At 41.8% G+C, this 57,671-nt stretch carries 56 protein-coding genes, 3 riboswitches and 1 other annotated feature (2 of these 60 running past the window's edge); of the genes, 14 read left to right on the top strand and 42 right to left on the bottom strand.

The annotated features are described in order from the left end of the window. From ACGLYD_RS19730 to ACGLYD_RS19720, 3 genes are all read right to left on the bottom strand, one after another. Window positions 1-625: the 5' portion of a 5-methyltetrahydropteroyltriglutamate--homocysteine S-methyltransferase gene (locus tag ACGLYD_RS19730; protein ID WP_399630053.1), read on the bottom strand. It extends 488 nt beyond the left edge of the window; the window shows 625 of its 1,113 coding nt (coding positions 1-625); its start codon is at window positions 623-625; its stop codon lies beyond the left edge, outside the window. Between the two features lie 161 nt (window positions 626-786). Further along, entirely contained in the window at window positions 787-1,524 is a 738-nt protein-coding gene (locus ACGLYD_RS19725; RefSeq protein WP_067204323.1) for a cyclase family protein, read from the bottom strand. A gap of 227 nt (window positions 1,525-1,751) precedes the next feature. Beyond that, window positions 1,752-1,865, bottom strand: a riboswitch (SAM riboswitch). Between the two features lie 198 nt (window positions 1,866-2,063). After that, window positions 2,064-2,540 carry an acyl-CoA thioesterase gene (locus tag ACGLYD_RS19720; RefSeq protein ID WP_067204320.1) on the bottom strand — a complete coding sequence of 159 codons (477 nt, stop codon included), beginning with the start codon at window positions 2,538-2,540 and terminating at the stop codon, window positions 2,064-2,066. Between the two features lie 103 nt (window positions 2,541-2,643). On the opposite strand from ACGLYD_RS19720, the gene ACGLYD_RS19715 reads away from it, so the two are divergent. Next, the gene (locus ACGLYD_RS19715) at window positions 2,644-3,036 is read left to right on the top strand and encodes a hypothetical protein (RefSeq protein WP_067204317.1); all 393 of its coding nucleotides are present in this window, start codon (window positions 2,644-2,646) and stop codon (window positions 3,034-3,036) included. A gap of 47 nt (window positions 3,037-3,083) precedes the next feature. Here ACGLYD_RS19715 and ACGLYD_RS19710 read toward each other — a convergent pair whose 3' ends face one another. The 14 genes from ACGLYD_RS19710 to ACGLYD_RS19645 all read right to left on the bottom strand — a co-directional run bounded on the left by ACGLYD_RS19710 (window position 3,084) and on the right by ACGLYD_RS19645 (window position 16,927). After that, window positions 3,084-3,848, bottom strand: a complete 765-nt coding sequence (locus ACGLYD_RS19710; protein WP_399630049.1) for an urease accessory protein UreD — start codon at window positions 3,846-3,848, stop codon at window positions 3,084-3,086. Between the two features lie 34 nt (window positions 3,849-3,882). Then, window positions 3,883-4,512, bottom strand: coding sequence for an urease accessory protein UreG (ureG, locus tag ACGLYD_RS19705; protein WP_067204312.1), 630 nt, complete (start codon window positions 4,510-4,512; stop codon window positions 3,883-3,885). A gap of 23 nt (window positions 4,513-4,535) precedes the next feature. After that, on the bottom strand, window positions 4,536-5,276 hold the full coding sequence (locus tag ACGLYD_RS19700) for an urease accessory protein UreF (protein WP_231885750.1): 741 nt from the start codon (window positions 5,274-5,276) through the stop codon (window positions 4,536-4,538). Continuing rightward, the gene (locus ACGLYD_RS19695) at window positions 5,218-5,724 is read right to left on the bottom strand and encodes an urease accessory protein UreE (protein ID WP_338654292.1); all 507 of its coding nucleotides are present in this window, start codon (window positions 5,722-5,724) and stop codon (window positions 5,218-5,220) included. The genes ACGLYD_RS19700 and ACGLYD_RS19695 overlap by 59 nt, the downstream gene beginning before the upstream one ends. A gap of 101 nt (window positions 5,725-5,825) precedes the next feature. Continuing rightward, window positions 5,826-7,541, bottom strand: a complete 1,716-nt coding sequence (gene ureC, locus ACGLYD_RS19690) for an urease subunit alpha (RefSeq protein ID WP_187046337.1) — start codon at window positions 7,539-7,541, stop codon at window positions 5,826-5,828. Then, entirely contained in the window at window positions 7,538-7,906 is a 369-nt protein-coding gene (locus ACGLYD_RS19685; protein WP_187046336.1) for an urease subunit beta, read from the bottom strand. The genes ureC and ACGLYD_RS19685 overlap by 4 nt, the downstream gene beginning before the upstream one ends. Before the next feature lie 15 nt (window positions 7,907-7,921). Then, window positions 7,922-8,224, bottom strand: a complete 303-nt coding sequence (gene ureA, locus ACGLYD_RS19680; RefSeq protein WP_067204300.1) for an urease subunit gamma — start codon at window positions 8,222-8,224, stop codon at window positions 7,922-7,924. Between the two features lie 454 nt (window positions 8,225-8,678). Next, window positions 8,679-9,602, bottom strand: coding sequence for an LD-carboxypeptidase (locus tag ACGLYD_RS19675; protein ID WP_342539357.1), 924 nt, complete (start codon window positions 9,600-9,602; stop codon window positions 8,679-8,681). A 198-nt stretch (window positions 9,603-9,800) separates the two neighbouring features. Further along, window positions 9,801-11,627 carry an oligopeptide ABC transporter substrate-binding protein gene (opp4A, locus tag ACGLYD_RS19670; protein WP_342539724.1) on the bottom strand — a complete coding sequence of 609 codons (1,827 nt, stop codon included), beginning with the start codon at window positions 11,625-11,627 and terminating at the stop codon, window positions 9,801-9,803. A gap of 23 nt (window positions 11,628-11,650) precedes the next feature. Further along, window positions 11,651-12,529, bottom strand: a complete 879-nt coding sequence (locus ACGLYD_RS19665; protein ID WP_342539723.1) for an ABC transporter permease — start codon at window positions 12,527-12,529, stop codon at window positions 11,651-11,653. Between the two features lie 56 nt (window positions 12,530-12,585). Further along, window positions 12,586-13,554: an oligopeptide ABC transporter permease gene (gene opp4B / locus ACGLYD_RS19660; RefSeq protein ID WP_342539356.1), complete on the bottom strand. Its 969-nt coding sequence runs from the start codon at window positions 13,552-13,554 to the stop codon at window positions 12,586-12,588. 16 nt (window positions 13,555-13,570) lie between these two features. Beyond that, on the bottom strand, window positions 13,571-14,497 hold the full coding sequence (locus ACGLYD_RS19655) for an ATP-binding cassette domain-containing protein (protein ID WP_342539355.1): 927 nt from the start codon (window positions 14,495-14,497) through the stop codon (window positions 13,571-13,573). Further along, on the bottom strand, window positions 14,484-15,503 hold the full coding sequence (locus ACGLYD_RS19650) for an ABC transporter ATP-binding protein (protein WP_342539354.1): 1,020 nt from the start codon (window positions 15,501-15,503) through the stop codon (window positions 14,484-14,486). Before ACGLYD_RS19650 ends, ACGLYD_RS19655 begins: the two co-directional genes overlap by 14 nt. 449 nt (window positions 15,504-15,952) lie before the next feature. Next, window positions 15,953-16,927 carry a DUF4003 family protein gene (locus ACGLYD_RS19645; protein ID WP_067204284.1) on the bottom strand — a complete coding sequence of 325 codons (975 nt, stop codon included), beginning with the start codon at window positions 16,925-16,927 and terminating at the stop codon, window positions 15,953-15,955. A 118-nt stretch (window positions 16,928-17,045) separates the two neighbouring features. On the opposite strand from ACGLYD_RS19645, the gene ACGLYD_RS19640 reads away from it, so the two are divergent. Next, complete coding sequence (locus ACGLYD_RS19640) at window positions 17,046-17,876, top strand: aminoglycoside N(3)-acetyltransferase (protein WP_399630040.1); 831 nt, start codon at window positions 17,046-17,048, stop codon at window positions 17,874-17,876. A 647-nt stretch (window positions 17,877-18,523) separates the two neighbouring features. On the opposite strand, the gene trpA is transcribed toward ACGLYD_RS19640, so the two are convergent. Genes trpA through ACGLYD_RS19610 form a run of 6 tightly spaced genes read right to left on the bottom strand, consistent with a single transcriptional unit; the run spans window position 18,524 to window position 24,388 of the window. After that, window positions 18,524-19,321, bottom strand: coding sequence for a tryptophan synthase subunit alpha (gene trpA, locus ACGLYD_RS19635; protein WP_399630038.1), 798 nt, complete (start codon window positions 19,319-19,321; stop codon window positions 18,524-18,526). Then, entirely contained in the window at window positions 19,314-20,528 is a 1,215-nt protein-coding gene (gene trpB / locus ACGLYD_RS19630; protein WP_399630035.1) for a tryptophan synthase subunit beta, read from the bottom strand. Before trpB ends, trpA begins: the two co-directional genes overlap by 8 nt. Before the next feature lie 3 nt (window positions 20,529-20,531). Next, window positions 20,532-21,146 carry a phosphoribosylanthranilate isomerase gene (locus ACGLYD_RS19625; protein ID WP_067204272.1) on the bottom strand — a complete coding sequence of 205 codons (615 nt, stop codon included), beginning with the start codon at window positions 21,144-21,146 and terminating at the stop codon, window positions 20,532-20,534. Beyond that, the gene (gene trpC, locus ACGLYD_RS19620) at window positions 21,143-21,931 is read right to left on the bottom strand and encodes an indole-3-glycerol phosphate synthase TrpC (RefSeq protein ID WP_399630032.1); all 789 of its coding nucleotides are present in this window, start codon (window positions 21,929-21,931) and stop codon (window positions 21,143-21,145) included. The genes ACGLYD_RS19625 and trpC overlap by 4 nt, the downstream gene beginning before the upstream one ends. Further along, window positions 21,928-22,959: an anthranilate phosphoribosyltransferase gene (trpD, locus tag ACGLYD_RS19615; protein ID WP_067204268.1), complete on the bottom strand. Its 1,032-nt coding sequence runs from the start codon at window positions 22,957-22,959 to the stop codon at window positions 21,928-21,930. The genes trpC and trpD overlap by 4 nt, the downstream gene beginning before the upstream one ends. Before the next feature lie 55 nt (window positions 22,960-23,014). Beyond that, window positions 23,015-24,388, bottom strand: coding sequence for an anthranilate synthase component I family protein (locus ACGLYD_RS19610; protein WP_399630029.1), 1,374 nt, complete (start codon window positions 24,386-24,388; stop codon window positions 23,015-23,017). A 67-nt stretch (window positions 24,389-24,455) separates the two neighbouring features. Continuing rightward, window positions 24,456-24,682: a binding site (T-box leader), on the bottom strand. Between the two features lie 326 nt (window positions 24,683-25,008). Here ACGLYD_RS19610 and rluF point away from each other — a divergent pair. Further along, a complete protein-coding gene (gene rluF, locus ACGLYD_RS19605; RefSeq protein ID WP_067204263.1) occupies window positions 25,009-25,713 on the top strand; it encodes a 23S rRNA pseudouridine(2604) synthase RluF in 705 nt (234 codons plus the stop codon). Between the two features lie 61 nt (window positions 25,714-25,774). Here the strand turns inward: rluF and ACGLYD_RS19600 are convergent, their stop codons facing one another. From ACGLYD_RS19600 to dacB, 4 genes are all read right to left on the bottom strand, one after another. Further along, on the bottom strand, window positions 25,775-26,500 hold the full coding sequence (locus ACGLYD_RS19600) for an amino acid ABC transporter ATP-binding protein (protein WP_067204261.1): 726 nt from the start codon (window positions 26,498-26,500) through the stop codon (window positions 25,775-25,777). A 12-nt stretch (window positions 26,501-26,512) separates the two neighbouring features. Further along, complete coding sequence (locus tag ACGLYD_RS19595) at window positions 26,513-27,181, bottom strand: amino acid ABC transporter permease (RefSeq protein ID WP_067204259.1); 669 nt, start codon at window positions 27,179-27,181, stop codon at window positions 26,513-26,515. A gap of 40 nt (window positions 27,182-27,221) precedes the next feature. Further along, the gene (locus tag ACGLYD_RS19590; protein WP_187046322.1) at window positions 27,222-28,049 is read right to left on the bottom strand and encodes a transporter substrate-binding domain-containing protein; all 828 of its coding nucleotides are present in this window, start codon (window positions 28,047-28,049) and stop codon (window positions 27,222-27,224) included. 133 nt (window positions 28,050-28,182) lie between these two features. After that, window positions 28,183-29,745: a D-alanyl-D-alanine carboxypeptidase/D-alanyl-D-alanine-endopeptidase gene (gene dacB / locus ACGLYD_RS19585; RefSeq protein WP_399630026.1), complete on the bottom strand. Its 1,563-nt coding sequence runs from the start codon at window positions 29,743-29,745 to the stop codon at window positions 28,183-28,185. Between the two features lie 154 nt (window positions 29,746-29,899). Here dacB and mgtE point away from each other — a divergent pair, with 154 nt between their 5' ends. Then, window positions 29,900-31,258, top strand: coding sequence for a magnesium transporter (gene mgtE, locus ACGLYD_RS19580; protein WP_156475934.1), 1,359 nt, complete (start codon window positions 29,900-29,902; stop codon window positions 31,256-31,258). A 71-nt stretch (window positions 31,259-31,329) separates the two neighbouring features. Here the strand turns inward: mgtE and ACGLYD_RS19575 are convergent, their stop codons facing one another. Continuing rightward, window positions 31,330-32,013, bottom strand: a complete 684-nt coding sequence (locus ACGLYD_RS19575) for a GNAT family N-acetyltransferase (protein WP_399630022.1) — start codon at window positions 32,011-32,013, stop codon at window positions 31,330-31,332. 80 nt (window positions 32,014-32,093) lie between these two features. Here ACGLYD_RS19575 and ACGLYD_RS19570 point away from each other — a divergent pair, with 80 nt between their 5' ends. Further along, window positions 32,094-32,465, top strand: a complete 372-nt coding sequence (locus ACGLYD_RS19570) for a VOC family protein (RefSeq protein WP_399630020.1) — start codon at window positions 32,094-32,096, stop codon at window positions 32,463-32,465. A 168-nt stretch (window positions 32,466-32,633) separates the two neighbouring features. Here ACGLYD_RS19570 and ACGLYD_RS19565 read toward each other — a convergent pair whose 3' ends face one another. The 5 genes from ACGLYD_RS19565 to ACGLYD_RS19545 all read right to left on the bottom strand — a co-directional run bounded on the left by ACGLYD_RS19565 (window position 32,634) and on the right by ACGLYD_RS19545 (window position 37,586). Beyond that, window positions 32,634-33,767: a DHHW family protein gene (locus tag ACGLYD_RS19565; protein WP_399630017.1), complete on the bottom strand. Its 1,134-nt coding sequence runs from the start codon at window positions 33,765-33,767 to the stop codon at window positions 32,634-32,636. 11 nt (window positions 33,768-33,778) lie between these two features. Then, on the bottom strand, window positions 33,779-35,188 hold the full coding sequence (locus ACGLYD_RS19560) for an MBOAT family O-acyltransferase (RefSeq protein ID WP_399630015.1): 1,410 nt from the start codon (window positions 35,186-35,188) through the stop codon (window positions 33,779-33,781). Between the two features lie 219 nt (window positions 35,189-35,407). Next, window positions 35,408-35,968, bottom strand: coding sequence for a DUF4358 domain-containing protein (locus ACGLYD_RS19555; protein ID WP_399630012.1), 561 nt, complete (start codon window positions 35,966-35,968; stop codon window positions 35,408-35,410). Window positions 35,969-36,229: 261 nt separating this feature from the next. Further along, window positions 36,230-36,847, bottom strand: a complete 618-nt coding sequence (locus tag ACGLYD_RS19550) for an NAD(P)-dependent oxidoreductase (RefSeq protein WP_399630009.1) — start codon at window positions 36,845-36,847, stop codon at window positions 36,230-36,232. Between the two features lie 31 nt (window positions 36,848-36,878). After that, complete coding sequence (locus tag ACGLYD_RS19545; protein ID WP_399630006.1) at window positions 36,879-37,586, bottom strand: sulfite exporter TauE/SafE family protein; 708 nt, start codon at window positions 37,584-37,586, stop codon at window positions 36,879-36,881. 165 nt (window positions 37,587-37,751) lie between these two features. Beyond that, a riboswitch (SAM riboswitch) is annotated at window positions 37,752-37,863 on the top strand. A gap of 178 nt (window positions 37,864-38,041) precedes the next feature. Between ACGLYD_RS19545 and ACGLYD_RS19540 the strand changes: the two genes are divergently transcribed. The 4 genes from ACGLYD_RS19540 to ACGLYD_RS19525 all read left to right on the top strand — a co-directional run bounded on the left by ACGLYD_RS19540 (window position 38,042) and on the right by ACGLYD_RS19525 (window position 41,910). Continuing rightward, complete coding sequence (locus tag ACGLYD_RS19540) at window positions 38,042-39,067, top strand: methionine ABC transporter ATP-binding protein (RefSeq protein WP_399630004.1); 1,026 nt, start codon at window positions 38,042-38,044, stop codon at window positions 39,065-39,067. Further along, complete coding sequence (locus ACGLYD_RS19535) at window positions 39,057-39,719, top strand: methionine ABC transporter permease (protein ID WP_067204226.1); 663 nt, start codon at window positions 39,057-39,059, stop codon at window positions 39,717-39,719. Before ACGLYD_RS19540 ends, ACGLYD_RS19535 begins: the two co-directional genes overlap by 11 nt. 110 nt (window positions 39,720-39,829) lie before the next feature. After that, complete coding sequence (locus ACGLYD_RS19530; RefSeq protein WP_399630000.1) at window positions 39,830-40,690, top strand: MetQ/NlpA family ABC transporter substrate-binding protein; 861 nt, start codon at window positions 39,830-39,832, stop codon at window positions 40,688-40,690. 20 nt (window positions 40,691-40,710) lie between these two features. Further along, window positions 40,711-41,910 (top strand): M20 family metallopeptidase, encoded by a 1,200-nt coding sequence (locus tag ACGLYD_RS19525; RefSeq protein ID WP_399629997.1) that lies wholly within the window; start codon window positions 40,711-40,713, stop codon window positions 41,908-41,910. Window positions 41,911-42,288: 378 nt separating this feature from the next. Here ACGLYD_RS19525 and ACGLYD_RS19520 read toward each other — a convergent pair whose 3' ends face one another. Together ACGLYD_RS19520 and ACGLYD_RS19515 are read right to left on the bottom strand one after the other, a co-directional pair. Next, on the bottom strand, window positions 42,289-43,803 hold the full coding sequence (locus ACGLYD_RS19520) for an acetyl-CoA hydrolase/transferase family protein (protein WP_399629994.1): 1,515 nt from the start codon (window positions 43,801-43,803) through the stop codon (window positions 42,289-42,291). A 131-nt stretch (window positions 43,804-43,934) separates the two neighbouring features. Then, complete coding sequence (locus tag ACGLYD_RS19515; protein ID WP_399629991.1) at window positions 43,935-44,579, bottom strand: LytTR family DNA-binding domain-containing protein; 645 nt, start codon at window positions 44,577-44,579, stop codon at window positions 43,935-43,937. A gap of 242 nt (window positions 44,580-44,821) precedes the next feature. Here ACGLYD_RS19515 and ACGLYD_RS19510 point away from each other — a divergent pair, with 242 nt between their 5' ends. Then, window positions 44,822-45,454, top strand: coding sequence for a CBS domain-containing protein (locus ACGLYD_RS19510; protein ID WP_354313441.1), 633 nt, complete (start codon window positions 44,822-44,824; stop codon window positions 45,452-45,454). A 56-nt stretch (window positions 45,455-45,510) separates the two neighbouring features. Here ACGLYD_RS19510 and ACGLYD_RS19505 read toward each other — a convergent pair whose 3' ends face one another. The 3 genes from ACGLYD_RS19505 to ACGLYD_RS19495 all read right to left on the bottom strand — a co-directional run bounded on the left by ACGLYD_RS19505 (window position 45,511) and on the right by ACGLYD_RS19495 (window position 48,316). After that, window positions 45,511-46,776, bottom strand: coding sequence for an MFS transporter (locus ACGLYD_RS19505; protein ID WP_187046309.1), 1,266 nt, complete (start codon window positions 46,774-46,776; stop codon window positions 45,511-45,513). A 94-nt stretch (window positions 46,777-46,870) separates the two neighbouring features. Further along, complete coding sequence (locus ACGLYD_RS19500) at window positions 46,871-47,707, bottom strand: class I SAM-dependent methyltransferase (protein WP_399629987.1); 837 nt, start codon at window positions 47,705-47,707, stop codon at window positions 46,871-46,873. A 126-nt stretch (window positions 47,708-47,833) separates the two neighbouring features. Then, the gene (locus tag ACGLYD_RS19495; RefSeq protein WP_399629984.1) at window positions 47,834-48,316 is read right to left on the bottom strand and encodes a hypothetical protein; all 483 of its coding nucleotides are present in this window, start codon (window positions 48,314-48,316) and stop codon (window positions 47,834-47,836) included. A 442-nt stretch (window positions 48,317-48,758) separates the two neighbouring features. Between ACGLYD_RS19495 and ACGLYD_RS19490 the strand changes: the two genes are divergently transcribed. Then, a complete protein-coding gene (locus tag ACGLYD_RS19490) occupies window positions 48,759-49,649 on the top strand; it encodes an AraC family transcriptional regulator (RefSeq protein WP_340741150.1) in 891 nt (296 codons plus the stop codon). A 5-nt stretch (window positions 49,650-49,654) separates the two neighbouring features. Here ACGLYD_RS19490 and ACGLYD_RS19485 read toward each other — a convergent pair whose 3' ends face one another. Continuing rightward, window positions 49,655-50,887 (bottom strand): MFS transporter, encoded by a 1,233-nt coding sequence (locus ACGLYD_RS19485; protein WP_067204201.1) that lies wholly within the window; start codon window positions 50,885-50,887, stop codon window positions 49,655-49,657. 141 nt (window positions 50,888-51,028) lie between these two features. Continuing rightward, a riboswitch (cobalamin riboswitch) is annotated at window positions 51,029-51,221 on the top strand. Between the two features lie 264 nt (window positions 51,222-51,485). Here ACGLYD_RS19485 and ACGLYD_RS19480 point away from each other — a divergent pair. Further along, window positions 51,486-51,713, top strand: a complete 228-nt coding sequence (locus ACGLYD_RS19480) for a hypothetical protein (RefSeq protein ID WP_067204199.1) — start codon at window positions 51,486-51,488, stop codon at window positions 51,711-51,713. Between the two features lie 749 nt (window positions 51,714-52,462). On the opposite strand, the gene ACGLYD_RS19475 is transcribed toward ACGLYD_RS19480, so the two are convergent. After that, the gene (locus ACGLYD_RS19475; RefSeq protein WP_187046304.1) at window positions 52,463-52,639 is read right to left on the bottom strand and encodes a hypothetical protein; all 177 of its coding nucleotides are present in this window, start codon (window positions 52,637-52,639) and stop codon (window positions 52,463-52,465) included. A 120-nt stretch (window positions 52,640-52,759) separates the two neighbouring features. Here ACGLYD_RS19475 and ACGLYD_RS19470 point away from each other — a divergent pair, with 120 nt between their 5' ends. After that, window positions 52,760-54,700: a GTP-binding protein gene (locus ACGLYD_RS19470; RefSeq protein WP_399629979.1), complete on the top strand. Its 1,941-nt coding sequence runs from the start codon at window positions 52,760-52,762 to the stop codon at window positions 54,698-54,700. 573 nt (window positions 54,701-55,273) lie between these two features. Then, the gene (locus ACGLYD_RS19465; protein ID WP_399629976.1) at window positions 55,274-56,431 is read left to right on the top strand and encodes an alpha-hydroxy-acid oxidizing protein; all 1,158 of its coding nucleotides are present in this window, start codon (window positions 55,274-55,276) and stop codon (window positions 56,429-56,431) included. A gap of 77 nt (window positions 56,432-56,508) precedes the next feature. Here the strand turns inward: ACGLYD_RS19465 and ACGLYD_RS19460 are convergent, their stop codons facing one another. Further along, complete coding sequence (locus ACGLYD_RS19460; protein WP_187046301.1) at window positions 56,509-57,117, bottom strand: class I SAM-dependent methyltransferase; 609 nt, start codon at window positions 57,115-57,117, stop codon at window positions 56,509-56,511. 307 nt (window positions 57,118-57,424) lie between these two features. After that, on the bottom strand, window positions 57,425-57,671 hold the 3' end of the coding sequence (gene dctP, locus ACGLYD_RS19455; RefSeq protein ID WP_067204191.1) for a C4-dicarboxylate transporter DctP. 1,049 nt of this gene lie beyond the right edge of the window; the window shows 247 of its 1,296 coding nt (coding positions 1,050-1,296); its start codon lies off the right edge, out of view — the gene reads right to left on this strand; its stop codon occupies window positions 57,425-57,427.

Here is a 57,671-nt window from a genome sequence, read left to right as displayed (position 1 = left end):
CGTTAAACGGGATATTCGGTGCAGAAAGCCCCGCGATATAGACATCATCCAACTGCAAGTAGCGTACACCAGCTTCGTAAAATGCTTTCAAAGCATCCTTGTATGCTTGAATAACATCGTTGGCAAATTCTTCAATGTCAGGATAAATCGTTTCATCACGAATTCCGATATTAAAGAGCTGATTCGGACTTGGAATCGTTTGTTTCGCAACGGCACGGCCGCCTACGATTTCATTAAACTCAACAAAGTCTTGAATGAATGGATGATTAGGGTCAAACGAAATCTTGCCTGTGTTTCGAACGTTATATCGTTCTGTTTCAATACCATCAAATACGTAGCCAGTCTCTGGCACATATCCTTCAATTCCGTTCAAATGCTCCAAGAAGTCTAAATGCCACCACGTACGTCTAAATTCACCGTCTGTTACAAGTTCCAAACCAACTTCAATTTGCTTATCAACAACCCGTTTAATTTCCTTTGTTTCTACTTCTCGTAATTGTTGTGCAGTAACTACGCCTTCTTTGAAGTCTTTGCGCGCTTTATGCAAATTATCTGGTCGTAGTAAACTTCCAACGTGATCCGCTCTGAATGGTGCTTGTGTTAGTGTTGTCGATTGATTTGTCATGGTATATTCCTTCTTTCTGTTTTAGGAGTAAATTACGGTTTTATTAGGTCAGGAGTGCAAATGAGCAAATCCTCTTTTTTTCTTATGGCTATTACGCGAATGAGCGGATTCTCTTGTTTTCTTACGATAGGAACGCAAATGAGCGGGCCCTTTTTCTTTTCTTACGGCAGGATCGCGAATGAGCGTACCGGGAATCCTGATGCTTTTTCCGGCTTCGGAACGATGTTAAAAATGACCGCGCCTTTTGAGGGCACTTTATCTAGGTTTGTTAATAGCTCAATTTGGTAGGTATCTTGTTCAAGAACATAATATTCGCCTAAAAGAGCTTGGTTCTTTTGAAAATCAATGGCTGAATCCGTATCGAAAGTTTCATGACCGACAGCCTTTACTTTTCTTTCATCAAATAAAAACTTCAAAGCAGCAAGGCCCCAACCCGGTATACGGTTATTCCCATCGGCATCTTTATTGCAAAATGCCTCATTATCCGGCCAGCGTTTGCCCCAATCTGTGCGTAATGCCACAAATGTACCTGCCTCAATTTGCCCGTGCTGAGCTTCAAACTTCAGAATATCTTCAACAGTTAATGTAAAATCATGGTTTGCATCAGATTCTTTCGATTTATCGATGACCACCAGCGGTAATACCAATTCTTTCAAACCCAATTCATCCAAGTATCTTGTATCACGAACGAAGTGAATTGGTGCATCAATATGTGTGCCGTACTGTCCCGCAAATTTAAAGCTCTGTGCGAAAAATCCATCATCGTGATCAAATAATGTTGTAAACTCTGCTGCATCAAATGCTGAAAAACGGGGTGAGTCAGGCCCGAAAGTATGTGTTAAATCGACCCATTCTTTCTTTTTTAATAAAGCAATTGCATTGATTAATTCATTTGACACAATAAGTCTCCCTTCATTTTTTGAAGGTAACTTTAGTCTCCAGAAGTAACAAAAGCGAAGGGCGCCCGCTTAGATGCGTCAGGCATAAGATGAAGATGCGTAGCGGCGTTCTTTGCCGCAGAGCAGCTTTAACTTATGACCCAAGCATCTGGCGCCCGGAGCCTAGACGAAACAAAAAACCACTTCTAAATTCCAAGAAGAGGTTTTGGCGAATTCGCTATTTGCTCTTCTCATCTCCAAGCAGTAAGCATTACACTTACGCTTCTGGAATTAGCACAGTACTTTAAAAGTCTGTTGCTGAGGTATCATCGGGCCAGTCCCTACACCTCTCTGGATAAGAAAGTTACGTATTTAGTTGTTAATGAGTACAATACAGTCTTCCGAATAGATTGTCAATACACAAAACATGAATTATTTAGATTATACTCGTTTTTACAATGAAACATTTTATGTGAAAAGTAGAAATGGCATTGAAATGATACGCGACACAATGTAAAAAAACCCATAACTTGCCGTGGGCTTTTTCCATAACAAATTATTTAATGTTTCATCTCACTCCGCAATTTCCGATGTTCACGGCGTGCGGGGCCTGTTTCAAATAGACTCTTTTCAGCCTCTGTTTCCGGATAAATGCCCGGCACAGGAGTAGGCTTGTTATTTTCATCCATGGCAACCATCGTTAGGAAGGATTCGGTTGTTAGTTTTGTTTCGCCTGTAAGCAGGTTCATTGAATGGACCGATACAAATACTTCCATCGATGTACGGCCAGTTGACGTGACAATTGCCTCAAGTTCAAGTACATCTCCTACACGCGCCGACGATACAAAATCGACTGAATCGATTGAAGCAGTTACAACCGCTGTTTTTGAATGTTTCATTGCCGTGATATCAGCGATTTCATCTATATACGCGAGAACTTTTCCGCCGAAAATTGTCTGCAGATGATTGGTATCTGGCGGCAATACTAGCTTCGTCTGGATTGTTCGTGATTGGCCCATTGGTCTTTTTTCTTGCATACGACAAACTCCTTTGTAGTAGAACATATTCAATTTGTGATAAAAGGAAACTTTTCCATCAATCATTCCGTATATATAGTATACACATACTGGGGGAAGATTAATGCTGAAATTTATTGATAAATACTATGAAAAAATCACCTGGTCGATTATATTACTTGGACTTATTTTATTGTTTGTAGCAAATGACTATCTATCACTCGTTTTATTTTTATATCTACTTATAAGAGCTTTAAAATCTAGGGATTCCATCCGTAAGACACTTCGGACAACGCCTCTAAGTACTATGGTTATTTATGCGATAGGTATGATTGTACTTCTTATAGCGCTGGTTTTCATCATGCTTTATTCAGGGGATTTCATAAAGGAGTATAACATTCCAGTTTTCTTGCAATACATTTACATTGCTGTTGTCCTAGTCGGTTCGATGTTTCTCTATACCTGGTTGATGGATTTTTTAATAAAAAAATGGAATAAAAAAAGGGTATCGAAGTGATGTAAAACTTCAAACCCAAAGAGGACACCCCTCATTGGAGTGTCCTCTTAAACTATTTCTGCCAACAACGCGTATACACGCTTCATCTCTTCCTGCATGGTCCACTGATCAACTGCAAGCCATCTGCAATGGATTGCATTTCCTTCAAGCCTTGTCATACCAGCTTTTAAACCTTCTTCGACCCGCAATGTTTCTTGTATTGCGCGGACGTCTACATCTGCGGCTTTCGGCGATACGAGCCAGATTGAACCGATATACATTGCAGTTTCCAGTACACCGATATCACCAAGTGCCGTTTCTTTTGGTGAGAAATGCAGAGAGTCAAAAGCAATTAATTCATCCTCGACAAAAATTTTGAAATTCGTATGGAATGATTGATAATCAAATATCTCGCCACGCTTTTCACGTCCTGGGGCAACGATTTCACCCCATAATATGGTTGCATCGCGTGCGATTCGAAGTGTCGTGTCACCTCGGAATTTTGCATCTACAAACGGAATAATTACTTCTGGCATCCATTCAAGGCGTGCCCCTTCTCCGAGTTCGATGTTAATGGTCTGTACACAAGTGTCTCCGGTATACGATGGATAGATCTTTAAAGCGGACTGCTGAACCAACCTTACGCTACTATCTGGAGCAAGCTTCACTGTAATGTCATTTCGATCCCCGGCGACCATGCCTCCAGAGGACTCCATTATGTAGACAGTCGCTGTCGGGTTTTTACCTTCGTACAGTTCACGACTCGCCTTCAATGGAGGCTGTTGGAAAACATGGGGCATCCGTGTGTAGCCTCTTCTTGGCTCAAATTCCAAGTCAAGTTTTCCGTGGTGGATGGCGCGAGACGGCTTAAGCATTTGAACCAGCGGATCCCGCACCTTCTAATAGCATATTGTGCTTGATCCAAGCGACAACTTGGTCAACATTTTTCTGTGTTCTTACATCTGTAAAAATGTATGGACGTCCGTTACGCATTTTTTTTGCGTCGCTATCCATTAGTTCAAGATCAACGCCAACGTATGGAGCAAGATCCGTTTTATTGATCAATAAAAGATCAGAACGCGTCAAAGCAGGTCCGCCTTTTCTCGGAATATCCTGACCTTCTGCAACGTCGATAACATAAATATAGCCGTCAACAAGCTCTGGGCTAAATGTAGCGGACAAGTTGTCTCCGCCGCTTTCCACGAAAATAATATCGAGGTCTTCAAAACGACTTTTCAGTTCATCAATTGCTGCGAAGTTCATAGAAGCATCTTCGCGGATAGCCGTATGTGGGCAACCTCCCGTTTCAACACCTAAAATGCGATCCGCTTCAAGTACACCGCTATTTATTAAAAATTGAGCGTCTTCACGCGTGTAAATATCGTTCGTAATGACCGCTACATTATATTCTTTGTGCATTGCACGTGTAAGTTGGTCGACGAGCGATGTTTTGCCCGATCCAACTGGTCCACCTATGCCAATACGTACTGGTTTCATTTATAAAAACTCCTTTCAATCCATCATGAAATAAATAATCTTGAGAACAAATACTCATGCTTCATAGAAGCAAGTTCAATACCTAACGCGTTATTACTAATATCGGCTTCTGTCAACGTAGCAACTAATTTAGCCGCTTCCGTCACATGTCCAATCAATTCATACGTTACTTGGACGCCAGTTGTTTGACCGAACGGCACAGCACGGACCGCATTTTGGACGAGTCCGTTAAGCGATGCAAACAAATACGTCATGACCGCATGATGCGCACTGACGCCTGTCGTAGCACTGTAAATACCATAAAGAATGGCGTAATGACCTTTAATCTCTTTTGCATCAATACGGGCTTTCCAGTCCGCAAGGAAATCATCTGTTCCGAGTGGAGATACCGTTTTAATAAACTGTCTTCCAAGTTTCACACTTGCCTCACGTGATTCCTTCGCAAGTTTGATTGCCCCGCATAATTGCTCCAAATAGAGAAGTCGCTCGATATCCTGTTCCTGAGCCGCAGCATACGCTTCTTGAATTAAAATTGCATCCCCACGCACCAGGTTTTGAAAAAGAAACGACGTACAATAAGCGACCAAATCCTCTTTCGTCCGGATCACATCTTCCTGAATATACGTCTCCATGCCATACGTCTGCGTAAAGGACCCAATCGGAAACGCGGAATCATGAATTTGAATTAATCGTAAAAGGGCAAGATCAGTGAGAGTGTCCTCGGTATTTGAATGGTTGTTTGAATCGTCTTTCAGTTGTTTCATATGCGACACCCACTTCATCTAGCAATTTATTCAACGTATGATCTGCACGCACGATGACTTCGTTTTCCTCGATTAATGCCGGTGTGTGGCGGTTTCCAAGTTCGAAAGCCGTTTTACCCATTTCCGTCATGTTTTTCGGGCTAATCACGATAACCGGCTCCATTTTTGTGCGAACGGCAATACGACGTGAGTCATCCTCGAATAAGATATCGCCATATTGTAATGGCTGGTGTTCATGATGATGATGATGATCGTCGTGGTCATGATGTTCGTGGTCCTCATGGTGCTCTTGTTGTTCAAGTGACAACGCGACATCTGTACCTTGATCTGTTTCTTTGCGTAGAATGCGTTTACTCAATTCTTCCCAGTCAAGTTCAATCCACTCTGTCTGTTTACCAGCAATTTCTTCTTCCGTTCCAATGTTACCAATGACTTTAGTTATAAGCATTTGGCATCCTCCTTTATCGGCATGTTCAATAGGATGAGGTCGAAGTGGCTGTAAAATATCTTTTCAACCATTTCGAGCTTTCCCTTAATAATAATTAGTAATTAAAACAGGAAGTAACGTTGTGCCATCGGGAGAACGCTTACTGGTTCACACGTAGCAAGTACGCCGTCAATTTTCACTTCATATGTTTCTGGATTGACGTCAATTTCTGGTGTTTCACTGTTATGTTTCATGTCTGCTTTACCAATATTACGGCAGTTTTTAACAGTACCAATCATTTTCTTAAGACCCAGTTTTTCAGGTAGGCCTTCTTCTACTGCAATTTTAGGAAGGAACGTCATTGCCGCGTGTTGTGGTGCTTGACCGTGGAAACCAAACATACGGCGTCCCATCATCGGTTGCGGAGTTGGAATAGACGCGTTTGGATCACCAGTCATTGCGTAAACAGCAATTCCGCCTTTAATAACGACTTCTGCTTTCACGCCGAAAAATGCAGGCTCCCAAAGGACAATATCCGCCAGTTTCCCTTCTTCGAGTGAACCGACTTCATGGCTGATTCCGTGTGCAATCGCTGGGTTAATATTTAGTTTTGAAATATAACGTTTTACACGGAAGTTATCATTGTCTTTTCCTTCGTCTTGCGGAAGTGGACCGCGTTGCATTTTCATTTTGTTTGCTGTTTGGAACGTACGCATTGTAACTTCACCTACACGTCCCATCGCTTGTGAATCGGATGACATAATACTAAGAATACCTAGATCTTGCATAATGTCTTCTGCAGCGATTGTTTCAGGACGAATACGTGAATCTGCGAATGCTACATCTTCAGGTACATCGTGTTTCAAATGGTGACATACCATAAGCATATCTAAATGTTCATCGATTGTATTTGTCGTAAATGGTTTTGTCGGATTCGTCGATGCCGGCAAAATATTTGGGTATGCAGCCAATTTCAGTTGGTCTGGCGCGTGTCCGCCGCCTGCTCCTTCTGTATGGAAAATATGGATGACACGCCCGTCAATTGCCTCAATCGTATTTTCAACAAATCCAGCTTCATTGAGCGTATCGGAGTGTAGCGCGACTTGGATATCGAATTCATCTGCAACTATAAGACTCTGATTAAGAGCATCTGGAGTCGCACCCCAGTCTTCATGAATTTTCATACCGATTGCACCTGCACGGACTTGTTCAATAATTGGTTCCGTTGTAGATGCGCTCCCTTTTCCAAGTAACCCAACGTTGATTGGTAAATCTTCAACTGCTTGTAACATTCTATGAAGATGCCACTCGCCCGCCGTCAAACTCGTCGCTTTCGAACCTGCGGCCGGGCCTGTCCCACCACCGATGAATGTAGTCGTACCTGCGTTAAGTGCAGTTTCGACTTGCTGAGGACTAATGAAGTGAATATGCGTGTCGACAGCACCCGCTGTTGCAATCAATCCTTCACCCGCATACACTTCTGTTCCCACGCCGATGATCATATCCTGATCTACACCATCCATCGAAAGCGGATTTCCTGCTTTTCCGACTCCGATGATACGGCCATCTTTAATACCAATATCTGCTTTCACAATACCTGTATGGTCAATAATCATAACGTTGGTAATGACTGTGTCGAGAACACCTTCAGCGCGAACATTTTTACCATTTTGGCCCATCGATACGCGAAGTGATTTTCCTCCACCGAAAACACCTTCATCACCGTATGATGTATAATCTTTTTCAATTTCAATCCAAAGATCCGTGTCAGCAAGACGCACTTTATCGCCTACTGTCGGTCCGAACATTTTCGCATATTGTTCGTGTGTTACTTTCATTTATCCTCGGCTCCTTTAAATCCTGCTTCTGCTGCTCTATCTAAAATTTCGTCCTTATTATGCGTCGAACCTTCCGTCAAATTATTCAGTCCGAACACGTGACGTTTTCCGCCGAACTCAACTAATTCAACTTCCTTCTCTTCGCCGGGTTCAAAACGCACAGCGGTACCAGATGGGATATTTAAATGCATTCCAACTGCCTGTTCACGGTCAAATTCAAGAAATTTATTTACCTCAATGAAATGGAAATGAGATCCGACTTGTATCGGACGATCGCCAGTGTTTGCAACGCGTACCGCTTTCACGGGGCGTCCGGCATTTATTTCAATCAAGCCTTCAGCTGTTCTAATTTCTCCTGGAATCATTGTTAAAGCCTCCTATTATTGAATTGGACGGTGGACCGTCACGAGTTTTGTACCGTCTGGGAATGTACATTCAATCTGCACATCACTAATCATATCGCCGACGCCTTCCATTACATCCTCAACCGTAAGCACTTGTTTCCCTTCGCTCATCAGTTGAGCAACAGTCTTTCCGTCACGCGCGCCTTCCATAATGTAGTGACAAATTAGTGCGATAGCTTCCGGATAATTCAACTTAACTCCGCGTTCCTTACGCTTAATTGCCAGTTCTCCTGCAACATGCAACAGCAATTTTTCCTGTTCGACCGGTGATAATTTCAATTCAAAGCACCTCTTTTTTTAATTAATAAAAAAACCAAATCTTGTACGATTCAGAAAATTAATTGAATTAATGTTCTCTGTTACTTTTTTAAACTTAATTTGCATGAATATGCCATTTTGGACAACCGTCCAGTGGATTGGGGCCCTTCTAAATCGGGCTTTTGCGGAATGTGTCGAAGAATGTCGATGACTAAACTATTATAATGGTTTATGGCTTTTTTTTCAACTTAATGACTTAAAAAGGCATAGGAAAATGGAATTGTTTTTTTACAATTCTACTGGAAACTTTACTTTTAACTATCACAAATAAATACTTGTGTTTTCAGCTTCATTACTTGGTTGCGCTCTCCTATATGATACCCAAAAGCATTATTGCCCAAACACAAAGAGCCGCCTCAATTTAGCGGCAAATCTCCATGTGATTGAATTGCGTAAACCGCTTTCCTATCTAGTTTCACTCGACGCCAGGTAATATCGTCAGCGTCTTGTTATCAGCATCGAGCTTTGCACCGACACCAAGTGGTATGGCAAAGTTCGGCTGACAATGGCCAATTTTGAATCCTTTGACAACCGGTATTCCAAGATTAGCCGTGTAATCTGCGAATACTTCATCAAGAGTTAGTGTTTCTTTTCGTTTTTTGGGTTCCGCATCCGAGAAGTCGCCTATGACAATTCCCACTGCATCTTTAAGCTTTCCAGCCATACGCAATTGATTGAGAAGACCATCGACTTTGTATGGCTCTTCTCCGACATCTTCTATAAAGAGAAGCTTACCTTTCGTGTCCACTTCAAACTTAGTGCCGATTCCACTGGCGAGCAACGACAGATTCCCACCAACAAGTTCACCTTGTGCGACGCCCGCTGTAATGGTTTCAAGGGGTGAAATCGCTTCCGTGTAATGAAGTTCCATTGGCTCAAATAACTGCTGGAACATTTTCGCAGACAATTCGTGGAACGTATCTTTCCCAACACATGATGCAAGCATCGGGCCATGGAATGTAACGAGGTTGGAATACAGACCCATCGCTGTATGAAGGAATGTGATATCACTGAATCCCCAAAGGACTTTCGGATTCTCTTTCATAAGCTGCAGATCGATTTTATCCGTATAGCGAGCTGAGCCGTATCCTCCGCCCGCACAGATGATTCCTTTAATAGTAGGATCGGCAAACATGTCGTGCAAATCTTGAAGTCGTTCTTCGTCCGTCCCTGCCAGATATCCGTGGACATTCAAGACATGTTCCCCAAACTTCCATTTCAATCCCAGCTGTTCAAGAAACGCGAGTGAGCGCTCTAAGTTTTCCTGATTAGGCGGACTCGACGGTGCAATAATGCCAATTGTGTCCCCTTTTTGGAGACGCTGTGGTCGTATTTTCATATTGCTAACTTCCTTTCATTCATATAATTATTAGTAATATTGGGATTACGAGCCCAATGTTACTACCACTACTTGTACTAACTTTAACATACTATGATACTAGGCTATACCGGTCTCTTCTTATATTGAAATGAAGTGTCCGTAATATGAAAAAGCCGTCACCCAGAGTCATCCAGGTAACAGCTTTTCAATACTTACTTATTCAGATACTCCCCACATCCATGGGTTATAGTTTGGAGTACCTGCTTCAATCGAGTAGTTAACCATACGCTTGTTAGTAGCTGTTAGAGCATAACGGTATACAGTTGGTGCAACCGGTACATCTTCAACCATAAGCTCTTGCCATTGATTATAGATGTCTTTACGGTAATCAAGATCAAATGCTTTTTCAGACGTTCCAGCTTCTAGGAGCTCGTCGTTCTTTTCGCTTGTGTAATGATTGTAGTTGAACGCAGCTGTTCTTCCATATAGGCCTGATGGGTCCGGATCTGATCCAGTTCCCCATGCGCCTTGGAAGATATCAACTTTCGGATCGCTAGCTTTCAACATGTCGTAAAATGCGTTGAACTCATGTAGACGACCGTCTAAAAGTCGAACTTTGATACCTACGTCAGCCCAGTTTTGTATATAGAACTGCGCAATCGGTTCGGCCGTTTCTCCGCCTGACATAGAAGCAAAGTCAAGTATAAATTCTTCACCTTTGTCATTTTCACGGATGCCATCACCATCTACGTCTAGATATCCAGCTTCATCAAGAAGCGCTTTCGCTTTTTCAGGATCATACGCACGGCCTGGATTGCTTGCATCATGGAAGCTTGCGAATACAGGGATGACCAAAGTTGTAGCCGGGAAACGAAGACCATGGTAAAGTTCTTTACCGATTGTGTCGTTATCCATTGCATGCCACATAGCTTGGCGAACAAGTTTGTTGCTCATTTTTTTACTTGGATCCGTTACGTTTTCTTTCTTAACTGTATCCCATTGACCAAGGTTGAAGCCGATATATGTGTATGCAAGGTCTACTTTTGCAAGAAGCTCTACGTTTTCAACCTTTTCCGCAATTTCGTACTGATCGACTGGAACACTTGCAAAGTCGATTTCACCTTTTTTAAGTGCTTCAAGAGCAGTTGCTGAACTTACTACTTTCAATACAACTGTCTTATTAGCAGGTTTCCCTCTCCAATAATCTTCGCTTCTTTCAAAAAGGACAGACTCGCCTGGTACAATTTTAGCAACTTTATAAGGTCCGAAACCGATTGGATTTACACGAATCTTATCAGATGCAACGATTTCTTCCATTGTCAATTCACCTGCTATTACGTCACCCACATGGTGTCTTGGAGTAGGGTATGTCACAATACCTGATAGAAGAGACGGTGTAGCTTCAGTATATGTGATTGAAATTTCTTTATCGCTAATTACATTGATACCGGAAATTTTATCCGTTTCTCCTTTGTTATATGCAGGCATACCTACTACGTTTTCAATCATAAAGTCATAACGTTCACCGACATAATCCGGATGCCCAAGAAGCTCATACGTGTAAAGGAGATCCGATGCTTTTACAGGCTCCCCGTCATGCCAATTCACATTGTCTTTGATTTTTAGTGTGATTGTTTTATTGTCGTCAGAAATTTCATATGTTGCAGCTCCATCATTTGTGATCAAATAATCACCATCAGTAGCTAGAAGATCTTCAACGAAGAACTGCATGACGTCTGCGTCATATGCTCCAGAATAGAACACAGGGCTCAATGTACCTTCGAATGGAGAATCACTAACAAGTCCAAACGTTAGTTCACCGTCTTCTTTTGCTGTTCCCGTGTTTGTAACTTCAAGCGGGAAATCAAGCGCAGCATCCGGATCCACTGGCTCCTCTTTTACTTCTTCCGCTGCTGGTTTACTATCATCTTCTTTTACCGGATCTTTCGTACCCTCGTCTGCCTTGTCTTTGCCTGTACATGCAGCTAGAAATACGCTGAGAACGAGCATTAGACCAACCAGTAACATAAGTTGCTTCTTCATCAATTGTATTACCTCCCCTTTTTTTATGCTAATCTCTGTCTTGCGTCAGACGCACGTTTAACCGCTTGCCCAACATAATTTATACACAGCATCATTACTAGAATCAGTAATGCTGCGGGTAACCATACCCACCACTTATTCTGTACAATATCTGGGTTTCTCGCATAGCTGATCAGCGTCCCGAGAGAAGATGTTCCCGCCGGCAGACCAAATCCAAGGAATGTAAGACCTGTCTCTAGCCCAATATTTCCTGCAAGCGTAAGTGTCATATTTACTATGACGAGAGAACTTAAGTTTGGAAATAATTCAAAGGACATAATTTTCCAACTCGGCGTTCCTAACGTCTTAGAAGCATTGATGTAGTCAAGCTCCCGTTCTGCAAGTGCCCTTGACCGGATTAGTCTTGCTTTACCAAACCAAGCAAATGCACTCACGATTAAGATGAAGCCAAAGATCGTATATTTTGGAACACTAACCACGAAAATAATGATGATCATCAATGACGGAAGAACCATTAAGAAGTCGATGATACGCATAATGATATTATCGACAATTCCACCATAGAATCCGGCAATCAGACCAACTGTTAAACCAAAAACACCAGCAATTAATGTGACGCTTAACCCGATTGTGAAAGAGTTCCGCGTCCCAAGCAACAACTGACCCAATACGTCACGACCGCCGTCATCTGTCCCCAACCAATTGTCTGCGGAGGGCGGTTTCCAGTTATTAAAGAAGTTCACGCGCGTAAGTGCTGTCTGGTCGACGAATAGTGGAGATAAATAGGCGGCCAACAAAATAAGCATAAGTAAGATAAGTGAAGCCAATGCCATTTTGTCGTTTCTTATTTCACGCCAAATCGTTTTCACAAACGATGGATTATTCTTTTTTTCTTTTGCCATCAGTTCTTTCTCATTGAACACGACCACTGTTTTCCCCTCCTCGCTTTTCATTTTTATCAATCAATACGGATACGTGGATCTACAATGCTGAGGATTATATCCGAAAGCATTGTCCCGACAATTGCAGCTGTGCCTGAAATCATGACAAGAGCTGTAACGACCGTAAAGTCACGTCCCATGATTGACTGGATGAAAAGCTGTCCGAGTCCGGGATAACTGAAAATCATTTCAAGGAAAATTGAACCTGCAATAAGACCTGTAATTTCATAACCGAGAAATGCTGCAATCGGCAATAGAGAGTTACGTAAAATATGACGCGTATACACCTTACTTTCCGGAACCCCTTTGGCACGGGCAGTCTTAACAAAGTCTTTTAGCTTGGTATCTATAATGTCATTACGTAAATATTGAATGGTTCCGAACGTCGCAAGTAATGCGCCCGACATAACAGGTAGAATTAAGTGTTTCACTTTACTTACTATATAATCAAAGGATCCTGTCTCAATCCTTATGTCGACACTTCCGCCAATTGGGGTCCAACCAAGGATGAAGCTGAAGAGAAACAACATTAATAGCGAAAAGACGAATAGCGGCGTTGCAAAAGCAAAATAGTTATAGGTGACGATCATCTTATCCGCCCACGAATCCGTCCACCTACCAGCAATGATTCCAAGCGGTATAGCGATTATATAGGTCACTATCAATACCCCGAATGATAACAGTACCGTGTTCCCAACTCTTCCTGCAAGCAGCGCTGTAACTGGTTGCTTATGTGTAAATGACTGACCAAAATCCCCTTGAACTGCATTCCCAATCCAATGTCCATACTGAACATACCAAGAATCATTTAGGCCTAATTTTTCACGCATTTTCTCCATCTGCTCAGGCGTCACATTAGGGTTACTCATGAATGAACTTGTCACCGCATCGCCAGGCATGGCTTTGGCGAGCAAGAAGATTATTAAGCTGAGAAGTATTAGTTGTGGAATCATGATCAATGTTCTTCTTACTATAAATGTCAGCATTTTTCACAATTCCCCTTTACTGCAATGCAACGGAATGTGTATCAGAAACCTTTTTCAGGTCAAACATCCGTCCATCTTTATCGAAATAACTATCATAGTCTGTCCGGTATGCTTCATTGATGGACTGACGGAGATGCGTTTTCTCAAATCGCTTTTCCGGATTCATTTCTGGAATAGCTGCAATAAGCCTCTTCGTGTATAAGTGTTGTGGATTATTATAGACTTCCGCAGCTGTTCCCTCTTCAACAAATCGACCTTTATACATGATGCCGATACGGTCACACATATGCTGGATAATCCCTAAGTCATGAGAAATGAATAAGTATGTCAGATTAAACTCCTTTTGAATCTCCTGCATGAAATTCAAAACTTGTGCTTGAACAGACACGTCTAGTGCTGAAACAGGCTCATCTGCAATAATCAATTTGGGATTCAATGTGAGCGCACGTGCAATTCCAATACGTTGGCGCTGACCACCGGAAAATTGGTGAGGATATTTATAAACTGATTCGGGATTCAAACCCACTCGATCAATAAGTGTCTGTACCCTTTTCAACTCTTCACCAGGCGACATCCGTTCGAAGTTTCGTAGCGGTTCGGAAATAATATTCAATACATTCTTCCGAACATTCAATGATGAATAAGGATCTTGGAAAATCATTTGAATATCTTTTGTATGTTGTCTTCTGTCTGAACCTCTCAGTTTCGCGAGGTCATTGCCTTCAAAAAGAATTTCTCCCTCTGTCGCCTTATTGAGGCCAATAATTGCACGTCCAGTTGTCGTTTTTCCACAACCTGATTCACCAACAAGACCGTATGTCTCGCCGGGCTCCAGTTCGAAGCTAACGCCGTCAACTGCCCTTACTTGGTCGACCACTCGGCGGAGAAAACCTCCCCGAATCGGGTAATGTACTTTTAACTTATTTACTTTAAGTAACGACATAAGTCTCTGCTCCTACTCTCTCCTCAGGGAAGTGGAAGTTTTTGTAACAATTACAACGGACGAAATGGCCTGGTTCTACTTCATGTAATTGCGGATTCACTTCATGGTCCTCTACTGGAATCCATTTAATCCGCGGCGCAAACCTACAACCTGTCCGATCTAGATTTTGGATGGAGGGAACAATTCCTTCAATAACATGAAGTTTTTCCTTCGCTTCCATATTCGCAGGGATTGAATTTAATAACGAACGGGTATAAGGATGTAAAGGGTTTGCAAAAAGTTCACGAACTTCAGCAATTTCCACTATTTCCCCTGCATACATAACTGCTACGCGATCAGCCATTTCTGCTACGACACCAAGATCATGTGTAATCAAAATAATGCCTGATTTAATTTGATTTTGTAGCTCTTTCATAAGATCCATGATTTGTGCTTGAATTGTTACGTCCAAAGCTGTCGTCGGCTCATCCGCTATTAGAAGAACTGGGTCACATGCAAGTGCGATTGCGATAACAACACGTTGCCTCATGCCACCGGACAGTTCATGCGGGTATTGTCTAAAGACGCGTTGTTCGTTTTTGATACCTACACGTCGAAGTAAATTGAGTACACGTTCTTTCTTATCTGCCCTCGAAAGTTTCATGTGGTAATCCATCGGTTCCTCAATCTGTCTACCGACTGTCGCTAGCGGATTGAGTGCAGTCATAGGATCCTGAAAGATCATCCCGATATCTCTACCGCGAACTTTGTTCAATTTAGATACCGGTAGGTTCAATAGATTCTGTTCTTTAAAATTAACTTGTCCTTCAAGTTTCGTAGATTTCAGATTATGAAGTCCCATTATGGAAAGGGCTAGTGCGCTTTTCCCACAACCCGACTCCCCTACGATTGCGACAACCTCATTCTCATGGATTGTTAAGGAAACGTCATCTACCGCAGCGTAGTAGTTGCCCTTGATACTAAAAGATGTGCGGAGATTTTTAATTTCCAATACCGGGTTTCCCAAGAAAACTTCCTCCCTACATTACTTAAACTCCCAAACTATTAATAGTAAATTTTCTGATATTGATTCACTTGCACCAATATACTATACAAATTTATGGATGACAACACTATTTTTTCAGAATACCAAATACATAAAATACTTCATGTGTGACAATTAGGTTACAAATAGGTTACAAACGTTGACCTGAAAGCATTTCCTGTCCCGAAATACTTTTAGCGTTTTAAAAATAAAAATTTGTCATTTTATTTATAAAACGCAAAAAAGATTCCATTTCCGATTTGGAAAGAAATCTTTTTTTGTATTCAACAGGACGTGTTCATCATTTAAAACTTTTTAGGTGTTACCAGTTCTTCGATGAGGTACACGGAGTTGAAATCGAGTTTTGGAGGTCTACTTTTCCCACGATGGAAAAGCCCTTCGAAACTGGATGGGAATTAAGCGAATCACAATCAATTATTTGCTGAATTTGCTGACGTAGACGCAACCATCGCTGCAATCGTCGCAGCCATCACCGCTTGCTGTGCTTGTATAATCAATTCCACAGACGTCGCAAGACTAACACTTTCTGCTTCTGCACTTTCAGTCAATTTATGCATAATGTACCCAATTGCGATAGACAACGCCATTTCCCGATTCCATTTAAAAGGTTTAGATTCCTCCAATGAATGCGTAAGTTCGACAATATTCTGCAGTTCTATATCATCTATTCCAAATACGGTAAGAAATCCAATCATAGGATAATGCACAGGTCGTACTTTCGTATTGCGCTTGAAATGAGTTAGTACTTCCACAGCCCTGGTTATGAGACTTGGATCAAACTTGATCTGTATGTAAGTCATCACTTGTGACAGCCATTGTAGTTCATTTCCCGAACGGAATCCCTCGGTTCGCAATGAGTCATAATACGCACGCATTGACTTGGCGTGCTCCATTGGATCAGCGCCCCTTTTCCCTAACAATACTGCATATGCGTAATCATCGTCTGACGTCAGGAAAAAATGCCGTTTCTTAATCGCATCATATAGTTTTTTAGCTTGACGCGCCTCGTTTTCATAGAGCTCTGTATCGTTCGTCAACAGGAGCGCAGCCAAATATGAATGGATTGTATTACGGAAGCCTATACCTTTTAAGACTTGTTGCTTCGCGAATAAACGATTCACCTCTTTGTCGATATCTGTCCCAGGCTTATCTAGAAATGCAGCCATCATCGGAAGTAGATTGCCGCGTAGCGGAGAAAGCCAGCTGGATTTACTTTTTAGTGCATCCATTACTCGACTCAAACTTTCCGCGTCAAACTCCCTTTCAGATGTGACATAGTACGATGTAATTGTCAGCACGACGTTTTTATCCACCGTCCAACCTGCCAACGACTTCACTTTTTCATATGTCGTTTCAACTTCCTGTCTAATCACATTCGCATCCATTGAACACATCTCCTTTTATATATGTACGCTCGTCCGCAAGAAAGGTTTCATAAAACTTGGCAAAACCTTTACTGCTTGCTATGCTTTTCGAAAATATCTATAGAATTGAGTGATCCACATGACCGAATTTGAAACGATTCTCGATACCCATTCATTCCAATCGAAAGAGACACTAAAAGAGCAGCTTAACTTACTTGGTGTTAAATCGGGTGATCATATCATTGTCCATTCATCCCTTAAATTGATGGGTTGGATTGCAGGTGGTGCACAAGCCGTCGTCGAAGCGCTGATGGAAACAGTGACGTTAAACGGGACAATCATCATGCCCGCGCAGTCTGCCGATAATTCGGAACCATCTTACTGGATGCTTCCCCCTGTCCCAGAAGCGTGGCATGAACCTATACGTCAATCTATTCCCGCTTACGACCCGAACTTAACCCATCTACGTGGAATGGGGAAAATCGCTGACTGCTTCCATCGCCATCCAAAAACAATTCGAAGTTCTCACCCCGCCCATTCGTTCATGGCGTGGGGCCGCCACGCAGATGACTGGATGAGTGGACATCCGCTCGATGATTCATTCGGAACGAGTTCTCCACTCGGAAAAATGTTGAATGTGGATGTGAAGGTCATTATGATTGGAGTCAGTTATGAATCATGCACCGCACTTCATTTAGCTGAATACCTAGCTCCTGAATATACAGTCTCTCCTCAAGGTGCAGCCATCATGCAAGACGCTGAACGAATTTGGGCCACTTTTGATATGGTCGATGTCGATTCGGATATTTTCCCCGAATTGGGTACCGCGTTCGAGGAAATGAACCCCGGCATTGCTATCGACGGCAAGTTAGGACAAGCCCTTTGCAAAGTCGTTCCGATGAAACCGCTTGTTGAGTTTGGGACTGTATGGATAACTGAAAAAAGAATGTCAGAAGTGGTCGTTGACTAAAAATAGAAACTGTACAACCCTATTCTAGCACTATACGACAAAGCAGCATCACTGTATAAGAAACGCCCCTCCTCGTGTGATTTCTCACACAAGGAAGGGCGTTTTTCTTAACTATAAATGTTAAATTAAAGAATCCCATTGAATCTGCTGTGGTACTCAATAATGAGAGAGTTGTAATTCGGGATGTGGATTGTAGAACATTTGGCGCTAGGGTGTTCATTATCGAGAGAAATATGATTTTGAGATGTATATGCCGAGGTTGTAAGGTGATTACTAGTTGATACTATATAAATGAATCCCATTGAACCGCTACAGCGCTAGGGGATGGCTTCAGCTACCCCTGCTAAGGCGCCTTCGCTCAGTATATATACCGGATTCAACATATATAATTATAGTCAAGAAAGACGTACTCCAGCTTGCAGATTTCGTCACAGATAACGAAATGTGCTTTCTCAAATAGACCATCCAGCGAAGACGCGACTTCGTGGTAGCCGGAGCGATAAGACTGAAAGCGGCCTCCTTTCTGGCTTATCGCGGGAGGCATCCACAAAGCGTCGAAGCGGTATTAGCAGGAACTCCAATTCACTCCAAGTATTAGGGCTTTTCAGTGGTCTCCCAAAAGCCCCTTTAAAGCGCATACGCCGTATTCATTTGTTCAACATATATATTTCTTTTTTCGACATTTTTACTAATGCCTCGACTGCTGTTAAGTCATTTCTATGAAAAGCAGCAACAATCGCACTTCCAACAATGACTCCGTCTGCAAGCGCACCAATTGACCGGACTTGTTCAGGTGTTGAAATACCGAACCCTGCTAGTACGGGGACAGGACTTACCGCTTTCAGCTGCTCCAAATGGGCAGCAAGATCATCGCCAAATCCATCCCGCACTCCTGTAATGCCGTTTACCGTTACGGCGTACACAAAGCCTTCAGCTGCCGCTGTTATTTTCTTAATCCGTTCTGGTGGGCTCGTTAGCGAGACTAGTGGAATGAGTGCAATCTCGGATTTTGCAAGAGAATTCTGCAATAGTCCACTTTCTTCGTGTGGCAAGTCAGGCACAATAAGTCCACTGATACCGCTGTTCTGACAATCCTTCGCAAATTGATCAATGCCATAGCTCAAAATCGGATTCAAGTAAGTCATGATTACAAGCGGAACAGTGACTTCATCCTTGAATAAAGTGAGTTCTTTCAATACCTTACGAAGTGTTACCCCTTTAGCAAGTGCTCGTTCTCCCGCTTGTTCAATCACTGGGCCGTCTGCGACCGGATCTGAAAAAGGAATACCCAGTTCGATTGCGGTCACACCTGTTTGTTGGAGAAATAATATGTTTTTCTTAATCGTTTCAAGACCGCCGTCGCCCGCCATTATGTAGGGCACAAATGCTTTATCGCCCCGGGTTACACAATCAGTAATCGCGTTAGTTAAGTCTTGCTTAGTCATTCAAGCCACCTCCTAAAGCATCGCGTACCGTTTGGACATCTTTATCGCCACGTCCTGAAAGGCAAATAACGAGAATTTCTTCCTCCCCCATCGTACCTGCCAGTTCGACTGCATAGTGAACCGCATGTGCACTTTCAAGTGCAGGGATGATTCCTTCCACTTTCGCCAATAACTGCAATCCTTCCAATGCACCCGCATCCGTGACAGACGTGTACGTAACGCGCCCGATATCATGCAAATGGCTATGTTCCGGACCAACTGCGGGGTAATCGAGACCCGCTGAAATGGAATACGCCTCCTGGATAAATCCATCATCGTCTTGCAATACATACATATACGCCCCATGCAGAACGCCTTCTTTGCCATCCGCAATTGCGGCTGCATGAAGTCCTGTTTCAATACCGCTTCCCGCCGCCTCAACACCATACAAAGCAACGTCTTCATCATCAATAAAAGGATGGAACATGCCGATTGCATTACTCCCACCGCCGATGCACGCCACAATTGCATCCGGCAGACGCCTTTCTTTCTCCACAATTTGTCGTCTCGTTTCCACACCGATTACACGTTGGAAATCACGAACAATTCTCGGGAATGGATGCGGACCAAGCGCAGATCCTAATATATAATGCGTGTCTTCCACATTTGCCACCCAGTAACGCAGCGCCTCATTGACTGCATCTTTCAGTGTGCCTGATCCTTTATCGACTGAAACGACTTTTGCTCCAAGTAACTCCATGCGGAAAACATTCAATTCCTGCCTGCGAATATCTTCTTTCCCCATGTAAATAACGCATTCGAGATTAAACAAAGCACATACTGTTGCTGTCGCTACTCCGTGCTGACCCGCTCCGGTTTCCGCAACGATTTTCTTTTTGCCCATTCGCATCGCAAGGAGTGCCTGCCCAACCGTATTATTGATTTTATGTGCTCCGGTATGGTTTAAATCCTCCCGTTTGAGATAAATCTTCGCACCGCCCGCTTCTTTAGTAAGTCTTTCTGCAAAGTACAGCGGCGTCTCCCGTCCGACAAAATCCTTTAAGTAATAATTTACTTTGTCCGTGAAAGCCGGATCGGCAATCGCATCATCATAAGCAGCCTCCAGTTCGATAAGTGCTGTCATTAATGTTTCAGGAACAAACTGCCCACCAAATCGTCCATATCGTCCTGCCTGTGTAGTTTGAGTTGCACCCAATTCTTGTACCATCGCTTATCTCTCCTCATCTTTGACTGCTTTAATGAATGCGCGAATCAACTTGTCATCTTTTCTTCTCATAACTTCTACTCCGCTTGAAACGTCCACCATATATGGATGTACCATCCTGATTGCTTGTGCAACATTATCCGCGTTCAGTCCACCCGCCAGAATAACTTTGTCCGATTGTACACCAGCATCTTTCATTAGTTGCCAATCAAAAGTTTTTCCACTTCCACCTTTAAAGTCCGTTCCAGGTGTATCAAACAAAAAGTAGTCTGTTTCATAGTGTGCAAATCGCTTTGCATCTTCATCACTGTAAACTGATAACACTTTAATGGAAGGAAGTCCGACTTTTTCGATGAAATCTGAACTTTCATCACCATGAAATTGAACAAAATCTAGCGGTACTTCTCGGAAAGTTTGCTCAATATCATCTTGTGATGCATCAACAAATACCCCTATCTTCAGCACTCCAGGTGGAATATTCTTTGCCAACTCTTGCGCTTTGGCAATTGTCACTTGTCGTCGGCTTGGAGCAAAGACAAAGCCGATTGCATCTACTCCAGCATCGACTGCCGTTTTCACGTGTTGTGATTCCATTAGTCCACAAATTTTCACCTTCGTCATCGGACTACCCTCGGTAATTCGACTTGCAGTGATTGGATAGCTGTAGCGACTTCACCACTTCGCATTAACGATTCGCCGACGAGCACTGCACTTGCACCAGCATCTGCTACAAATAACGCATCTTCCGATTCCCAGATACCACTTTCGCTGATGAGGACACGTTCTTCATCGAACGGAAAAATGGCTGCAATCTCTTCTGTTCTCTTTAAATCCACTTTAAATGTGCGGAGATCACGATTATTTACACCAATCAATTTTGCGTTGATGGCGATTGCGCGTTTCAGTTCCGCCTCATCATGTACTTCTACCAATACTTCCAAGCCAGATTGCAGCGCGTAGGTATGAAATTCAGCGAGCTCATCTTCAGTAAGTGCAGCAACAATCAACAGGATGACAGAGGCTCCGGCCCTTTTTGCTCGGTCAATCTGTACAGGATGGATGATAAAATCCTTGCATAGCAACGGAATAGGAACATTGTCTGCGACAGCTGCTAGGTCTTCGAATGACCCCTTGAAAAAGTGACTATCCGTCAATACAGAGATGCACGCTGCACCTGCGCGATGGTAAGAAATTGCCTGTGCAACGGGATCAGCGCCTTCCGCGATAAGCCCCTTCGAAGGAGATGCGCGCTTCATTTCCGCGACGACTTGCAAATGCTCTGTTTTATATAGCTTGTTGAATAAAGACGGACGCGCTGGACGTGCTTCTTGTCGTACATCCTGCTCTGCCAACATGTCTTGTACTTCACGCCGTTTCTCGTGTAAAATCTTGTCTAAAATCGTCATCTTGCCACCGCCTTTGCACCGATTTTCTGACTGAATGCTACGACAGCGTCAAGCTTTTGCAATGCTTTGCCAGATAAAATACTTTCAGTCGCCTGTTTTACGCCCTCTTGAATTGTCGCTGCTCGCCCATTTGCAAATAATCCGATGCCTGCATTGAAAACGACTGTATCGAAATGAGGACCGCGTCGTCCATTGAAAATCGCCCGAATGGTTGCAGCATTTTCCTTCGCATCGCCTCCACGTATAGCTGAAATCGGAGCATATGCAAGCCCCACATCATCTGCTGTCAGCGAAAATGGGATCAAATCGCCTTTATCAAGAAGGACAAATGCATTTTGTCCCGCAAGTGACGCTTCGTCCATTCCACCCGCTCCCGATACGACAATTGCCCGCTCTCTTCCAAGCATGCGCAATACGGATGCGTATTCCATCGTGAAGTCCGGTCTGTTAATACCCGTGAACTGTGTTTTCAATGGGATTGGATTGGTCAAAGGACCTACTAGATTAAAGATAGTCGGCTTGCCAATTTGCTGCCGGATTGCACCAATTCGTTTCATTTTCGGATGAACATTTGGCGCATATAAGAAGGTGATTCCTTCCTGTTGAAGAAGTTCGATGGTTTCATCTAAGCTGAAGTCTATATGAATGCCAAGGGCTTCCAATACATCAGAACTTCCCGCGGCACTCGAAACTTTCCGATTACCATGCTTAGCGATGGATGCGCCGGCTCCTGCCAATACGAACGCGGATGCTGTACTAATATTGAACGTATTTGAGCCGTCTCCGCCTGTTCCGCAGTTATCCATAAATGTTTCCCGTGGAACATTTACCCGAAGTGCGAACGATTTCATTACCGAAGCAAGAGCCGCTACTTCATGGGCCGTTTCTTCTTTTCGTGACAACGCCACAAGGAAATCAACTATGTCCTGCGATGCGGTTTGTTCATTAAACATCAACTTAGAAGCTTCCACCATTTCTTCATACATCAAATGCTCGCCCAACTCTACTCTTCTAACAAAACTTCTCATCTCAATCTCTCCTCTGCTCTGCTCTGCTCTTTCTCATAATCAATTCATCATCGATTTAGTTAATGACTTCCAACAAGGACTTGGCTTTATTGGCCGTTTCCATAAATTCTGCTGTTGGATCTGACGCTTGCACAATTCCTGCTCCTGCCTGGACGTACGCTTTACCGCCTTTCACAACCATCGTGCGAATCGTCAACGCAAAATCCATATTACCGTTGAAACCGATATACCCAATTGCCCCGCCGTAAATACCCCGGTCCATTTTCTCCAATTCATCAATCAATTCCATTGCTCGTTTTTTCGGTGTACCTGTTACCGTACCCGCCGGAAGACATGCCGTTAACGCGTCCAATGAATGTAGCACTGGCGACAATGTTCCCTCTGCTTCCGATACAATGTGCATGACATGCTCGTAACGGACGACTTCCATATAACTTGTGACTTGCACAGAATCTGGAAGGCACACTTTCTTCAAATCATTACGTCCAAGCTCGACCAACATATCGTGCTCCGCTAGTTCTTTTGGATCCGCCAACAACTCTTTTTCTAGTGCTAGATCTTCTGCTTTATCTACACCACGTCGGCGTGTCCCTGCAATTGGATTCGTCATCACTTTGCCATTCGCTACACTTACGATACTTTCTGGGGACGTACCTAAAACGACGTGATCATCAAATTCCATATAATACATATAAGGTGAAGGATTACGCTTTCTTAGCTTTCGGTATAATGAAAATGGATCACCGTTAAAGTCCGCCACTAAACGCCTAGACAGTACGATTTGCTCAGCCTCTCCTTGCTCGATATACCCCTTTGCTTCGCGTACCAACTCTTCAAATTGTTGTTGTGTGATAGAACAGCTATAATCCGAGAGCGCAAAAGCCAACTCTTCTTTTTCCGGTCCGGACAACATACTTTCCGCTAGTGCATCCAAATCAGGAGCACTTTGTTCCGGATTAATTTCCGTATGCAGCAATGTCACTTCATTCAACACATGGTCGAAAATAATAATGGTTTCGTAAATATTAAAATTAACATCCGGAAATCCCATATCGTCATGGGAACGCGTCACACTGTCGGAACCCGCTCCGTAACCAACGTAGCCGACTGCTCCGCCTGTGAAAGGAAAATCGATATCATCCGTAATTCGCGGCATCAATCGTTTCAACAGCACAAACAAATCGCCCTCGTGTACATATTTCTTGCCAGTAGCATAAACATGTTCTTCAAGTTTTCCGTCGCGTCCGCTATAAGACTTCAGTGGATCCATCCCAAGGAAGGAGTAGCGCCCAGATCCCTCATGCTTCGAAGAACTTTCTAATAAAAACTTTCGCTGCCCCTGCATTCTTCTGAAAATCAATATGGGTGTTAATGAATCCCCATTTAACTTCTTCATTGTCGTCCGTAAACTCGTCTGTTCTCTACTCATCTCAGCTCAACTCTCCTCTTTTTAGGTATAAAAAAAGTCCTCTGCAAAAGGACAGATTAGTCCGATTGCAGAGGACGGAATAGACCGCGTTGCCACCTCTAATTGAAGCATTGCTGCTTCCACTTAGCGTGCCCATAAGACACATCCCGTAACGTGGGATCTCACGTCCTACTTGAAAAACGATTCAAGTAGACTCTCATAAGTCCATTCACACCGGCCGCGAATCAGTTTTCACCACCCACTGACTCTCTACAATCGCGCTCCTGTGCTACTCTTCTTATTCATCAATTTCTCAGCTATGCTCTTCTCAACTCGTCTATCGTGGGCGGCACCGCTCTCGGTACCTTCTGCCCGTCTTTGGTAAAATGTTATTCCCATCGTATTACAAGGCGAGTTAGTTGTCAATCTTTTCTGTTTCATTCGTATCTGATTTAAAATCGGGGCATCTTCTTTTGCGCCGATTGCAACTTTTTGGTTTTAATTGCAACTTCGAACTTCTAATGTCAACTTCTTGATTCTAATAGCAACTCTGCACTTCTAATACCAACTCCACGGTTTTGAACATTTTCCGTAGACGCGCTACAATAGAAGAAAGAACTTTCTTAGATAGGATGACATACATGAGAATTAATAAGTATTTAAGCGAAGCCGGGATTGTTTCCCGTCGTGGCGCGGATAAATGGATAGAAGATGGACGCATTACGATTAACGGGCAACTTGCCGAGCTCGGCAGTAAAGTCGAAGATGGCGACGAAGTCCATGCTGATGGAAAACTAGTGAAGACGGAAGAGCAACTCGTTTATCTTGCCCTCAATAAACCCGTTGGCATTACTAGCACGACGGAACGCCATATTAAAGGTAATGTCGTCGACTTCGTCAATCATCCGCTACGTGTTTTCCATATCGGTCGACTCGACAAAGACTCAGATGGACTTCTTCTTCTGACAAATGACGGCGATATCGTCAATGAAATCTTGCGCGAAGAAAATGGCCATGAAAAAGAATATATCGTCACTGTCGACCAACCAATCACGAAGGAATTCATCAGACAGATGGAGTCAGGCGTCCCGATTTTAGATACGGTAACAAAACCATGTAAAGTAAAACAACTAGGACCACGTAAATTCAACATGACATTGACGCAAGGCTTAAACCGCCAAATCCGCCGCATGTGTTCCGCACTTGGTTATAATGTTCGAAAATTACAACGTACGCGCATTATGAACATCCATCTTGGTGACTTGCCGAATGGTCAGTGGCGTGACTTGACCGACGAGGAACTGTCGGAAATGTTCAAGATGTTGAATTATGAACCGAAACGCTAATATAAAAAAGATATCCCGCACCTACTAACACCGGTGTTGGATATCTTTTTTATTCACTGCCTTATACGTCAACCATCTCTAAAAATTGGCGTGTCCGTTCGTTGGTCGAATGGTTGAAAAATGTATGCGGATCTGTATTTTCAATGATACAGCCTTCGTCCAGCATAACAATTCGGTCGGCAACTTCTTTTGCAAACTTCATTTCATGGGTGACAACGACCATCGTCATACCCTCATTGGCGAGATCCTGCATTACTTGAAGTACTTCCCCGACAAGTTCTGGGTCAAGCGCTGATGTCGGTTCGTCGAACAAGAGCGCTTTGGGTTCCATTGCGAGTGCCCGAGCAATGGCAACACGCTGTTTTTGCCCGCCTGATAGTTTACCTGGATAGACGTCTGCTTTATCAGATAAGCCGACTTTTTCCAAGATAACACGCGCCTCTTTCTCTGCGCGTTCCTTCTTCATCTTTTTGACAATGATTGGTGCCTCCGTGATGTTTTCAAGCACTGTCTTATGTGGGAAAAGGTTAAAATGCTGGAACACCATTCCTACTTCGGCACGCACATTCGACAAGTCATCTTTCTTCAGATCGACTTGTCGTCCATCAATTATAATTTCACCTTCATTGGGCATTTCAAGGAAGTTCAAACAGCGAAGCAACGTACTTTTACCCGATCCGCTGACTCCGATAAGCACAACAACTTCTCCGGTCTCCACATCTAGATCGATTCCTTTCAGCACGTCAAGATCGCCGAATGACTTGTGGAGGTTTTTTGTTTTAATCATTTAATTTCCTCCTCATATACTGTCAACATCCAGCTTTTTCTCATACCATTTCAGCAGTGCCGAGAAGATTAGTACAAGTACGAGATAATAAACCCCGACGACTAGGAATGTTTCGAATGGTTGGAATGATGCTGCCGCTTCCCTGTTTGCCAGTCCGAACATTTCCGAAACACCAATAACGTAGACAAGTGATGAATCTTTCATGGTAATTATGAACTGGTTTCCAAGTGGCGGAATCGCACGGCGAAGCGCTTGCGGAAAAATAATTCTCCGCATTGCTTGCCGGCGGTTCATACCAACCGCAAGACTTGCTTCTTCTTGCCCGCGATCGATTCCCTGTATGGCGCCCCGGAAAATTTCCGCGATATAAGCACCATTATGAATACCTAGCGCGATTGCACCGGCCCAGAAATTCGAAAGGACGACGATATTCGTAATTCCGTAATAGAGAAACATGATTTGGACAATCAGCGGAGTCCCCCGGATTAAAGTAATATACAGGTTTGCGATTGTCTGTAAAATTTTTGATTTGGATATCTTCATTAATGCAAAAACTATACCTAGTGCAGTACCTAACACGAGTGCAATTGCTGTAATTTCCAACGTGATAAGTGCAGCTTTTAAAAATCCTGGGTACGTTCGTATGAATACCTCATAAAGTGTTATAAATATCTCTGGCACTAGTTATACCCTCTTTCTGTAGTCAAGTCTGTGAAGTCATTCATTCTAAAAGCTCCACACCTTCCAGATCAAGGTCTAGTAGATTTCGATCAAACCATTTCTTTGAAATTTCATCATACGTACCATCTTCAATTATTTCTTTCAGCGCTTTGTCAATGTCTTCCCTTAATGCATCATTGTCAGGTCGTACAGCGATGGATGGCTGCTCTACCCATAGCGGCTTTCCGACTTCCTTAATTTTAAAATCATTATCAATCGCTTCATAGCCTACGATATCGGCTGTGATAACTGCATCGAGACGACCTTCTATAGTCAAATCTTTTAGTGCAACTACATCACTGCTATAATACTGGATATTGTCCGAAAGGGTTTGTGCGGGTTTTTCATATGTAGATTGGGCCACGACACCGATTTTTTTACCTTTCAAATCATCCTCAGACTTAATATCCTTATTATCTTCGGATACAAAAATCATTCCGCCCGAGTAATAGTAAGGTTCAGTAAAGTTCACCTGCTTTGCACGCTCTTTCGTATAAGCCATTGACCCAATGATTGCATCGAACTTCTTACCGATTAGCCCCTGCATAATTGTTTCAAAGGGATTTGTCACTGGGTTCGCCTCTAGCCCCATCTTGTCAGCAATTGCCTCACCAATCTCTATATCAAAACCAGTTAATTTCCCTTTTTCTTCAAAATTAAATGGCTTATAAACACCACTCGCGGCAAAAGTCAGACTCCCTTTTTTCATAAGTTCATAGCTTCCATCGCCGTCACTTTTTTCTGCTCCGGCATCCTTCTTTGTCCCGCATGCCGATAACACCAACACCGAAACAGTTAACAATAGAAATAGTACTTTCAACTTCCCCATAGTAAAAGTTCTCCCCTTTTTATCATCCCGGATGTTTTTCCGGTTTTTACCTTACTCTCTATCTCGTTCCCTATTCTTTTTCTGCTAAACATAAATATGCACGAAATATGCATTTTATTGCATATCAAATTGCTCAATTTGACTGATAATTCGCAAGTGTAATAGCGATTTTGTCTAGTATTTCAGGCGTCGTGCCATTCAAATAGTTATTAATCATAATAGAAAAAGTAAGTATTTCTCCATCTTTCGTTGTAACGTAGCCAGACAACGCGGTGACTCCGTTCAATGCGCCCGTTTTCGCTTGGACGTTGCCTGCTGCCGTTGTCCCTGTCATACGATTGCGCAATGTTCCTCCAACAAACCGTTCTCCATTCCCTGCTACAGGAAGCGCATTCAAAAATGCTGGATACCATGGTTTTGTCTGTGCTGTGTAAAGCAGTTTTGTCACTTCATTCGCCGTGACAAGGTTTTTATGGGACATACCTGATCCATCGCGAAGCAGCATATTTTTTGTATCAAGTCCTAGAGTAGAGAGTGTTGCTTCTATGATCGAAAGCCCCTTATCCCAACTGCCCTCGCCACCTATAGTACGCCCCATCTCTTTAACTAATACTTCAGCATGTCCGTTATTACTTAATTTCATGAAGGGAATGAACAATTCATGTAGTGGCATTGAATTTTTTGACGTCAGTAAAGTAGCCCCTTTAGTCACTTTTTTGCGCTCGACTTTCGGAGCTGTCGAAAACGTAATGCCCAGTTCTTCAATTGTTTTTTTGAAGATGCTAATCGTGTAGTTTGTCGGTTCCCAGACAGATGCCCAAGTGCGTGTTTTTGTTGAGCCTTCTGGAATCGTCCCGGATACGATAAACGTATTTGTACCGTGTTGCCTTTCAACCGTAATACTTTTCTTGCCTTTTTTAGCTACCGTTTGAGTCTTGTTGACGACTGTCAGGTAGTTATTTGCTGGTACCATGGCGACTTGTCCCGCCTGTCCTGATTTCTTGGCAGGATTCACTTCGACAATGACCGTACCTGCGTCATAGTCGTCATTTGGAGATAACGTCAGTGCGGACACCTGAGAACCTGTATAGTAGGGTTCATCAGACCAGTTTAGGTCTTGGGAAAGTCTAATGTCATCGTACCAAGTATCATCCCCGTAGACGTTTCCTGCGATGGAGCTGATTCCCTTCGCTTTTAATTCGGATACGAATGCCTTCAGGTCGTTCTTCGTCAGTGTCGGATCGCCTCTTCCTCTTAAATAGAGATTGCCGTGCAGCACGCCGCTCTCTATTCGCCCATCCATATACAACTCAGTCTTGAACGTATGCCCTTCTCCAAGTGTTTCAAATGCCGCAGCGCCTGTCAGTAATTTCATGACGGATGCGGGGTGGACTCGCGTATCTCCTAGATGGGAATAGACAACTTCGCCGGTTGCTGCCTCACGAATACTTACCACAGTCGTCGCACCTTGTAATCTCGGGTCTTTCAAAATTTCGTCAATGTCATGAAATGCATACGTTTTTTGCGGTTTATCGACTGGTTTATCAACTGGTTCATCAACTTTAGCAACGGATACTGTCGTATTGTCGGGAGCGGTGGAATGGTTATCCTTACCGTTAAATCCGTTTATCAGCAAGACAATCATTACAATTACTAGTAGTACGCTTATCAACTTCAATTGTTGGCTCTTTTTCAATCGATCTTCGCCTCCCGCCCAGTTAAGTAAATTATTCCTTTTAATAAACAAACAATATGGTTTTCCGATGAATGAAATAGGGGATAAAGCTATAGAGAGAGAAACGGCAGCACTCTGATCCATCTCTCACCATTTTTTTAGAGAGGTGTATATTTTGGTTCATAAAGACCCTGAGAATGGAATCGCAACTGCGCTAATCCATATATTAAAAGAAGGAAAAAGAGAGACATTCCATGAAATCATGAAGGAATTGAAACCTTTCGATATTGCAAACCAATATGAAAATTTACCAGTGAAACATCGGCCGTTATTTTTAGAATTCCTTACGTTAGATGAATTAACCGGGTTATTACGTCATTTATCACAGGATGATCAGCTCCGTGCTTTGCGAACAATCGGTCCTGCCCGCTCCACGGATATATTGGATCTTATGAAAAATGATGACCTTGCTTTCCTGTTATCGGGACTTCCCCAAAAAGAAGCCGATGCATTAATTGCCGAAATGAAACAAGAAGAAATGGACATCATCCGGCAGATCATGAATTATCCGCCAAAAACGGCCGGAAGAGCGATGACGAACCGCTTCGTATGGATTCATAAATCATATTCTGTCGAGCGGGCAGTAAAGAAACTAAAGAGTTACGCTGCACTTGCGGAGTATCTAAACTATCTGTACGTTCTAGATGATGACAAAAAAGTTATCGGTGTCGCATCGTACAGAGACCTGTTGCTCGCAGAACCCGAAGCTCAAATAGAAGACATCATGTCACGGAATATCGTCAAGGTAGGTGTGATGACCAAACAAGAAGAAGTTGCTAAGATTATTGGCCGTTACGATTTCGTTTCAATGCCTGTCACTGATGACGAAGGCGTTCTGCTCGGTATCATCACGGTAGATGACGTCCTTGATATTGTCGTTCGGGAAGCGAATGAAGATATTGAAATGCTACTGGCCTCTGGAAAAGCGATTGACTTCAGAACGAAGCCGTTAGTTGCCGCCAGAAGACGTTTACCATGGCTAATTTTACTGCTGTTCATCGGACTTGTTTCTGGAAGTATCATATCCCGTTTCGAAGCGACTCTTGAAGCCGTTGTCGCGCTCGCCTTCTTCATGCCTATGATTGCCGGAATGACCGGGAATACTGGAACACAATCACTCGCCGTCGTTGTCCGCGGTCTTGTATCCGAGGATCTTGATACGAAAAAAATGCTGAAACTTATTTTTCGGGAGTTATTAGTCGGGATTATTATCGGTATTGTCTGTTCCATCGTCATTTCAATTATTGCTTATATTTGGCAAGGTAGTTTTGTACTCGGACTTGTTGTTGGTGTCTCTTTACTTATCACACTTATTATCGGAACGCTGGCGGGTACAATCATCCCGCTCGTCTTGCACAAATTCAATGTGGATCCTGCAGTTGCATCGGGTCCGCTTATTACCACCATCAATGATATATTGTCGCTTTTGATTTATTTCGGAATCGCGACAATGTTCATTTCAAAATTGATGTGAATCAAAGAGGATGCGACTTTACTCGATTGGGTGAAGTCGCTCCTTTTCTACTTGTCATGAAAGTCGATAAACTATTTACAATACCGTACAAGCCAGCCATCCGTACTTCCTGAAATCCCAGTCCCTCGCCATCCTTCTTCAAGCAGTTTTTGCTGAGCTTTTGTATCTTGCATCGGAATGAATTGCTCCACTTCCCATTCGTCCCCCTCTTTATGAAGATGTTTCACAAAAACGTAACGCAACACCCCGTCATATTTCTTTTTCAGCGCGGCAATTTCCATCTGCTGTGAAAACTTGTCCTTGAGACTTGCGATGTTAAACGGAGCAACCGTTGCGCAAACGTACTTATAGTCTGCCACTTTCAACTGCTCCATTAAGACGTCTGCCATAATCTTTTGCAGACGGTAGCCACGATAGCGTGGCGAAACAGTCGATATCTCCTGATAAATAACAGACTCAAATTCCGTCGAATCAAGCCCAACGTCGGAACCGAGATGCTCTTCATCTGCTCCTGGGACAAGTAATGCACGGAATGCGACGAGCCGTTCATCTGCAAACACCCCTACCATCTTACCGCCGTCAGCCAAAATATATTCGTACTCTTTTTGGGATAATGAAGATAACGAACTTGGATTATCAAGTACATAAACCACCTCATTCTGTACATGTATAATTTCATGAAGGTCTTTCAGGTGCAGTCGTCGAATATAAAACGGATGATTATCTTTTAACAAACCACTATAAAGAATATCCATCTTCTTGTCCCTCCGCTTCGTTGGATAAAACTGGTATGCTATACTAAATGAAAAGATTACTGAATAGGGGGATTACTTTTGTGACAAGTTTAAAAAGTATCGGCCAAATTGGGGTTCCTGCAAAAGATATTAATCGAGCTATTTTATTTTATAAAGATTTACTTGAACTACCGCTTTTATTCAACACAGACACAATGGCTTTCTTCGACTGCGACGGCATCCGCCTTATGCTTAGTCTTCCCGAAAAGGAACAATTCACAAACGCAAGTTCCGTCCTTTATTTCCAAGTAGATGACATCACACAAAGCTATAGTCAGATGAAAGAAAAAGGAGTTTCATTTATCGATAAACCGCATGTCGTCGCAAAAATGGATTCCACAGAAACGTGGATGGTGTTTTTCAATGATACCGAGGGGAATACGCATGCGCTGATGAGTGAAGTAGCCGTATAACTATTTAATGAAATATACTACTCAATTATTCATGTTAAAAAAGGAGTTGCTTCACTCATTACGAGTAAAGCAACTCCTTTTCTTGTCATCAAGCGTAATCCACTAATAAAGCATCGCTCGTTCTACGGCATCTTCGCATTTACCAACTATCCCATTCGTACTAAAAATTTATTTCAATGTACTTTGCGACAACCAAATCATATTTGGGTCCTTTGTAAAATTAGCAACATTGTATAAAAATAATACTTCAGAGATGTTTTGATCATTCAAATACATAAGGACATCCGAATGATAATATCGAAGATCTAGTACATGTATTTCCTCAAAGTGATTCGCTAAAAAGGGGATAAATGCATGAGCATAGGAATCTTTAACAATCGCCAACTTACGGCCATTTCCGACCCCTGTTTTAATTTTTACAAGTGTATGATTACCATCCAAGAATAGCGAATACTTATCCTTTTTCTCAAGATAATCCCATTCGTATAATGATTCAGATTGTCGTCCGTCTTCATAGGTCACTGTTTGAGTAGTTTCAAACTTTGGCAAATAAACTTCAATCTTGTCCGGCTCAACACCGATCGCATTCGTCTTGGAATGGAGTGTTCCGAAAAAATTTTCAGCTACCGTTTTAATACGAAAGTCGTCTTCTTCATATGGCTTTATCCCCAACGCTCTCGCTGAATCTCTGTAAGCTAGATATGCCCCCCGCATCGTCCAATGGTGATCTGTTTTAAAATAGATTTGCTCGTTACTTTGCGATTTGAGCGCATCGTATACATCAATCACCTCCATTACGGAATCCAACTTTTCTCTCGCGGTTTCAAATGCTTCTCTTTCGCTGGAAGTTTGAGCAAAAAGGGGCAGTTTATCCTCATATAGCGCTATCGAAGTTGGTGCAAGTAATACATACGACTGAATACCTTCTGCATTTGCAGCAAACCTTTTCACATACTCAATGTTTTTATCAAACTGTTCGCCAGGTTTTTCAAATGGTTCAATAAGGAATCCATCTTTGCCGAAGAAAACCCCGTTATTTTCTTTTTTCAATGAAGCCCTTTCCGACATCGCCTTCAGCCTCACCCAACCATCTTTCCAAATAAACTGATCAGACATATACGTTTCATAACGCGCCGTTAACTTTCCAGAATAAAAATTTGGCAATGTCCATTCAGGCATTTGAGCTAATGGACGGTTTTCTCTCTCAGAGAAAGCACGGTCGCTAGCTACCACATTGAATAACCCTATTCCAAAAATGAATACCAAAAATACACCTACAAAACACTTTTTATGAATAGACAATGTGTCACCTCCTAGAAGCGAAAATAAAGAAATGGGTTGTATGAATCATCCGCTAAGTAAGCGGTCGACAAGACGAGAATAAGTAAACAAAATACAGGAATTAAAACTTCGTCAATCACTTTATGCCAACGTGTCATTTTATTCCTCAACGTTTTCAAAATTGGAACCGAGCCAATAAAAGCTAACAGAAAGAGAATAGCATTTGTATACGCATCGTACATGAATCGCTCATTTACCAATGCTTGTCCCGAAAACCCAAACATAATTTTCAAATAGGTAAAACTCATGGAGAGGTCTTCAAAAACGAATAGTACCCAACTAATCATGATGATAACAAACGCGTAAATGTGTTGGAAAATCGGGTGCATTTTTTCGAGTAGCACCAGTAACCCTGCCTTTTCAATCGCAATCAATACACCAAAGTAAAGACCCCAAGCCACGAAATTCCATGCAGCCCCATGCCATAATCCGGTCAGACCCCAAACGATGAATAAATTTAGATAGAGCCTGTATTTACCTTTTCTACTCCCGCCTAGAGGTATATACACATAGTCCCGGAACCAACCGCCAAGCGTCATATGCCACCTTCGCCAAAAATCCGAGATACTGCGGGAAACAAACGGATAATTGAAATTTTGCGGAAAATTAAAACCGAACATTTTCCCGAGGCCAATGGCCATATCAGAATAACCGCTAAAATCGAAATACAGTTGCAAACCAAATGCTGCAATCCCCATCCAAGCCGATAATACTGACAATTCAGCAGGACTTTGCTGCTGAATTTCACTCCATAAAAATCCTATGTTATTGGCGAGCAACACCTTCTTACCAAGCCCGATAAGAAAAATCTTCACACCTTCTGAAAATTGATTAAGCGTAACACGTCTGTTTTTAAGTTCATGTTCAATAATTTCGTATCGTACGATAGGTCCTGCAATAAGCTGTGGAAATAAACAAACGTATAGCGCAAGCGTCAACGGATTTTGTTGTGCTTTCACCCGTCCACGATACACGTCGATTGCATACGACATTGTTTGAAATGTGTAAAAAGATAAGCCAATCGGTAATGGAAGGTCCAAGGCATTTACATTCATGCCGAATAAATTATTGATGTTTTCAATTAGGAAGTCTGCATACTTGAAAAAAGACAATAAACTTAGATTAATAACAATAGATGAAAGTAATCCGAGCTTCGCTTTAAGCGGCGCAGTTAACCTGTATTTTTGAATAAATAACCCGTGAAAATAATCTGTAATAGCCGAAAAAATCATTAAAAATATATAAACAGGTTCTCCCCATGCATAAAAGATAAGACTAACGATAAGGAGAATGCCATTTTTCATCTTTCTAGAACCGCAAAAATAAAGGAGTAATGTAGTTGGTAAAAAGAAAAATAGAAATAATAAGCTACTGAATACCACACAATCACTCTCCTAGCTTTTGCTATGTAGAAAGGCGCTTATTCAGCGCCCTTCAAATACGCCTCAGCCTGTGTTTTAGTCCGAATCTTGAATTGAGCATGTGCCTACAGGATACAGGCATGCAAACGTTGACGCAGGACGTGGCTAACTTTAGATTCCTTCAAAATCCGTGACATCCGCTAGAGGCTTCTAAAGTCGCGAAATAAGCACCTTTAGAATTCACTTTACTTTTTCATCAAAAATCTGCTCTACTGCATCTACATTGCCATACGTAACGTATAGAACAAAATCACCTGTCGTTTTTAACACATTGTTTTTCACTTTTTCATATTGATCAGGAAGATATTGTTCCCATGTTTGTATTTGTGCATCTAATTCTTTTTGCAACGAGGCTTTCAATGATTCTGCGTCCTTCTCATTCTTCGCTTTCAAGACAATTATTTCATCCGAATTGATATTAAACATAGAGTTGAACATCAAACCTTCTGCTAGTAACTCTTTATCAAGTTCTGTTCGCTCCATAAATATTTGTGTCATTGAATCCTCTGTTTTAGCATTTACTAAATTCGTCTCCACATAATTTTGAAGAATTTCCTCATCAGTTTGTCCATCGTCGAATCCTGCATCTTTTATATCTTGTATAACTTGCCCCTTAATACTTTCCATTATGTCTTTGACGGAAACTTCGTCCTTTATGCCGTCATTTAATCCTGATCCCGAACAACCCACCATCGTAAAGATAACCATTGCACATATAAGCATTCCAAACTTTTTTTTCATAAAAAATTCCTCCCCAACTTTTCAACTAGCAGTTACTTTGGCTGCTAACTGATTTGACGGATGATCTTTATTTTCGTTTCAGCCATTTTTTGGAACTCGATTATAAAGTGAAACTTCAATCGGGATGGGGGATTCTGCCCGTTACTATGGGGTTAACAACGAAGTGTTTCACATGAAACATTGTTACTATTGTGGCCAGCAAAGCATTTTTTTATTTTACGTACAAAAATAGCACTGTCAACGACAGTACTACTCTGTTTACTAATATGAAATTCCTACACGAAATCCGATATTATCGCCTTGCAGTAGTTCACCGTAAGCAAAAGCAGCTGTGTCGCCAACGGATATTTGTTTACCGTCCTCTGGCAACAAATCGCGCTCAGTTCTGTAGTCACCCACCGCAACACCATCCGGTAAATAAGTAGGGCAGACAATTGTCCACTCAAGCCCCGATTGACGCAGCATGTTATACACTTTATGGTGCTCCTCCGCCGCAAAAGTTAGCCGGCGATTTGTATCTCCAGCTTCATAACGCAGTTTTTCGGGATCAATCTTACTTTGCAAGATGCCTGCTGTCCCAATTGTGACAAGCCGATTAATTCCTATATCCTCCATCGCTCTTATCATATGAGGAACTGCCTCAGTCAACGTTGTTGTCTGGTCTGTACCTAGCGAACTGAATACAACGTCCATTCCAGCAACGGCATCCGAAACTGCTACAACATCACGGACATCACCTTGGATAATCGTCAACCTATCATGTGGCGCCAATTTCTCAGGTGAACGGACGAGTGCCGTCACTTCATGCCCTTCTACCAATGCTAATTTTAGGACTTCCCCACCCACACGCCCTGTTGCCCCAAACAATGCAATTTTCATAAGAACCATCTCCATTCTATAAATTACTTTCTCATTTTATTAATAAATAAATGCCCGTAAATAGTAAAATGCCATATGTGAAGATCCGGAAGGTCTTTTGACTGATATGACGGAATAGTAGTTGTCCTAGATACAATCCAGCAAATACTAGCGGCAGTGCCATTCCGATTGAGGTCCAGATACCCTTATTTGTACCAACAAAAAGCACTTGAATGAGTAGACTAACGGAATAGATGAATAAATAAAACGCGAGTGTCGTTGCACGTAATGTTTCTTTTTGCATAGCCGTTCCTGCAAAGTAGAGCAAAAGCGGCGGACCTGGCATGCCAATTCCTGTCGTCAATGTACCGGATAATCCGCCAACAACAAAGTCCCCACGTTTAGTTCTCTTAATTCGAAGGTTCAGGACAAGCAGCAGTGTTAGCAAAAGAAGAACAATGCCTATGCCCGTTTTCAATTTGTTGATATCCGCCGAAATGAACAAAATGATACCAATGGGCAGTCCAGATAAGCTCCCGATTATTAACTTTTTTAATAGGTCTGTATCCACATCTTTACGTATTTTAGCAATAAGTGCGCTTGAAATAACAAGCGACAAAACTAGGTTTATCTGAATGGCCTCCATCGGATTAAAAATCATGAGTAGAAAAGGTGTCGCCATGATCGAAAAACCAAATCCTGTACTTGTCTGTAAAATGGACGCAAAAAGTATAATGCTAATAAATATGAAAATTGTCATTCTAACACCGCTTTCTCTATCACTTTAAGTGTATCAGAATTCTGAAATTGTTTACGACTATTAGTAATCTGAATTATTTTACTTTAGTAAATTCATTGACTTTCCCTAATTTGCACACTAGAGTTAGATTCAATTCTTGCAACAATCGAATAGCACTACATCACTTTCTTATCCAGAGAGATCGAGGGACAGGCCCTATGACATCTCGGCAACAGGTTCATGACCAATGAACACTGTGCCAACTCCTACAGACGCGTATGCGTTTGGAAGATGAGAACGAGATGGCTTCTTTTATTAGAATCCCTCTTTTTCTTATCTATTTTAAGAAAAAGAGGGATTTTTTTCGTTCTTACAACTGTCTAGCTTCAGCGGCCAGATGCTCGGGGTCACAAGTCATTTTGCTAGTTGCATCCGTTGTCCGCACAGAATTAACGAAGTACTTAGGGGGTCAATACATGATTGAATTTAAAAATGCATCCAAGACGTTCGCCCTTGGGAAGCGTGAGGTACATGCGGTAAAAGATGTTTCTCTTTTCGTTGAAAAAGGTGAAATTTTCGGCATCATCGGTTTTAGCGGCGCTGGAAAAAGCACATTGCTACGGTTAGTAAATATGCTTGAACGCCCGACTTCAGGCTCTGTTTTCATCCGAGACATCGACGTCAGTACATTATCCTCAAAAGATTTACGGACGCAACGTCGTAACATCGGCATGATTTTTCAGAACTTCAACTTGCTGAACTCACGGACAGTTGCAGGAAACATCTCGTATCCTTTGAAACTTGCCGGAATGCAAAAAAAAGCAATTGCTGAACGCGTCGAGGAATTATTGGACTTCGTTGGCCTGGCCGATAAAGCTAAAGATTATCCGGACCAACTATCAGGAGGCCAAAAGCAACGCGTAGGTATAGCCAGAGCACTCGCCACTTCACCAGACATCCTTATCTGTGATGAAGCCACATCTGCACTAGATCCTGATACGACCGCCGATATACTGCGGTTGTTGAAAAAGGTGAATAAGGATTTGGGTATTACAATCCTCCTTATCACACATGAAATGCATGTTATTCAAACAATTTGCGATAAAGTAGCGGTCATGGAAAATGGAGAAGTAATCGAAACGGGTGATGTTTTTGAAACATTTACTGATCCTCAACATTCGACAACACAACGATTCATCCAATCCGTGCAGCAGGATCTACCTTCAGAAAAACTGATTAATGAGTGGCAATCAAAAGGTGGTACCAAGTTATATCGAGTTATTTTCAAAGGAGATATTGCAAGTGATCCTGTTCTTTCAAAAGTTACACGTAAACACGATGTTGATTTCAACATCGTTTACGGTTCAGTTCGAGAATTACAGGAACGATTTTTTGGCAATCTACTTGTTTCATTTGAAGGAGAAACGGATGCTGTAAGCCATGTATTAAAAGAACTTGAATTAATTGTAGACATAGAGGAGGTCCTAAAAGATGAACGTTGATTGGCTTACATTTTGGCCCCGGATTGTAGAAGCAACCGGCGAAACACTGATCATGGTAATCGCCACTCTCGTTTTTGGTTCCATTTTTGGAATTGCAATTGGCCTGCTATTATTTGTCACTAGGCAAAATAATATTTTGGAAAACAAACTTGTTTCTCAAATATTAAATATAGTCATTAACATCGTTCGGCCTGTTCCGTTCATCATCTTCTTAGTAGCCATTTCACAACTGACAAGATTAGTTGTCGGGACAACAATCGGAACCGCAGCAGCCATTTTTCCGATGACAATTGTTGCAACATTCGTCATTGCCCGAGTTGTTGAAAATAACTTGGTCAGCATTGATCCTGGCGTTATTGAAGCAGCACAGGCAATGGGTGCAAGCCCTCTTCGGATTATCTTCACGGTTTTGATACCAGAAGCATTGGGTCCACTTATTTTAGGACTTACCTTCGTTTCCGTCAGTCTTATCGATTTCTCGGCAGTTGCCGGAACAGTTGGCGGCGGAGGTCTTGGACATGTCGCGATGACATACGGTTATCAACGGTTCGACGGTAGTGTCATGCTCGTTACGGTCGTCATTTTAATCATCATGGTGCAATTGGCACAATGGCTTGGCAATACACTTTCTAAAAAAATCATGCGTCGGTAATCTGGGAAAAGTGCAAGATGCCTGGAGCTAGACACTGTTCCAGGTCAAAGAATCTTATACTTAATAATCTTTAAAAAATACAATCATTCAACTAAAAGGAGACGAATTAAATGAGGAAATTATGGTTAGTAAGTTTAGCAGTATTAACTGCTATTGTACTCGCTGCTTGCGGCGGTAAAGAAAGCGGAAATAGTGATACAGTCAAAGTGAAAATTGGTGTCAACGGTGCAGATGGTGTCCAATGGCCATTGCTGAAAGAAAAAGCGGCAAAAGAAGGCATTGAAATCGAACTTGTCGAATTCGCAGATTATACATTGCCAAATAATGCACTTGCACAAGGCGATATCGACTTAAATGCATTCCAACATTTCTCGTTCCTATCCCAATATGTAAAAGAAAGTAAAAATGAACTTGTTCCAATTGGCTCGACGATGTTTGCACCACTTGGCGTTTACTCTGAAAAAATCAAGGATATTTCTGAAATCAAAGAAGGCGACAAAATTGCGATTCCAGATGACCCTTCGAACCAAGCACGTGCGCTACGCCTACTAGAAAGTGCTGATTTAATTTCACTTTCAGATGACTTTGGATTGTTTGGTGATCCGACAAAAATCACTGAAAATCCATTGAACCTAGAAATCATTCCTATGGTTGCTCAACAAACACCTCGTATATTGCCAGATGTGACTGCCGCGATTATTAACAACGGAATTGCTGGACAAGCAGGATTTTCACCAGGAGAGGATCCACTCTTTAGAGAATCAAGTGACGATGAGAGTATTTACCCATATGTAAATTTAATCGTAGCAAGCGGGAAAGAAAAAAACAATAAAACATTCAAACGCATCGTTGAGTTATATCAAGAAGAAGATATTGAAAAAGCTATCGAAGAAGATACAAAAGGCGGATCATATCTTATTAAGTTAACGCAGGAAGAGATTGATACCGTCTTTGAAGACCTAAAAAAATAATTGAACTGGGGGCATTCATAATGAGCATTGTAAATGAAAAGACGAACATATTATTCCATTCAATTGAACAGAACCATAACTTATATATTCAAACGAGTCAGGAAATTCATGCAAACCCGGAAATCGGAAACGAAGAAGTGTATGCAAGTGCTAAACATGTTGCGCTGTTGGAAGATGCAGGGTTTGAAGTAAAAACAGCGGTTGCTGGTCATGAAACATCGTTTTATGCTGTGAAAGACAGTGGAAAAGAAGGTCCGACAATCGCTTACCTTGCTGAATATGATGCACTTCCTGGGTTAGGACATGCATGCGGACATAATATTATTGGAACAACAAGTGTTGCAGCGGGGATTGCACTTGCCGAAGCGCTTCCTGAAACGGGCGGCCGCGTTGTCGTTTTAGGCACACCAGCTGAAGAAGGCGGTCCGAATGGCAGCGCAAAAGGCAGCTTCGTTAGACACGGTTATTTAAAGGACGTAGATGTTGCGCTCATGATCCATCCATCTGGAAAGACAGCTACAACAGGTGAATCACTCGCTGTGGACCCACTCGATTTTCATTTTTACGGAAAACCAGCTCACGCATCAGGTTCTCCTGAACAAGGTATCAATGCGCTGGACGCTGTCATCCAACTGTTCAACGGCATTAATGCCTTGCGTCAGCAGCTGCCTTCTGAGGTCCGCATCCACGGTATTATTACACACGGCGGCGATGCACCCAATATTATTCCCGAATACGCATCTGCACGTTTTTACATCCGTGCGGAATCTTGGCAGAAAACAGTCGAGACTTCTGACAAAGTCCGGAATATTGCTGAAGGCGCCGCCCTTGCAACGGGTGCAACCGTTAAAATTGAACGTTTCCAAAACGAAGTGAAAGACCTCGTTCTGAATTCCGTATTGGATGAAACGTTACACGTGGAACTTGAAACACTTGGTGAAGTCGTCCATACCGAAAAACGGAAAGGCAAAGGTTCGACGGATGCGGGCAACATTAGCTATGTAGTTCCAACTGCACATCCATACATTAAAATCGGGCCAGATGACTTGATTGCCCATACGGTTGAATTCAGGGAAGCTGCAAAATCGGAGCTTGGCAACCAAGCATTGATTACAGGAGCGAAAGCACTTGCGTCTACGGGGTATAGGCTGCTAACGGATGCCGAACTTCTTCATCGCGTGAAAGAGGAATTTGAAAGAGCACTTGCAGCAAAAGTATAACAGCAGTGTGATGTATTGATCCGTTCGCCGGGGGGATATGGTTCGGTCTCTCATGCTATTATGCTCGGGCCGCACGATATATGATTGGTTAGCAAGCTTATATGCTCGGTCTCTCACTCTATATGCTCGGTTTACACGCTATATGATTGGGTGGCAAGCTTATATGATCGGTTCGTACGATATATGATCGGGTGGCAAGTCTATATGATTGGTTCACACGCTATATGCTCGGGTCGTACGCTATATGATTGGTTAGCAAGCTTATATGCTCGGTCTATCAAGCTTATATGCTCGCTCCTTAATGTTATCAAATAACCCCCCACCATAAAAACAGAAAAAGGGTTACCTCAATCAGGTAACCCTTTTTCTATTTGTTTATTATACCAACTCTTCAACAAGCTCTCGCATTGTTCCGTTCTTCGCCAAATTCGCATGCCATGAAAATGCTTTTTCCAAGACATGTGGCGTATGACCGCCTCTTTTAAGCGCCTCTTCGTAATAAGCGCGAAGTTGCTCGCGGTACATCGGGTGTGCGCAACGTTCGATTATGAGCTCCACACGTTCCCTTGGGGCAAGTCCGCGTAAATCTGCATAGCCTTGCTCTGTAACAATAATGTCGACATCATGCTCTGTGTGGTCCACATGTGAAACGAACGGGACGATACTTGAAATGTTACCGCCTTTTGCCGTTGACTTCGTAACGAAAATAGCAAGGCGTGCATTGCGGGCAAAATCACCTGATCCGCCGATACCGTTCATCATCTTCGTCCCTGAAACATGCGTCGAATTGACGTTGCCGTAGATATCGAGTTCAAGTGCTGTATTGATGGATATTAAGCCGAGACGACGGATAATCTCCGGATGGTTCGAAATTTCCTGCGAGCGCATGATAAGCTTGTCTCGATACTTTTCAAAGTTATTAAAGACCTGATCCATCTTCTCTTCAGATAATGTAATTGAAGCACAAGATGCGAAACGTACTTTTCCTGCATCAATCAAATCAAACACGGAATCCTGCAGTACTTCTGAATACACTTCTAAATCCTTGAACTCTGAGTTGATCATTCCGTGAAGAACTGCATTCGCTACTGATCCAATTCCTGACTGTAATGGTGCTAGACGTTCAGTTAACCGACCTGCTTGAATCTCAGTACGAAGGAACGTTAATAAATGCTCTGCCATAATTTCTGTTTCTTGATCAGGCGCTACAATCGTAGAAGGAGAATCCAGTTGATCTGTGAAGACGATTCCTTTTACCTTTTTCATGTCAATAGGAATGCCAATCGTACCAATCCGGTCATCTACTTTCATTAACTGAATCGGCGACCTTTCACCCTGTTTACCCGGATCGTATAAATCATGCAGCCCTTCCAATTGCGTAGACTGCGCCATATTAATTTCAATAATAATTGCTTTTGCATGTTGCGCGAACGTCAATGAGTTACCGACCGAGGTCGTTGGAATAATCATTCCGTCTTCCGTTATTGAAACCGCTTCCAAAATCGCAAAGTCAATTGGCTCGACAACTTCAGCACGAATAAGTTCCGCGGTATGCGACAAATGATGATCCACAAATAGAAGATCGCCGTTATTAATCTTTTTCCGCATCGTTGGATCTGCTTGGAATGGTAATCTTTTATGTATAATATCAGCTTCAGCAAACAGTCGATCGATATCAGACCCTAACGATGCACCCGTAAACACATTCACTTTGAACGTTTCGGTTTCCGCACGTTTCACCAATGCCAGTGGAACCGCTTTTGCGTCACCCGCACGTGTAAATCCACTTAACCCTAGCGTCATACCGTCTTCAATCCAAGACGCCGCCTCTGTCGGTGAGACAACAACGTCTCTCAATTGAACATTTTTAATTCGATCCATATGATTTTCCATCCATAGACGCCTCAATTCATAACTTTTAGTTAATTTTAACTTAAGCACTTACATGAATGAGGAATTAGGCGTTGGACAAGGAATTATCCGGTGAAGCACTAAAATACATGATTAAAGCAGCACGAATCAAGTTAAAACCCTAAAAGTTTACGAAAGTAACTGGAATAGGATTGGCTAACTGGAATTCTTGTTCCATTATCCATTTCCAAGACAAAAGTCGAGTGCGTATCAGGGTAAATTCCCTTGATGTGATGAACATTAACGATAAAGGAGCGATGGCATCGTACAAATGACTCTCGCGGCAATAAATATTCAAACTCTTGTAACGTATTTTTATGAGTTCCTGAAAAACCCTCCGCCATCACATATGTTTTCCGGTCTTTCACCTCAACATATTTTACGCTTGCGAAAGGAACAGGAATCCATCCATCATGTGTCTTTACGGTAACGACAGATTTCCCATCCGTATACACGGGGTAAATCGCAGTTACACACCCCTCTAGTTCCCCGTCATGATAAAACGGAACCGCCATCCCATGATAAGGGATACCAAACACATCACGGTTGATGAACTCCGACACTTTTTGTTTCTGGGAAATAGCCTTCTGTGCGATCGTGCCTTCCTTCACGGGATCCCCCGGCCTAATTTTTAAATCAACCCGCTTGCTGGGCAGATAATAGAGGTACTCCTCCGTATTCGACACCACTATAGAGATTTCATCTGAAAACACTTCCCCAATGACATCTAACAGCGCACTGAGACTTAAATTCTCCATTTTTATTACCCCTTTTACTCATTTCACGATTTATTCTTTTGCGTTTTTTCTATTATACTAGAAGTTCGTGCAATTGATTGGCAAAAAATATGGAACCCCCCTTTGGAGTCTATGTATACTGGGATTAACAAGATTTGTTGTATAATTAATTGTACAACTTCCTATATCTTGATTATAATAAATACTATCATAGACTAAAAATTGTGATAATAACAAAAATGAAATAACGAGGAGGAACAAGCATGCATGTAAGAGACCTACTTTTAGAGCGACTTGAAGTTGCCACAGTGAAGATCGATCAAACCGTGAGAGAAGTGCTGGATCAAATCAATGCGAGTGGATATAGATGTATTCCCGTTGTTGACAGCGAAGACTTCTATAAAGGTATGATTTATAAAGTTCACTTGATAGAATATCTGTACGAAGACAATGGGGATGAGAATTCAAAAATCGACCATTTGTTGAAGCATCAACATACATTCATAACAGAACGTTCCTCTTTTTTAAGTGCACTCATCAAAATTAAGTCACTACCTTTTTTAAGCGTTGTAGAAAACGAGAAACTCGTTGGGATATTAACGCATAATAGTGTTGAAAGTGTGTTGGAAGATGCCTTCGGATTAAAAACGGGGGGCATCAATCTTACGCTATCTTCAACTGAAGCTAAAGGTATGATTGAAAAACTGACGAAAACGTTACGCGGTGAAAATATTGAAGGCATGTTCACGCTGGATAATGGCTCCGTTCTTGCTCGAAGAGTAGTTATCACACTTGAAAGCGGAAAGACTGATGCAGAAATCGATAAACTAACCGAAAAACTTGAAAAAGGCGGTTTCAGAATTCTGCAAGTTGATAAAATTGATAAAGTTGATTGAGAGACAAATCGAAAAGCGTTGCACACATCCTACAATGTGTGCAACGCTTTTCAATTTTAATATGTCGTTGTTATCTTTACATCTGGTTCAGGAACACGTGAGAGAATAATGATTCCGATAATGAACAGGATTATCAGGCTGAATACCCCGTATGCAGAGCTTCCAGTCATCTGGGCAGTCACTGCTACCAGTAAAGGCCCCATGACGGACGCAAATTTGCCGAAAATATTATAGAAGCCGAAAAACTCATTCGACTTTTCTTTTGGTACAAGCCTTGCAAAATATGAACGACTCAATGCTTGAATGCCGCCTTGTGACGTTGCAACAAGCATCGCCAAGATCCAGAAGTCCATCGTTGTTTTCATGAAAAACGCATAAATACACACAATGATATAAACACAGATTCCCACGTATAACATCTTTTTCCCGGTAAACTTCTGCGCCAATTTGCCGTAAAGAATTGCGAATGGCGCCGCCACAACCTGCGTGACAAACAAGATAATAAGAAGGTTTTCTGCGCTAATCCCTAAATCCGATCCGTAAGCCGTGGACATTGAAATAATTGTTCCAACTCCGTCTATATAAAAGAAATAAGCCAATAAAAATAAAAAAACTGTCCGGTATTTGCGGATTTCTTTAAATGTACCGCCAAGACGTCTGAAACTACTTGCCAATAAATTTGGTTCACGCTTAATACCATGGATCTGATGAACATTTTTGACCATCGGAATTGTGAACACAAACCACCAAATCGCTGTAATGACAAAGGCTATCCTACTTGCGGTTGACGTCGTAAGTGGAATAATCTCTTTACCAGCTAAAAGAATAATAGCAATACTGATAATGAACGGAATCGTGCTCCCGATATAGCCCAACCCGAAGCCCCTTGCCGATATCTTGTTCATTCGCTCCTCTGGTGTAACGTCCACTAAAAATGCATCGTAAAATATATTTGCCCCATGAAAACCAACGGCTGTGATGGTGTAGATGATCAATAACCATAACCAGTTACCGCCCGGTACGAATGCCAATGAAAGTGTCGCAGCTGTCCCCATAAGGAAAAAGAATAGAAAGAACTTCTTCTTTAATCCTTCATAATCGGCAATCGTTCCTAAAAGAGGTCCAATCATCGCGAGTATGAATGTTGCAATAGCAACTGTATACCCCAAATAAGCAGTTGAATTCGACATACTCACGCCTGCATCCGTCGCCACCGCCTTATAATAAAGCGGAAACACCGCAGTCGTGATAATAATCGAATATGCCGAGTTTGCCCAGTCATAGAAAATCCAACTGTTCTCCTCTTTACTGTACTTCTTCACGCCCTCATTCCCCCTCTCACTCCCTACTTACAGTGTACAATAAGGGGTGTTGAAAAATAATGAAAAATCAAAACTTTACAATCGTACAACTTCACTATTCTGCGATAAATACGTAGGTTGACATCGGTTTAATCGCATGATTCTTTTGCGCTTCTTCTAACAAAATCACTTCAGATTGAATTAGTGATTTTAGTTTTCCAGGCAGATCAACAAGGTTATTAATCTCCTCTTTGTAATCAGCTACGGTCATCGCAATTTCCCATTCCGCATCTTGTAGCTTAGGAGAATGAACGGATTGCTCATTTACAATTGTCCAGCCTGCATTTTCGACAACACGCTTTATATCCATTGGTGTAAATAAGGTACGTACATTTGAAAGACTGCTTTCTTTGAAGCACTCATACTGGGATTGAATAAGCACGGCCAAGAAATGAGGGTATTGCTCAATCATTTGAATTCTTGAATCCCATTCAGCAAAACATAAGGTCTTGCCCCATTTTCTAACCTTCTTTAAAATCCCCTCGAGTTCCTCAAATGATTTTAAGTACCAGGAACAATGTGAGAAAACAATATAGTCAAAACTTTTTTCAGGAAAATCTACCTCTGCTGATAAAACATCAACGTTAAATTCCATTTTAAGCTGCTTTCCTAACTTAGACTGCTGTAAATAACGAGCAGAATCACCTACAGTTATCGGGGCTCCATAATCTGGAGATGCAATATCTATCCCGAGAACAAATCCTTGTTCTCCGACGATATAAGCTAACGCAGCCGTCGTATCCCCCTGTCCACAACCGATTTCTAAAACACTACTTCCTTCTTTTATTCCCCAGGACTCAATGAGCTTAAGACGATGCTCTGTCTGAATTCGTTGAACCTCTTCACTGGAAGCCATACATTCTACAATGTTTGTAATCACGTGATCTTTCATATACACACCTCATTTTATGTAAGTATTTGAGCCCACAATCCCCACCCAAATACCTTTCTAAAACTTCTTTTCGCCAAAACCCCCTATTTCCCCTTTTTTATGCAAGTACCAAGTACCCAAACAAGGTTACTTACTTTTATTATGCAATTCGAATGACTCTTCAAGGTCACCCCATTTTACATTTACTTGTATAACTTCATCTTCGTTTATTTTTGTTCCGCCTTCTGAAGCCCCGCTAGCTGTAAATAATAGCTCTTCAGGGGGCCCATCAAATTCTTTCGTCGTTTCCCCGCCACTAGAATTCGTTTTATGAGCGTATTCAAGTTTCCTTATTGAAGACAATTCTTCTAAAGATCCTTTGTATTTCAATAAAAATTGATAGTTATCTTCGTTGGAGTACGTTCTATCGCCGTTATCTTTCTTCCAAATTTCCGTTCCCCTATAAACATATTCGGCTTCCCAGTGTTCACTTTCTCCTTTAAATTTATAATCATTGCTAACCCTTTTTGCACAAGCTGTTAAAACCAGTATTACTATTAATAACATGATTATTTTCTTCAAAGTAACTTCCTCCCTCAAAGTTATTGAATTAAACTTTTCCACTTTCATCGTTTAAATCCTTTTAAGATGCCCTCGCTTTCTTTATGCAGGTATACATTTGTTCAACATATAGAGTGCATAAAAGATCGAGTAAGTTTATTTCTTATGTATTCAATCAATTTCCCATTACCTAAATTTTAACACTAAACGTAACTGTTGGTTAGTTTTTAACTTAACCAAATACACCATTAACAAGAAATGAAGGATGCATCATGTGCCTGTTGTACTTTCATTCAAATCTTGGATCATAGTAAAATAACTTCTCAAACTTTGATTATCCTATTTTTATAACGTATTACCAAAATAAAAAAGAGTCCCTAAAGCCCAAAAATTGTATTCACATTCCCCTTCTAAATGATAGAGTTGCTATAGGACAGTTCCCACTGTTAGGAATGATTAGCTATTTTATAGAGCAAAGAGGCAGGCGATTGATATCCAACAGTTAATTTTATTGCAGCATGTAATCGATTATGTGGAGGACCATATTAAAGAGGACATTAAACCTGAGGAACTAGCTAAACTGGTTGGTTATTCTCCTTATCATTTTTATAGGATTTTTAATAACCATGTTGGTTATACAATTATGGACTATGTTTTAAAAAGAAAACTGCAATACGCATTATATGAATTAGTAAAAGGCGAAAAAATAATTCAAATTGCATTAGACTATGGATTTGAGACGCATTCTGGCTTTACAAAGGCTTTCAAGAAATATTTTGGCAGTCCACCAAGCTTATATAGGCTCCACTGTCCGCTATCATTGCCTCAAAAAATTGACCTTTTGAGCCTTAGGCAAAAAAAAGTAGGTGGCATTGTTATGCAACCGAAAATTGTTCAGAAACCAGCTTTTACTATTGCGGGTAAAACATTTGAGAGTGTTATCGAAAATGTCTTTTACACAAGAGATGCACCTGCCTTTTGGGACCAAAGAATTTCCCCGGATGAATCAATCGAAAGCACTCTGTACGAAGCATTATCTCCAAAAAAACATGGAGAATATTGTATCAATCTTAGTAGCGTCGAAATAGAAGATAGATTTACTTATTTATTCGCGGTAAATTATGATCGAGATGTTCAACTACCTGCTGGACTGACAAAACTGCAAATTCCAGATGCTACTTATGCGGTTTTTAGGACTCCACTTGTTGAAGTCGAACAGTTTGTCTCTTCCATCAAGGGAACTTGGCTCTATATTTTAGAAGATTGGTTGCCTCAATCTCTTTATGAAGTCGATGAAACAAGCTATGACTTTGAGTATTACGATGAACACTGTCATGACTGGGATTATGAAAAAATATATATGGAAATTTACCTGCCGATCAAAGAAAGAAATAGAGAGTGATCGATTCACTCTCTAGACTTGTTTAAGACAACTTTATATAAAAGTAATACAGGAGTTAACAAAATTGCACTAACAATGATAGCAATTTTTATCGTAAAGCTCGATGCTATAATCCCAATTACCGGACCACCTCCAATTTGACCAATAGCGTCCACTTGTCCCTTAACCGAAAAGAATGTTGCACGTACAGAGGAATCAGGAATAATTTTATTAAGCCAAATATCCTCTAATGGATACATGACTTGCCTTGTCACTTGAATGATTACATAAAAAATTAGCAAGCTGATCATATACGTTGAGAATGCAAAGCCAATTAATGAAATGACGATGAAGAAGCTGGCCACAAAAAGAACAACATAAATCTGCCTTAGATTTTGGTGGATAGCACTTCGATTCAGAAAATGGAGTGCTGCAAAGGAAATAAGCACGACAATGAACTGAATTCCCCCCATTATCACAACTAACTTCTCAATCGTTAACGAAGATATATTTGAGACCTCCAAAAAATGAGCGATCCATAATCGGTCAAAACCTTCACTATAAAACCCAATAAATAAAGCAATGAGAAATAGCATCCTTATGATGAAGCTCGCTTTGGAATAGGAAATAATATTGCCCATATTCTCCTTCATACTTCCCAGCGTAGATATTCTTCCTTCTTTATCTAACGGTTTGAAGTTTTCTTCTTTCATAAAAATCATTAAATAGACGGCTAATCCAATCATACATAGCCCGCCGATAATGATTGGTAGGTTAATCATAAAATAGCCCATTAAAATACTGAGCGGAATAGCTATAATTTGGCCAAGATTACCGGCCTTTGCCCCTTTTATAAATGCCAGTGAAGCACGTTCCTCCCCTATTTCATCTGCAATCCAGGCTTGCTGAGAGCCGCTAGTAAAGGTATAGCCAATCCCCCATGCAATTTGAGCCACTAGCACTGTTACAAAATAGGGAAATACCCCTTCAATTAAAAAACCGATTCCTATTAATATATACCCAATTATTAAAGATAACTTCCGACTTTTTAAATCCGAAACAACCCCAGTTGGAATCTCAAAAAGAAAAACGGAAAGCTCCAAAACGGTCCCAATTAACACAAGTTGAAGCGGATCAAGTTTTACAGTTTGCACATGGTACAACAAGTTCACCGTAAATATAAATGTGAAAAATAATTGTGATAAGAAGCATGTAGAAATATAAACTCGATATGGATCTTTTGTTTTTATTTTATTCATTTTCTATCCCCCCAGCTTGATTATAGTAAGAGGGATAGACATTTTCTTGTCCAAATTTGCGGTAATGGGCCATTAATGAACCCCTTGTTTAGCAATCGTGTTAAGTCAGACAATATGTATGTTATAGTAAAAGCACAACTGAATAACGTGTAGAAATTAGGTGCTTTTTTACGTTTGTATAAAAGCTTAAAAGGGAAGTTCGGTGAAAAACCGACGCTGTCCCGCAACTGTAAATGGGAGTACTCTTTTCAAATCCACTGTTCGTTACGAATGGGAAGGGAAAAGAACGCGATGATCATGAGCCAGGAGACCTGCCTATTTCAGTACACACCAATTCCCTACGCGGATAGGAGGTGTTAAGTGCGGCTATGATCGAGCAATTTCTTGTAAAAGCCGCCGTACGAAAGAACGTAATACAAAAGAAACATAAGAGGACTCAATACCTCTTATTTCACTGTGCAGTCAATAGTGTACTTCTGTTTACGAACCATTCGTTACGGCAACAAGCGACCATACAAATTTACGCATACTAGCATCTTCCTTACGTTTAACTAGGAAGATGCTTTTTTATTTCCATAAAAGAAAGGGATTTTAGCCAATGAAACTTGGAACAAAAGAATATTATCTGGACGCATTCAAACATGTCTTAATGACAAATCTCATCATAAGCGAATCACAATCACTGTCTTCAACTTATTCTTATTACGAAGAACAGATTGGAAAAACAACGTCTATAAACGAAGAGGTAAAAAAACTTTATTCACGTAACCTCCAAAAAGCATTCGATGAAATCAAACACGAAGTAATCGGTTCACCAGAAGATTAAGCTTAAAAAACAACCAGTAAATAACTGAATCCAACACTATATATGTTGAACAAATGAATACGGCGTATACGCTTTACAAGGGCTTTTGAGAGGCCACTGAAAAAGCCCCAATACTTAGAGCAAATTAGAATTCCTGCCAATACCGCTTCGACGCTTTGTGGATGCCTCCCGCGATAAGCCAGAAAGGAGACCGCTTTCAGTCTTATCGCTCCGGCTACCACGAAGACGCGCCTGCGCTGGGTGGTCTATGTGAGATAGCGCATTTCATTATCTGCGATGAAATCTGCAACCTAGATTGCGGATTTCTTGACTATAATTATATATGTTGAATCCGGTATATATACTGAGCGAAGGCACCTTAACAGGGGTCGCCGAAGCCGTAAGACTGGATGCGAAGCGCTAATCCAGGCTTACGGTCAAAGGCATCCCCAAAGCGCCAAGCGATCTACAATCCACAACCCGAATAACAGCTCTCTCATTATTGAGCACCACAACTGATTCAATAGGATTCTTTAATTCAACATATATAGCCGCTTCTTGTACAATTACTTTGAATTGCTTTGAATTGAACGACCTCTATATGATTACCGAGATGTCTTGATGTGTAGGGATGCGACAGGCAACTATTCGCAACAGGATTAACTAGGAGCAATGAATAGTTCGCCGAAAGCGGACTGAAAATGATCCGGTGAAAAAGGCATCAAAAAAAGCGTGGCAGTCATAATAGACTTTCCACGCTTTTAATTTACCTACAGTTCCTGATAATTCCTCTGATGCGTACCACCGTCTTTTACATCCGCATGATACAACGCTTTCAAAGCAAAACTCTTCTCTAAGTCAAGCTCTGCCATTATCTGTTTCAGACGTTTTGACAGCTCTTTATCATTCTTTACAAGCTGTTCCATTTTCGTTCTTGAATATTTCAAAATCTGATTCCTCCTTCACATTCAGTTTGTCTTTACAGTATAACACCTATTTAAGGTCATTCGCCCAATTCAGATTTGCTATACTACTGGTAGTAGCAAGAAATGGACAGGAGCGACATCATGTATAAAACAATTGGCATACTTGCACACGTAGATGCAGGAAAAACAACTTTTTCTGAACAACTGCTTTATCATACAAAAAGCATTAAGCAGAGAGGACGCGTGGACCATAAAGACGCCTTCCTCGATAGCCATACAATTGAGAAAGAAAGAGGTATTACGGTTTTTGCAGACCAGGCATCCATTTCCTATAACGGATCTACCTACTACATTATCGATACACCTGGACACGTCGATTTTTCTCCTGAAATGGAACGTGCAATTCAAGTAATGGACTATGCCATTATTATCATTAGCGCAAGCGATGGCGTGGAAGGTCATACGGAAACCGTCTGGCAACTGCTCCGCAAACATCAGGTACCCACATTCTTTTTCATCAATAAAACGGACCGTGAAGGAACCGACATTACAAGTGTTATTCATGAAATGCGCACCAATCTATCGGAAGATATATGTGATCTTACATCCTCTTTCAATGAAGGAATTATGGAAGAGGAACTCATTGAATTTATCGCAGAACGTGATGAAGTACTTCTTGAGACCTATATGGAATCAGGTTACGACAACGATTTGTGGCTTGCAACATTAAAGAAAATGATTAGCGACAATAAAATCTTCGCCCTCTCCAGCGGTTCTGCACTCAAGGACATTGGTGTCATGGCGTTTTTCGAGAAGCTCGATTTATTGACCACAACATCTTACGATGATGATAGTGATTTCGCTGCACAGGTCTATAAAATCCGCCATGATGACAGTGGTAACAGGGTCACTTTCCTTAAATCACTAAGCGGTACGCTAAGTGTCAGGGATGGAGTGAATTATGGAGATTACACGGAGAAAGTGACACAGATACGCGTTTATAACGGTAATAAGTTCAAAGCAATCGATCATGTTCATGCCGGTGAACTGTTCGCCGTTACTGGATTAACGCAAGCGGCCATTGGTGATGGCGTTGGAGCACTAGAAGAAAAAGCGACCTTTGACATGATGCCTACCCTTAAGTCAAAAGTTATTTTCGACGTTGCCATCCATGTGAAAGAAGTACTTCGATGTTTTAACCTACTCGATGCGGAGGATCCTTCTTTGCGCGTCTTCTGGGATGAACATTTTCAAGAAATTCATGTTCACGTTATGGGCGTCATCCAGCTCGAAGTACTCCAACAAATTGTTAACGAGCGTTTTTCGATTCAAGTCTCCTTCGGTGAACCTAAAATCCTGTATAAGGAAACCATTGAAACATCCGTAACGGGTTATGGTCATTTTGAACCTTTAAGGCATTACGCGGAAGTACATCTTTTAATTGAACCAACCGAAAGGAATAGTGGCATACAGTTCGACAACGTCTGCCATGCAAACGATTTACTTATTGGTCACCAAAACGTAGTACGCGGCCATTTATTCGAACGAGAGCATCATGGGTTATTAACCGGCTCAGCTCTTACAGATGTCAAAGTAACGTTACTGACAGGACGAAGTCATAACGAGTACACATCTGGAGGCGACTTTAGAGAGGCTACTTTCCGGGCACTGCGACAAGGTTTAGAACAAGTACCCAATACGTTGCTCGAACCCTACTACGATTTCAAAATAAAAGTGGACTTGGATAATATGGGAAGAGTGCTGTCAGACATTCAACAAGCACATGGCAGCTTTGACACACCAGAAACAATTGGCGAAAAAGTTATTGTAAAAGGGCGTGTGCCAGTTGCTACTTTTATGAATTACAGCACCGTCTTTGCTTCATTCACCCACGGTAAAGGAACGCTTAGCCTGTTATTCGGGGGCTATGACCGCTGTCATAACCAGGAACAAGTCATTGAAGAAATCGGTTATAACAAAGAAGCGGATCCCGAATACTCATCCACTTCCATTTTCTTGACCAAAGGAAAAGGCTATTCCGTCCCGTGGGATGAAGCCGAGAAGGCAATGCATTGTTTATAAATAAAACCTATTGTCATGTCTGTTGATTAACCAAAGTAACCAGTGAGTAACGTGATCACCTACTGGGCGCTATGTGTATAGTTGACTTTGGACTGCTTTGGATAGAGTGACTTCTATACGATTACCGGGACGTCTAGATATGTAGGAATGCGACACGCAACTATTCGCAACAGGATTACTGAAAAAAGTGTGGCTAGAAGTGAATCCGTCACTTCTAGCCACACTTGCCTCACGGTAAATATGTCGTGATTAATTCGCCGAAAGCGAACCGGAAATGATCCAGTGAAAATGGATTATTCCAAGCCCTGCTCACCAGTATTTTATTCGAATAAATGGTTAATCAACAGACGTGACCCATTGTTGTTTTATTCATGCAGCATAGACCGCCTGTACTTTTAGACTATTTTAAATAAATCGCGATTGACTTTAATTTCAAATGAATATACGATTACTACTATTATTAATTCTATGAAAAACTTCTTAGAAGAGCGGCCAGCTAGTAAAACTTATTTCAAAGATTCGAGTGTTTTTATTAAAAGAAAACCAATTTCCTTATGAAGGGTATGAACCGATTTGACATCAACTAGAAACAACGACTTACTATTACAAAACATTGTCCCCGCTGAATCATTTCCGGTTTCGTTCAAAGAATTGGAAGCAGCGGCTAAAGAAAAGATGCCCGCTGGTGCATTCGGCTATATCCAATCTGGGGCGGGTGGTGAAGAGACGTTGCGAAAAAACGTCTCCTCTTTTTCAAAATATTCCATTGTCCCCCGATTTCTAAATGATGTTTCTACATTGGACACGTCTGTAAAATTATTCGGCCATACATATCCTTCTCCTCTATTAATTGCACCTGTGGGCATGCAAAAAATCGCACATGAAGAGGGCGAGATTGCTACCGCTAAAGCAGCAGCCACGCTTGGCATTCCATTCATTCAAAGTACAGTATCTGGCTTTTCAATTGAGGAGGTTGCAGAAGCTACTGGCGACAGTCCAAAATGGTTTCAGCTCTACTGGTCAAGCACTAACGATGAAATTGGTTATAGCATGGTCAAGAGAGCCGAGGAAGCTGGTTTTGAGGCCATTGTCTTAACAGTTGACACAGTGATGATGGGATGGCGTGAAGAGGACGTACGCAATCAATATTCCCCTTTGAAACTAGGATTCGGCAAAGCGAACTATGAAACAGATCCGGTATTTTTGTCCTCCATTCCAACTAACGATTTTGACTCCATCATTCAAGGGATACTGGATAACGTTTACCACCCTACACTTAGTTGGGCCAAAGTCATGGAGTTAAAGAAAAGAACGTCCTTGCCAATCCTCTTAAAAGGGATTTTACATCCGGCAGATGCAAAGCTCGCTATCGAAAACGGCATTGATGGCATTATCGTTTCAAACCACGGCGGGCGTCAGCTTGACGGGGTTATTGCTAGTATTGATGCTCTACCAGCAATCGTAGAAGCGGTAGGAGGTGAAATTCCTGTACTATTAGATAGCGGAGTTCGTCGAGGCACAGATGTTGTCAAAGCACTTGCACTGGGGGCTGATGCAGTTTTAATCGGCAGGCCATTCGTGTACGGATTAGCGGTAGATGGACAAAAAGGCGTTGAAAAAGTATTGGAGAATATCCTTCAAGAAATGAAAGTTTCCATTTCATTATCGGGCGTTTCTGCTTTAAAAGATCTTCGCAACTTACTAACAACGAATACTCCTAAAGCTTTTTAAAAATAACGAAATACTTCATCTATAAGAGAAAAGTAAAGCCACGTTCCGCCTGGAACGTGGCTTTACTTTTTGTCGGATTAATCTCCAAGTCGAAACACCAAAAAAAGTTCGTTGGGGTCTTTTTCATGCATGCTGGACACCTTTACTCCCTTTATCAGCTCAAAAGGAGTGCTCGTTTCAAGGAACTCAATATAATCACTTGTTGGATAGTAAAGGATAATATCTACAGATCGCTTGTGCTGGTCGACTGACCGTAGAACGTTAGCAATAACCGTCATGAAAATCTGGATTGAAAAAGGATTGAAGAAATAAAACCGGTTATCCTCCGCCTCCACTTCATATTCCTCTGCCAGACAGCATTCAAAGCTGATGAACGTGTTTGACCGTTTGACTTTTTGCATATAACTTGCTTGGTTTTCAAGTGCTTCCTGATACAGTTGCCCACTCATTTCAATGCCTGTAACCGAAACACCACATCGATTATGTATATAAAATGGCAGCCTGCCTTTGCCACACCCAAAATCCACTAATCTGTCGGTTTTCTTTAATTCATAGACCTCAAAAAAATCATCCAATGCCTTATAGGGTGTCGCTTCGTAGCGGTTATAATGAGAGGACTGATGCAGCCATTCACGCACTCCAACAGTATTAATGCGCAGTAACCGATCGCATTCTTTATCATACATAGCCATTTCTCCCAACTTGTTTATACCCATTGTATCAAAACACCCGAAAAAAACTTGGACATTTTGAAAACATGCCCAAGTTTTTTATTCTAGATAAGTTGAAATAAAGATTCCCTTTAAATCCGCTACAGCGCTCGGGGATGCCTCCCGCCCTAAGCCAAGTAGCTTCGCCGCCAGTCCTAGGGCATCGGCTACTCCTTATAAGGCGCCTTCGCTCAGTTTATTTAGGTATCCAATTGTTCAACATATATACTCTTTGCTATTGTGGTTAATTTAGCGTTATATGCCTTACTATCATTCTCCATCCTTACTTAAGCGTCGAGTTCAATACAGCTACTTGCCCAGCCTTCTTGGTGGCTTTCATTTCGGAAATAGCTTCCAGATGTTTCGTTGTATCAAATTCATTAACACTTTTCGCCACTACCATTGTAGCGATTCCGTTTCCGATTAAATTCACAATCGCACGTCCTTCACTCATAAAACGATCCACACCAAGAAGCAATGCTAACCCTTCAAGAGGAATGATTTGTAATGCCGCTAAAGTTGAAGCTAAA

The sequence above is a fragment of the Sporosarcina sp. SG10008 genome (assembly GCF_044569405.1).
GTDB classification, from domain to species: domain Bacteria; phylum Bacillota; class Bacilli; order Bacillales_A; family Planococcaceae; genus Sporosarcina; species Sporosarcina psychrophila.
The sequence above is the reverse complement of the archived record's forward strand: the minus strand, read 5'-3'. Positions and strand labels throughout refer to the sequence as shown.

Coding starts and splice junctions, on each gene's coding strand:
- ACGLYD_RS19700 (WP_231885750.1), bottom strand. CDS start 5,276: ATGAAACAACTGAAAGACGATTCAAACAACCATTCAAATACCGAGGAC.
- ACGLYD_RS19550 (WP_399630009.1), bottom strand. CDS start 36,847: ATGAAAATTGCATTGTTTGGGGCAACAGGGCGTGTGGGTGGGGAAGTC.
- trpA (WP_399630038.1), bottom strand. CDS start 19,321: ATGACTAAGCAAGACTTAACTAACGCGATTACTGATTGTGTAACCCGG.
- ACGLYD_RS19675 (WP_342539357.1), bottom strand. CDS start 9,602: ATGAAAATACGACCACAGCGTCTCCAAAAAGGGGACACAATTGGCATT.
- ACGLYD_RS19485 (WP_067204201.1), bottom strand. CDS start 50,887: ATGAATAAAATAAAAACAAAAGATCCATATCGAGTTTATATTTCTACA.
- ACGLYD_RS19540 (WP_399630004.1), top strand. CDS start 38,042: ATGATTGAATTTAAAAATGCATCCAAGACGTTCGCCCTTGGGAAGCGT.
- opp4B (WP_342539356.1), bottom strand. CDS start 13,554: ATGCTGACATTTATAGTAAGAAGAACATTGATCATGATTCCACAACTA.
- ACGLYD_RS19555 (WP_399630012.1), bottom strand. CDS start 35,968: ATGAAAAAAAAGTTTGGAATGCTTATATGTGCAATGGTTATCTTTACG.
- opp4A (WP_342539724.1), bottom strand. CDS start 11,627: ATGAAGAAGCAACTTATGTTACTGGTTGGTCTAATGCTCGTTCTCAGC.
- ACGLYD_RS19590 (WP_187046322.1), bottom strand. CDS start 28,049: ATGGGGAAGTTGAAAGTACTATTTCTATTGTTAACTGTTTCGGTGTTG.
- ACGLYD_RS19720 (WP_067204320.1), bottom strand. CDS start 2,540: ATGCAAGAAAAAAGACCAATGGGCCAATCACGAACAATCCAGACGAAG.
- ACGLYD_RS19530 (WP_399630000.1), top strand. CDS start 39,830: ATGAGGAAATTATGGTTAGTAAGTTTAGCAGTATTAACTGCTATTGTA.
- ACGLYD_RS19610 (WP_399630029.1), bottom strand. CDS start 24,388: ATGAGTAGAGAACAGACGAGTTTACGGACGACAATGAAGAAGTTAAAT.
- ACGLYD_RS19640 (WP_399630040.1), top strand. CDS start 17,046: ATGACCGAATTTGAAACGATTCTCGATACCCATTCATTCCAATCGAAA.
- ACGLYD_RS19685 (WP_187046336.1), bottom strand. CDS start 7,906: ATGATTCCAGGAGAAATTAGAACAGCTGAAGGCTTGATTGAAATAAAT.
- trpC (WP_399630032.1), bottom strand. CDS start 21,931: ATGACGATTTTAGACAAGATTTTACACGAGAAACGGCGTGAAGTACAA.
- ACGLYD_RS19545 (WP_399630006.1), bottom strand. CDS start 37,586: ATGACAATTTTCATATTTATTAGCATTATACTTTTTGCGTCCATTTTA.
- ACGLYD_RS19460 (WP_187046301.1), bottom strand. CDS start 57,117: ATGTATGATAAAGAATGCGATCGGTTACTGCGCATTAATACTGTTGGA.
- ACGLYD_RS19525 (WP_399629997.1), top strand. CDS start 40,711: ATGAGCATTGTAAATGAAAAGACGAACATATTATTCCATTCAATTGAA.
- ACGLYD_RS19665 (WP_342539723.1), bottom strand. CDS start 12,529: ATGGCAAAAGAAAAAAAGAATAATCCATCGTTTGTGAAAACGATTTGG.
- ACGLYD_RS19655 (WP_342539355.1), bottom strand. CDS start 14,497: ATGTCGTTACTTAAAGTAAATAAGTTAAAAGTACATTACCCGATTCGG.
- trpB (WP_399630035.1), bottom strand. CDS start 20,528: ATGGTACAAGAATTGGGTGCAACTCAAACTACACAGGCAGGACGATAT.
- ACGLYD_RS19535 (WP_067204226.1), top strand. CDS start 39,057: ATGAACGTTGATTGGCTTACATTTTGGCCCCGGATTGTAGAAGCAACC.
- ACGLYD_RS19600 (WP_067204261.1), bottom strand. CDS start 26,500: ATGATTAAAACAAAAAACCTCCACAAGTCATTCGGCGATCTTGACGTG.
- ACGLYD_RS19715 (WP_067204317.1), top strand. CDS start 2,644: ATGCTGAAATTTATTGATAAATACTATGAAAAAATCACCTGGTCGATT.
- ACGLYD_RS19480 (WP_067204199.1), top strand. CDS start 51,486: ATGAAACTTGGAACAAAAGAATATTATCTGGACGCATTCAAACATGTC.
- ACGLYD_RS19575 (WP_399630022.1), bottom strand. CDS start 32,013: ATGGATATTCTTTATAGTGGTTTGTTAAAAGATAATCATCCGTTTTAT.
- ACGLYD_RS19695 (WP_338654292.1), bottom strand. CDS start 5,724: ATGCTTATAACTAAAGTCATTGGTAACATTGGAACGGAAGAAGAAATT.
- rluF (WP_067204263.1), top strand. CDS start 25,009: ATGAGAATTAATAAGTATTTAAGCGAAGCCGGGATTGTTTCCCGTCGT.
- ACGLYD_RS19510 (WP_354313441.1), top strand. CDS start 44,822: ATGCATGTAAGAGACCTACTTTTAGAGCGACTTGAAGTTGCCACAGTG.
- ACGLYD_RS19625 (WP_067204272.1), bottom strand. CDS start 21,146: ATGACGAAGGTGAAAATTTGTGGACTAATGGAATCACAACACGTGAAA.
- ACGLYD_RS19515 (WP_399629991.1), bottom strand. CDS start 44,579: ATGGAGAATTTAAGTCTCAGTGCGCTGTTAGATGTCATTGGGGAAGTG.
- ACGLYD_RS19495 (WP_399629984.1), bottom strand. CDS start 48,316: ATGAAAGTGGAAAAGTTTAATTCAATAACTTTGAGGGAGGAAGTTACT.
- ureG (WP_067204312.1), bottom strand. CDS start 4,512: ATGAAACCAGTACGTATTGGCATAGGTGGACCAGTTGGATCGGGCAAA.
- ureC (WP_187046337.1), bottom strand. CDS start 7,541: ATGAAAGTAACACACGAACAATATGCGAAAATGTTCGGACCGACAGTA.
- ACGLYD_RS19500 (WP_399629987.1), bottom strand. CDS start 47,707: ATGAAAGATCACGTGATTACAAACATTGTAGAATGTATGGCTTCCAGT.
- trpD (WP_067204268.1), bottom strand. CDS start 22,959: ATGAGAAGTTTTGTTAGAAGAGTAGAGTTGGGCGAGCATTTGATGTAT.
- ACGLYD_RS19520 (WP_399629994.1), bottom strand. CDS start 43,803: ATGGAAAATCATATGGATCGAATTAAAAATGTTCAATTGAGAGACGTT.
- ACGLYD_RS19645 (WP_067204284.1), bottom strand. CDS start 16,927: ATGGATGCGAATGTGATTAGACAGGAAGTTGAAACGACATATGAAAAA.
- ACGLYD_RS19470 (WP_399629979.1), top strand. CDS start 52,760: ATGTATAAAACAATTGGCATACTTGCACACGTAGATGCAGGAAAAACA.